The sequence below is a fragment of the Chryseobacterium vietnamense genome (assembly GCF_031454475.1).
Lineage (GTDB): Bacteria > Bacteroidota > Bacteroidia > Flavobacteriales > Weeksellaceae > Chryseobacterium > Chryseobacterium vietnamense.
Genome location: NZ_JAVDQX010000010.1, coordinates 1 through 42,816, shown reverse-complemented (window position 1 = coordinate 42,816; position 42,816 = coordinate 1). Strand labels below are relative to the sequence as shown.

At 36.4% G+C, this 42,816-nt stretch carries 42 protein-coding genes and 3 tRNA genes; 14 read left to right on the top strand and 31 right to left on the bottom strand.

The window, feature by feature from the left end; all coding sequences use genetic code 11:
- Positions 1-102: 102 nt before the first annotated feature.
- The 19 genes from J2786_RS22600 to J2786_RS22510 all read right to left on the bottom strand — a co-directional run bounded on the left by J2786_RS22600 (position 103) and on the right by J2786_RS22510 (position 17,317).
- A tRNA-Asp gene (locus J2786_RS22600) sits at positions 103-176 on the bottom strand.
- A 127-nt stretch (positions 177-303) separates the two neighbouring features.
- On the bottom strand, positions 304-621 hold the full coding sequence (gene trxA / locus J2786_RS22595; protein ID WP_027374941.1) for a thioredoxin: 318 nt from the start codon (positions 619-621) through the stop codon (positions 304-306).
- Positions 622-706: 85 nt separating this feature from the next.
- Positions 707-1,882 (bottom strand): cysteine desulfurase family protein, encoded by a 1,176-nt coding sequence (locus tag J2786_RS22590; protein ID WP_047433043.1) that lies wholly within the window; start codon positions 1,880-1,882, stop codon positions 707-709.
- 2 nt (positions 1,883-1,884) lie between these two features.
- Positions 1,885-2,352 (bottom strand): hypothetical protein, encoded by a 468-nt coding sequence (locus tag J2786_RS22585; protein ID WP_310026865.1) that lies wholly within the window; start codon positions 2,350-2,352, stop codon positions 1,885-1,887.
- A 24-nt stretch (positions 2,353-2,376) separates the two neighbouring features.
- A complete protein-coding gene (locus J2786_RS22580) occupies positions 2,377-2,964 on the bottom strand; it encodes an HAD-IB family hydrolase (RefSeq protein ID WP_047433050.1) in 588 nt (195 codons plus the stop codon).
- A gap of 3 nt (positions 2,965-2,967) precedes the next feature.
- On the bottom strand, positions 2,968-3,693 hold the full coding sequence (locus J2786_RS22575; RefSeq protein WP_047433053.1) for an SDR family NAD(P)-dependent oxidoreductase: 726 nt from the start codon (positions 3,691-3,693) through the stop codon (positions 2,968-2,970).
- A complete protein-coding gene (locus J2786_RS22570; RefSeq protein WP_047433056.1) occupies positions 3,693-5,012 on the bottom strand; it encodes an FAD-binding oxidoreductase in 1,320 nt (439 codons plus the stop codon). Before J2786_RS22570 ends, J2786_RS22575 begins: the two co-directional genes overlap by 1 nt.
- A complete protein-coding gene (locus J2786_RS22565) occupies positions 5,009-5,896 on the bottom strand; it encodes a decaprenyl-phosphate phosphoribosyltransferase (RefSeq protein ID WP_047433059.1) in 888 nt (295 codons plus the stop codon). Before J2786_RS22565 ends, J2786_RS22570 begins: the two co-directional genes overlap by 4 nt.
- A gap of 107 nt (positions 5,897-6,003) precedes the next feature.
- The gene (locus J2786_RS22560; RefSeq protein WP_047433060.1) at positions 6,004-6,693 is read right to left on the bottom strand and encodes a YiaD family glycine zipper/OmpA-like lipoprotein; all 690 of its coding nucleotides are present in this window, start codon (positions 6,691-6,693) and stop codon (positions 6,004-6,006) included.
- A 26-nt stretch (positions 6,694-6,719) separates the two neighbouring features.
- Complete coding sequence (locus J2786_RS22555; RefSeq protein WP_047433063.1) at positions 6,720-7,211, bottom strand: lipocalin family protein; 492 nt, start codon at positions 7,209-7,211, stop codon at positions 6,720-6,722.
- 124 nt (positions 7,212-7,335) lie between these two features.
- Positions 7,336-9,018 (bottom strand): S8 family serine peptidase, encoded by a 1,683-nt coding sequence (locus J2786_RS22550; RefSeq protein ID WP_310026862.1) that lies wholly within the window; start codon positions 9,016-9,018, stop codon positions 7,336-7,338.
- A gap of 79 nt (positions 9,019-9,097) precedes the next feature.
- The gene (locus J2786_RS22545; RefSeq protein ID WP_185097546.1) at positions 9,098-9,721 is read right to left on the bottom strand and encodes a WbqC family protein; all 624 of its coding nucleotides are present in this window, start codon (positions 9,719-9,721) and stop codon (positions 9,098-9,100) included.
- Between the two features lie 59 nt (positions 9,722-9,780).
- Complete coding sequence (gene lepB / locus J2786_RS22540) at positions 9,781-11,427, bottom strand: signal peptidase I (RefSeq protein WP_047433069.1); 1,647 nt, start codon at positions 11,425-11,427, stop codon at positions 9,781-9,783.
- Positions 11,428-11,562: 135 nt separating this feature from the next.
- Positions 11,563-12,264, bottom strand: coding sequence for a 4-hydroxy-tetrahydrodipicolinate reductase (dapB, locus tag J2786_RS22535; protein WP_047433073.1), 702 nt, complete (start codon positions 12,262-12,264; stop codon positions 11,563-11,565).
- Between the two features lie 61 nt (positions 12,265-12,325).
- On the bottom strand, positions 12,326-12,964 hold the full coding sequence (locus J2786_RS22530) for a DUF5683 domain-containing protein (protein ID WP_142013934.1): 639 nt from the start codon (positions 12,962-12,964) through the stop codon (positions 12,326-12,328).
- Positions 12,965-13,855 carry a ParB/RepB/Spo0J family partition protein gene (locus J2786_RS22525; RefSeq protein WP_047433079.1) on the bottom strand — a complete coding sequence of 297 codons (891 nt, stop codon included), beginning with the start codon at positions 13,853-13,855 and terminating at the stop codon, positions 12,965-12,967. It lies immediately after the preceding gene.
- 69 nt (positions 13,856-13,924) lie between these two features.
- Entirely contained in the window at positions 13,925-14,698 is a 774-nt protein-coding gene (locus J2786_RS22520) for a ParA family protein (protein ID WP_002981269.1), read from the bottom strand.
- A gap of 164 nt (positions 14,699-14,862) precedes the next feature.
- A complete protein-coding gene (locus J2786_RS22515; RefSeq protein WP_047433082.1) occupies positions 14,863-15,708 on the bottom strand; it encodes a hypothetical protein in 846 nt (281 codons plus the stop codon).
- A 322-nt stretch (positions 15,709-16,030) separates the two neighbouring features.
- Positions 16,031-17,317, bottom strand: coding sequence for an adenylosuccinate synthase (locus tag J2786_RS22510; RefSeq protein ID WP_047433086.1), 1,287 nt, complete (start codon positions 17,315-17,317; stop codon positions 16,031-16,033).
- Positions 17,318-17,495: 178 nt separating this feature from the next.
- Here J2786_RS22510 and J2786_RS22505 point away from each other — a divergent pair, with 178 nt between their 5' ends.
- Genes J2786_RS22505 through J2786_RS22495 form a run of 3 tightly spaced genes read left to right on the top strand, consistent with a single transcriptional unit; the run spans position 17,496 to position 19,629 of the window.
- The gene (locus J2786_RS22505) at positions 17,496-18,080 is read left to right on the top strand and encodes an HI_0983 family protein (RefSeq protein WP_047433394.1); all 585 of its coding nucleotides are present in this window, start codon (positions 17,496-17,498) and stop codon (positions 18,078-18,080) included.
- A gap of 13 nt (positions 18,081-18,093) precedes the next feature.
- Complete coding sequence (locus tag J2786_RS22500; protein ID WP_047433088.1) at positions 18,094-19,017, top strand: alpha/beta fold hydrolase; 924 nt, start codon at positions 18,094-18,096, stop codon at positions 19,015-19,017.
- 54 nt (positions 19,018-19,071) lie between these two features.
- Entirely contained in the window at positions 19,072-19,629 is a 558-nt protein-coding gene (locus J2786_RS22495) for an AAA family ATPase (protein WP_047433089.1), read from the top strand.
- A gap of 195 nt (positions 19,630-19,824) precedes the next feature.
- Here the strand turns inward: J2786_RS22495 and J2786_RS22490 are convergent, their stop codons facing one another.
- Entirely contained in the window at positions 19,825-21,414 is a 1,590-nt protein-coding gene (locus J2786_RS22490; protein WP_047433092.1) for an ABC-F family ATP-binding cassette domain-containing protein, read from the bottom strand.
- Positions 21,415-21,811: 397 nt separating this feature from the next.
- Between J2786_RS22490 and J2786_RS22485 the strand changes: the two genes are divergently transcribed.
- The 6 genes from J2786_RS22485 to J2786_RS22460 all read left to right on the top strand — a co-directional run bounded on the left by J2786_RS22485 (position 21,812) and on the right by J2786_RS22460 (position 27,120).
- Positions 21,812-22,366: a phosphoribosyltransferase gene (locus J2786_RS22485; protein WP_047433094.1), complete on the top strand. Its 555-nt coding sequence runs from the start codon at positions 21,812-21,814 to the stop codon at positions 22,364-22,366.
- 152 nt (positions 22,367-22,518) lie between these two features.
- Positions 22,519-23,097, top strand: coding sequence for an adenylate kinase (locus J2786_RS22480; protein WP_047374143.1), 579 nt, complete (start codon positions 22,519-22,521; stop codon positions 23,095-23,097).
- Positions 23,098-23,153: 56 nt separating this feature from the next.
- Positions 23,154-24,137 carry a GTPase ObgE gene (obgE, locus tag J2786_RS22475; protein WP_047433097.1) on the top strand — a complete coding sequence of 328 codons (984 nt, stop codon included), beginning with the start codon at positions 23,154-23,156 and terminating at the stop codon, positions 24,135-24,137.
- A 272-nt stretch (positions 24,138-24,409) separates the two neighbouring features.
- Complete coding sequence (locus J2786_RS22470) at positions 24,410-24,901, top strand: DUF6438 domain-containing protein (RefSeq protein WP_047433099.1); 492 nt, start codon at positions 24,410-24,412, stop codon at positions 24,899-24,901.
- A gap of 96 nt (positions 24,902-24,997) precedes the next feature.
- Positions 24,998-25,636 carry a porin family protein gene (locus tag J2786_RS22465; RefSeq protein ID WP_047433102.1) on the top strand — a complete coding sequence of 213 codons (639 nt, stop codon included), beginning with the start codon at positions 24,998-25,000 and terminating at the stop codon, positions 25,634-25,636.
- Positions 25,637-25,815: 179 nt separating this feature from the next.
- Positions 25,816-27,120, top strand: coding sequence for a DEAD/DEAH box helicase (locus tag J2786_RS22460; protein ID WP_047433105.1), 1,305 nt, complete (start codon positions 25,816-25,818; stop codon positions 27,118-27,120).
- A 57-nt stretch (positions 27,121-27,177) separates the two neighbouring features.
- On the opposite strand, the gene J2786_RS22455 is transcribed toward J2786_RS22460, so the two are convergent.
- From J2786_RS22455 to J2786_RS22425, 7 genes are all read right to left on the bottom strand, one after another.
- On the bottom strand, positions 27,178-27,942 hold the full coding sequence (locus J2786_RS22455; protein ID WP_047433109.1) for a TatD family hydrolase: 765 nt from the start codon (positions 27,940-27,942) through the stop codon (positions 27,178-27,180).
- Between the two features lie 5 nt (positions 27,943-27,947).
- Positions 27,948-28,469 carry a DUF4269 domain-containing protein gene (locus J2786_RS22450; RefSeq protein WP_047433112.1) on the bottom strand — a complete coding sequence of 174 codons (522 nt, stop codon included), beginning with the start codon at positions 28,467-28,469 and terminating at the stop codon, positions 27,948-27,950.
- On the bottom strand, positions 28,470-29,420 hold the full coding sequence (locus J2786_RS22445; RefSeq protein WP_047433114.1) for a GSCFA domain-containing protein: 951 nt from the start codon (positions 29,418-29,420) through the stop codon (positions 28,470-28,472).
- A gap of 76 nt (positions 29,421-29,496) precedes the next feature.
- A complete protein-coding gene (locus J2786_RS22440) occupies positions 29,497-30,468 on the bottom strand; it encodes a polyprenyl synthetase family protein (RefSeq protein ID WP_047433116.1) in 972 nt (323 codons plus the stop codon).
- A gap of 101 nt (positions 30,469-30,569) precedes the next feature.
- Positions 30,570-31,712: an inorganic phosphate transporter gene (locus J2786_RS22435; RefSeq protein ID WP_034700227.1), complete on the bottom strand. Its 1,143-nt coding sequence runs from the start codon at positions 31,710-31,712 to the stop codon at positions 30,570-30,572.
- A gap of 13 nt (positions 31,713-31,725) precedes the next feature.
- Positions 31,726-32,364 (bottom strand): DUF47 domain-containing protein, encoded by a 639-nt coding sequence (locus J2786_RS22430; RefSeq protein WP_027374906.1) that lies wholly within the window; start codon positions 32,362-32,364, stop codon positions 31,726-31,728.
- 151 nt (positions 32,365-32,515) lie between these two features.
- Complete coding sequence (locus tag J2786_RS22425; RefSeq protein WP_047433121.1) at positions 32,516-34,213, bottom strand: DEAD/DEAH box helicase; 1,698 nt, start codon at positions 34,211-34,213, stop codon at positions 32,516-32,518.
- A gap of 408 nt (positions 34,214-34,621) precedes the next feature.
- Between J2786_RS22425 and J2786_RS22420 the strand changes: the two genes are divergently transcribed.
- The 3 genes from J2786_RS22420 to J2786_RS22410 all read left to right on the top strand — a co-directional run bounded on the left by J2786_RS22420 (position 34,622) and on the right by J2786_RS22410 (position 37,853).
- Entirely contained in the window at positions 34,622-35,287 is a 666-nt protein-coding gene (locus tag J2786_RS22420) for a DUF2461 domain-containing protein (protein ID WP_047433124.1), read from the top strand.
- A gap of 263 nt (positions 35,288-35,550) precedes the next feature.
- Entirely contained in the window at positions 35,551-36,345 is a 795-nt protein-coding gene (locus J2786_RS22415) for an FkbM family methyltransferase (RefSeq protein WP_047433127.1), read from the top strand.
- An 8-nt stretch (positions 36,346-36,353) separates the two neighbouring features.
- The gene (locus tag J2786_RS22410; protein ID WP_047433130.1) at positions 36,354-37,853 is read left to right on the top strand and encodes a lipopolysaccharide biosynthesis protein; all 1,500 of its coding nucleotides are present in this window, start codon (positions 36,354-36,356) and stop codon (positions 37,851-37,853) included.
- A 39-nt stretch (positions 37,854-37,892) separates the two neighbouring features.
- On the opposite strand, the gene J2786_RS22405 is transcribed toward J2786_RS22410, so the two are convergent.
- The 4 genes from J2786_RS22405 to J2786_RS22390 form a co-directional block, all read right to left on the bottom strand.
- Positions 37,893-38,933 (bottom strand): hypothetical protein, encoded by a 1,041-nt coding sequence (locus J2786_RS22405; protein ID WP_047433132.1) that lies wholly within the window; start codon positions 38,931-38,933, stop codon positions 37,893-37,895.
- Positions 38,934-39,049: 116 nt separating this feature from the next.
- Positions 39,050-39,904 (bottom strand): glycosyltransferase family 2 protein, encoded by an 855-nt coding sequence (locus tag J2786_RS22400; RefSeq protein ID WP_047433134.1) that lies wholly within the window; start codon positions 39,902-39,904, stop codon positions 39,050-39,052.
- Between the two features lie 85 nt (positions 39,905-39,989).
- Positions 39,990-41,390 (bottom strand): aspartate ammonia-lyase, encoded by a 1,401-nt coding sequence (aspA, locus tag J2786_RS22395; protein WP_047433136.1) that lies wholly within the window; start codon positions 41,388-41,390, stop codon positions 39,990-39,992.
- Between the two features lie 72 nt (positions 41,391-41,462).
- Complete coding sequence (locus tag J2786_RS22390; RefSeq protein WP_047433138.1) at positions 41,463-42,488, bottom strand: N-acetylmuramoyl-L-alanine amidase; 1,026 nt, start codon at positions 42,486-42,488, stop codon at positions 41,463-41,465.
- A 136-nt stretch (positions 42,489-42,624) separates the two neighbouring features.
- Between J2786_RS22390 and J2786_RS22385 the strand changes: the two genes are divergently transcribed.
- Together J2786_RS22385 and J2786_RS22380 are read left to right on the top strand one after the other, a co-directional pair.
- Positions 42,625-42,709 (top strand) — tRNA-Ser (locus J2786_RS22385).
- Positions 42,710-42,723: 14 nt separating this feature from the next.
- Positions 42,724-42,798 (top strand) — tRNA-Pro (locus J2786_RS22380).
- Positions 42,799-42,816: the final 18 nt, after the last annotated feature.

The following is a 42,816-nucleotide window of genomic DNA, read 5'->3' as shown; positions in this document are numbered from 1 at the left end:
CGGACGGGACTCGAACCCGCGACCTCCGCCGTGACAGGGCGGCATTCTAACCAGCTGAACTACCGGATCAATTTTTTTAAAGTAAATTGAGAAAAACTTCTGCGATCCGGACGGGACTCGAACCCGCGACCTCCGCCGTGACAGGGCGGCATTCTAACCAGCTGAACTACCGGATCATTATTTTAAAGAACGTCGTTTCTTTTTCGTGGTTGCAAAATTACAACTTTTTTTGTTATCTGCAAATTATTTTAAAAAAAATGCCTTCCAATACTGGAAGGCGTTCATTATCAAACTTATTTTTTTTTATAAGTGAGCGCTTAATTTTTCAGCGATTACCTCTTTTGGAGCTACACCTACTAATTTATCTACTACTTCTCCATTCTTAAAAATAAGAACGGTAGGGATATTTCTGATACCATACTGCATAGAAATCTCCTGGTTGTTGTCTACATCTACTTTTCCAACTACTGCTTTACCTTCAAAATCTGATGCTACTTCCTCGATGATTGGTCCTAAAGTTCTGCAAGGTCCACACCATACTGCCCAGAAGTCTACTAATACCGGTTTGTCTGATTTTAAAACCGTATCCTGAAATGAGCTGTCTGTAATTTCTAAAGCCATTTTTGTTTCTTTTATTTTAATTAATATTATTTTTCTTTTAATCCTTTATTTGGATATTCAAAATTACGCTTTTTAAAGCATAAGACTATCTATGCTCAACATTAGTTTTTTCTATAGTGTAGTCGCTTGAAATTTCCTTTAGTGCATTGACCAGTGTATCGATCTCTGCCTTTGTTGTCATATGGCTGAACGAGATACGTAATGGAGTACAATGATCCATTTCGTCCTCAGAAAGCACCATCATCATAACCATCGAAGGTTTTGATGCTCCGGATGAGCATGCACTTCCCTGAGAAATTGCAATACCTTTCATATCCAGTTGAAGTCCTATCAATGGGTTCTTGTAAGGTAATAATGCACTTAAAACTGTATAAAGGCTGTTTTCCTTTTCAGCACTTCTTCCGTTGAATTTAATTCCTTCAATTTCGGCAGAAAGTCTTTCAATTGCGTAATTTTTAATGTCCTGCATATGGTTGGTATATTCCTCCATATGATTCAGAGAAAGTTCTAATGCTTTACCTAATCCTACGATACCGCAAACATTTTCCGTTCCCGCTCTAAGGCTTCTTTCCTGAGGTCCTCCGGTAATAATTCCTTTTAAGCCTGTTGCTTTTCTGATAAATGCAAATCCAGCTCCTTTTGGTCCATGAAATTTATGGGCACTGCACGATGCAAAATCCACAGGGATATCGGAGAAATCAAGGTTCATATGAGCCATTGTCTGTACGGTATCTGAGTGGAACAGCGCATGATGCTCTTTGCACAGTTGGGCAACCTGTTTAAGGTTAATGATATTTCCTATTTCATTATTGGCGTGCATTAAGCTTACCAATGTTTTTTTATCTGAAGCTTTTAAAAGTTCTTCTAATTTAGCAAGATCAATATCTCCTTTTTCATTGGGGCGGATATAGTTTACTTCCACTCCTTTTCTGCTTTTCATATCCAGAATACTTTCAGAAACGCATTTATGTTCCAGGGGAGAGCTTATGATTCTTTCTACTCCCAGGTGTTCTACCGAGGATTTGATGATCATGTTGTTTGATTCGGTACCACAGGAAGTGAAAATGATTTCAGCAGGAGTTACATGAAGATAGTCTGCAACCTGTCTTCTTACATTTTCAATAAGGATCTTTGCTTCCTGACCAAAACTGTGTGTTGAAGACGGGTTTCCGAAATTCATTTTCATAGTGCCAACCATAGCATCTATAACTTCTTCTGCAAGCGGAGTGGTTGCGGCATTATCTAAATATACTTTATCCATTATTATTTTGAATATTTTAATTCTACAGAGGTAAATTTGTAATCTGTGGGAACAGTAAATATAAACCAAGGACTAGAGATCACCTGAATTTCCATACCACCGGAAGGTTCTCCGGCCGGAACTTCTACATATAAAATCTGATTTTTCACAGATATACTTTTGATCTCTTCAATTTTATGACTCCCTGATCTGAAGCTTCCCAAATTGTATAAAACAACTTTTTTATTTTTCGGAAATTTCGGGTAGCTGATGTAAGATTCCTTCCCCACTTCTGCGATACCAAAACTTCCTCTGATAATGTTGCTAAAATCCTTTTCGTCTTTAATAATCTTAAAGCCGGGACTATCGGTTCCGCCCTGATTTTCAGAAACCAGGAGTTCCGTATTTCCCTGCACAGCAGAAGACTTCTGAGATGAAGTGCCTGCACAGCTCATAAAGATTGCTGCACATGCAATTAACAGGCTTTTCATTTTTTACAATTTTATCTCCCAAAATTAGTGAAAAAATTGGTAATGTCCCTCATTTGCCCATTTCAACATTGGCCGATCTCCTGAAGTGTCACCAAATGCAATAATTTTATCGTACTTAGAATCGTTGATTTCTTCTTTAATTCGCACCAGTTTTTCTTTTCCATTGCAGTTTTTCCCTACAAAATTTCCTGTGAAAACCCCGTTTTTAAACTCTGCCCGCGTAGAAACAAGCTCCATTTTCAGTTCTTCAGCAAAAGGCTTCACCCAGATATCTAATGATGCGGTTACCAATAAACTCTGTGTATTATTCCTATCGATATTTTTTATAAAGTCTAATGCATTTTCCCTCACTATTTTAGGATAATGCTGTTCAAAAAACTGTTTAGACTTCTGTTCAATTTTTTCCTGGGTCTGTCCTCTTAAAATAGAACCTATAAAGCTTTTTTTTACTTTTTCTGTTTCAGCCAGTTTCAGCTTCAGCAGAATAAAAAGAGGTACATGTCTTAAAAATTGTATATGATATTTTGTAGAATCATAGAATTTAAGATACATAAACATGGTATCTTTATACGTGAGGGTTCCGTCAAAATCAAAACAATACAATTTTTTCATTTTTTAAAGCTTTAATTTTTTGAATATAAATTCAGGGATATTCCTGATAATCATCATAATAATACTCCAAACAGGCAAAACATATGCCACATTCCTTTGCTTTTTGAAGGCTTTGTAAATACAGGAAGCGGCCTGTTTCGGAGTGGCTGTCAGTTTTGGATTTAAAGGCAGACCTTCCGTCATCTTGGTTTCCATAAATCCGGGTTTTATGGTAAGAACATGTACTTTTTTATCAAAAAGATAATTTCTCAAACCACTCAGATAAGCCGTAAAAGCTGCTTTTGCACTTCCATAGATAAAATTACTCTGTCTTCCCCGATCTCCAGCCACTGATGAAAGCCCGATTATCGTTCCTGATCTTCTGCTTTCAAATTTTTGAGCAAAATAATTCATCACAGGAACCAGCTTTGAATAATTGATATCAATAATACGCTCGGTATTTCTGTTATCATACAATCCTTCTTCAGTTCCTTCTCCCAAATATCCTACGGCACAAAATAATACATTTGAATTGATATTATCAAATCTGTTGTAATCAATTTCTTTCGTAAGATCAAGTTCTACGACTTCCGCCTGCTGCAGAAACTTAACATCAATATGTCTTGCAAAACGCTCTGTAGTTTCTTTATTTGAGGTAAAAAGATAAATTTTTTCAAACTTTTCTCCTTCCTGAAGTGCTTTTTCCACAAAAGCCTGTGCCACTTCAGATGTACTTCCCAGAACTATCATTATGAATTATTATTTATGATTCTTTTGTGCTGTAAAGACACAAATTTAGGATTTTGAATATTTTTCAGGTAACTGGTAAGTGACGACCTGCTCATGCTGTCTTTGGTAAGATAAATTCTTCCTCCGAACTCCTGAACAATAGCATCCAGCTGATCTACCAGTTTTTTCAGTTTTGAATTAACTTTAAAATCCAAAGCCAGTGTATACCCTTCCACAGGGAATGAATTGTAAGCCTGAGGATTGTTCTTTCCAAAAAGTTTTAAAACCGCTAAGAATGATCCGTTACCACTTTTGGCAATTGTTTCAAGGATTCTTTTCATCCCTTCCTTTCCGGTTTCTTTAGGAATTACCATCTGATACTGTATAAAACCTGACTTTCCATAAATTTTATTCCAATCTGTGATGGCATCCAAAGGATAGAAAAACGTCTCATAATCGATAAAGTTTTTCACTTCCTTTTTAGTTTGCTTTTTATAGTATAACCAGTTGAATATTTTTACAGTAAGAGCATTCAGTACAAATCCTGGAAAATAAAACGGAACGGCAGGAGAAAATTTCTTCTTTAATCTTAAAGGTGTTTTTGAAAAACTCTGGGGAAGTTCATGCTGGAAAGCGTGTTCTCCTCTCATAAGAATACTTCTCCCTATATTTTTTCCTTTCTGAAGACAATCAATCCAGGCAACGGTGTAGGTCCAGTTTTCACTTTCATCGAACAATTTGAATATCTCATCCAGATTTTCAGCTTTTATACTCTCCTGACGGATGTATGCGGATTCTATATTTTTAAGTTTAAATTTCGCTGTAAGGATAATGCCTGTAAGTCCCATTCCACCAATGGTAGCCCAGAACTTTTCTGCATTCTCGTCTCTGGAACAGGTAATAATTTCCCCTTTCTCAGTCATTAGCTTAAACTCGATCACGTATTCTGAAAAACATCCTTCTGCATGATGGTTTTTTCCATGAACATCAGAAGCGATAGCACCTCCTACTGATACAAATTTTGTCCCGGGCGTAACGTATAGAAAATATCCTTGCGGAACTGCAATTTCCAGTACATCTGAAAGCAATACTCCGGATTCACATTCTATTATTCCGTTTAAACGGTCAAAATTGATGAATTTATTTAATTTTTTTGTTGAAAATATAGATTCTCCTAACGAAGCATCTCCATAGCATCTTCCGTTTCCTCTTGCAATAACTTCGTTGTGATTGAGTACAAATTCCTTTATTTTTCTGAAACTGTCCTCAGATCTCATTTCCTTCTCTACTACCGGGAAATTTCCCCAGTTTGTAACTTTCTGTATGAAATTCGGTTTCATTTCTTAAAATAAATTTGGATTAAAAATGTAACTACCCAAAGCAATAAAGTAACCTGTATATAACGGTCTCTGTAAACAATTTTTGTAGGAGATTCCGTTCTGTTATAAACAAGGGTCTGCTGCAGATACCTTAACAACGCGAATACCACGAAAATCACGGTATAAAAAACTCTTTCGTGAAATCTTTCCTGAACTTCAGGGGATAGGGTAAACATCAGGTAGCAGACAATAGCCAGCGTAATAGAAATGGATAAAGCAATATCTGCAAACTGAACGTTATATCCATCCAATGCTTTCCTGGTTTTTCCAGAAACCTGGGCATTGATAAGCTCGCCTCTTCTTTTTCCTATTGCCAGTACCAAAGCCAATACAAATGTCAGCAGAATTGCCCATTGTGAGATACTGATTCCGGTAATATATCCTCCAGCCAGTACGCGTAATACAAATCCTATGGCAATAATAAAGATATCAATGATAGGAACATGCTTCAGCCTGAAAGTATAGGCAAGATTCATAACCACATAAAATCCTATGATAATTGCAAATTTCCAAAGAAATTCATGGAAATAAAGTTGAGTAAAAAATACAAGACCAATATCTGCAATGATAAGACCTATAAGAATTCCTATCGCTTTTGATTTTGAAATAGCTCCACTCGCCAGAGGTCTTCTTCTCTTTTCAGGGTGTTTTCTGTCTGCTTCAATATCATTATAATCATTCAGGATATAGACCACACTTGCTGCAAGTGAAAATATAACAAATGCAAAAATGCTTTTGAGAAGCAGATCTATATTAGTAATATTACCTGAAAAGAATAGAGGGACAAATACAAAAAGGTTTTTCACCCATTGCTCCACACGGAGCAGTTTTAAATATTTCTTCATTTATGTTATTTCAAATACAAAAATAATAAATTCAAAATTTCTAGCATAAAAATACAAAAAAAACCGCCGGGGCGGTCTTTTACGAAAATATTTATATATTAAATTAACTATTGGCCTTGTTTGGCGTCGTTAATCATTTTTTCATTGGCAGTAATTGCAAACTCTACTCTTCTGTTTTTAGCTCTTCCTTCTTCAGTATCATTGCTAGCTACAGGCATTGCTTCTCCTTCACCTTTTGTAAACATTCTGTTTGATGCAATTCCTTTTCCTGATAAATAGGCTTTCACAGCATCAGCTCTTCTCTGAGAAAGTTTAAGATTGTAAGCATCTGCACCTTTGCTGTCTGTGTGACCATAGATATTGATGTTTGTATCCGGGTTATTAGCCAGTACTTCAGCTAATTTATCAAGGTTTGTTTGTGCAACAGAAGTAAGGTTTGAAGAGTCGAAAGCGAAGTTAACGATACTTTCATTCATTGTTACTTTAATACCATCTCCTACTCTTTCTACCTGAGCTCCTGGTAAAGTTTCTTTAATATCTTTCGCCTGCTTATCCATTTTGTTACCGATAACGTTACCAGCAACACCTCCGATAATACCTCCTAATACAGCTCCGATAGCACCGTTTCCTCCTCTACCTACATTATTTCCAAGGATACCTCCAAGTACTGCTCCTGAAGCAGCACCTACTGCTGTACCTCTTTGTTGGTGATTTGAATTTTGAACCGCTTCACAGCTTGTCAATAATAATGCTGATGACAAGAAAAGGGCTCCTACGTATGTTTTTGTAAATTTCATTTTTTTTGATCTTTTATGTTGATAAATTATTTCATTCCTGTTCTCTGGAAGTTGTAAACTACTTTTACATTACCCCCTTCAAACGGAACATCTTGCTCAAGTGAAAACTGATCTGTAGACTGATTGATCATTGTAAGGCTGTAACCTGCTGTATTCTGTTTTGCTTTAGTACCTGAAGCAATTTTTTTAAACATAAAAGTATTACCTCCTTTCACTTCAAATTTAATAGGCTGTGTAATTGCCGGGCAATCTCCACCACCGTTTAAAGTATACGCTCCTGTCCAGTTATTAGGAATCAATCTCCAGTGGCTTCCTACGAAGCACTGTGCGTCTGCACCTTCGTCAAAAGGTTTAATTTTATAACCTTTATCATAATCTATGCTTACAATCTGCCAGTCTCCTTTCATTTTCAGGAAGTCGGCTCTTTGATTTTGAGATGTAGCTGCTTTGTTAACAGAGGAACACGAAACTGCAAAAAGTGATGTTCCCAACATCCCTGCAAGTAGTAACTTTTTCATTTTGTTGTTTATTATTTTGTTACTATAAAGTTACAAAAAACCGTGCCAAAATTTAAAATAAAAAACAAAAAGTCCGAAAAAATTCGGACTCTTTATGGTTTCTCCTTAAATACAGGGAGATAAATTATTTTTTAACAGCCTTTTTTACGGATTTCGAAGGCTTGGCTGTGCCTGAAGGTTTACCTTTATAGAAATTGGTATAGGCGTATTCTGCAGCTTTTTTCAGGTCAATCACTCCACCAGCCTGAGATTGGTCTCCAAATCCATCTGCTGTACTCGGATTACTGCTTTTCACAAGAGCTTCAATGATCTGATAAGGTTTAAGATCCGGCATGTAAGCCAGTAAAACAGCTGCTCCTCCGGCTACCACAGGGGAAGCCATAGAAGTACCCTGAAGATATTTATATTCGTTTTTAGGTACGGTAGAATAGATTTCTTCTCCCGGAGCGAAAACATTGACCATTTTCTTATTGTAATTAGAAAAATCTGCTCTCAGGGCATTGTTTTTATTGGTACTTGCCCCTACTACAAGAACATTGCTTACAAACGGTTTTTCGTCCGTAACGTTCTTAAAGTTGGTAGGATATGCCAGATGTTCTGCTACATCTTCATTTTCATTACCTGCAGCCTTTACTAAAAGAACTCCTTTATCTTCGGCGTATTTGAAAGCATCCCAGACAACATTCTTACCTGGAGAAACAGGTTTTCCAAAGCTCATATTTAATACTTTTGCTCCGTTATCTACGGCATATCTGATGGCATTGGCAACGTCTTTATCTCTTTCATCACCATTCGGAACTGTTCTTACAGACATGATTTTAGCTACTTTGGAAGCTACTCCGTACTGAACTTCTTTTCCTTGCGGAAGTCCGGCAATAATACCAGCCACGTGGGTTCCGTGTTCTGCATCCGGTCCTTCATAGTGATTATTTCCATAAATTTTTTCAGAATAATCATCGTAATTATCCCCTACAATTTCTTTTCTTGGATCATATGAAAGGTCATATTGTTTTGCTGCAGGAGCAAAATGATCGATGGCATCTTTCATTTCTTCCTTCATCTTTTTTTCGAATTCCTCTGCAGATTTTCCTTTGAATTCGGGACTTTGTGAAATCTGACCTAGGAAATCCAGGGCAATGGCGTCTCTCTGATCTGTTGGAGCTTTGATCGCAGCAATAGTTTCAGCAGTGACAGGTTTCCCTCCCAGGAGCTTTACCATATTGGGGATCAGCTCGTTTAGCATAGAATAGGTCTGAAAGTTTTGTTTTGCCTCGATACTTTTTTTATTGAACATATCTTTGGCTTTCATATACATCTCAAACTCTTCCTTCATCTTAGCCTGGTTGGCTTTATTTTTTGCGGAATCATCTCCTTCGAAAACAGGCTTGTATTTGGCAACTACTCTTGTTACTTCCATGTTATCGATATCAATATCACCGTTTTTACCTCCTATAAAGTTCCATCCGTGTACATCATCAATATATCCGTTTCCATCATCATCTTTACCATTTCCGGGAACTTCATTAGGGTTTGACCATAGGTTCTTTACCAATCCGGGGTGATCTACCTGTACTCCACTGTCTAATACTCCCACCACTACGGTTTTAGGCTTCAGTCCTTTAGATTCTAAATATTTATAAGCATTTGCCGTATTTACTCCATATACTTTTGAAGTTGTAAAATCTTTATGATACCATGTCATCAGATCTTTATCTTCGTTGGGATCAATACTTTTAGCTTTAGATTCCTGTGCATAGGAGAAGCTAAAACCTGCAAAAAAAACTGCAGCTAATAATACCTTTTTCATATGTTGATATTTAATTTTAAAGACATATGTCAATCGCCGCATGTTTTAAACTGAAAGTTTCATTAGCAGCGATTGTATGCTAATATGATTGTTTTATATTTTTTATATATACCAACGATTCCGGGCCTTTATTACAAATAAGGTCAAGAACCGAAAGGTCTTCCAAAAATCCTAATTTATCAGAAAATGTCTGATAATATTCTTCCATCTGAAATTCCGAAGGATGTTTTGCTGAAAACTTTTCTCTGAAATTAATACTCTCTGGATTTTTGATATATTCTTCATTCAAAGAGTGTGCCTTTTCTGTTTTCAGTATCTGTTGGATCACTTCTATCCCTTTAAGGTTAAAATCCAGAAGAAACTTTTCTTTAAGGTCAAATATTTTTCTGAACTTATCTTCATAATACTCGAAATAAGGAGAACTCTGGTATGCGGTCTTAATGGATTTCCAATGAAGTGTTCTCCAGTCTTCACGGTAAGAGATTTCAACATCTTTAAATTCTCTTTTTCCGTTATGGTTGATAGGAATTATTAATGATAATTTTCCGTTGGCTCCATAAATATTGGCTCTGTTTCTATAGGTCTGCTTCGGGAAGTTTTCAAACTGTTCAAATACAATTTCATTCTCAGGGTTCAAAAACACTGAGAACCATGAGATTGGGGGCATATAAAATGCCGGCAATAATACATTCGTCATATTCATAATGCAAAAATGAAGTATTTTTTCAAATACTTCATTCTATTTTAAGTTTAATTTTTCTATTAGTCGTCTTCAGTTTTTTTCTTTCCGAATAATTTCATGAAATAATCCCATCCGAAGAATAAAATCAGGATCATCGCTGCAATCCACCAGTAAGAAGTTTTATTAGATTCTCCTGTATTGGTGGCTTTGAACATTCTTTCCCAACGGATTTTTTTAGGGGCCTGATACGTTGAGCTTGCATCTGAGAATACTCCCTGCACACTCATCCATGTAAACATCGGTTTTCCAACAATATTTTCTTCCGGAACGAAACCAAAGAATCTTGCATCCAATGATGCATCTCTGTTGTCCCCTATCATCATATAATAATCCTGCTGAATGGTATACTGGTTCGCTTCTTTACCATTAATAAAGATCTTCCCATCTTTCTTTTCCAGGCTGTTGTGCTCATATTCGGAAATAATCCACTGGAACATTGGCAGTGTTTCCTGATTGATTGCCACCACATCTCCTTTTTTGGGAATTCTGACAGGTCCGTACCAATCCTGGTTCCAAGGTTTGTTGATTGGGAAAATAGATTGTGTAGTATCTATCTTCGTTTTAGCCTCGTCTCTGTAATATACTGCGGCTTCTCCTTTTGGTGAAACCTCTTCCTTCATATCAATAACGTGAGGAAGTTCTTTAATTTCTTTAGCCGTTTTATCCGTTAAGCCCTGGAATCCATAAAGGAAACCTCCATTATTCTGCTGTACTTCCTGAACGGGTAAAAATCCATATGCTTTATATAAAGTTGGGATATCCAATTGAGCATCCGTCGTTACAATATATCTGTGCTGTACTTCCTGATCTCCTAAAACAGTCTCCGGCTTTCCGTTAACGAAAAGTCTTCCGGCTCTCATTTCAAAAGTATCTCCAGCTGTTGCCACGCATCTCTTTACGTAAGGATCTTTTCTGTCGATAGCCGTGTGTACGGAATCCTGAGGATAGTTGAAAACAACTACATCATTTTTCTGTGGTTTGTTGAATTGTAAGATTCTTGTATAAGGAAGTTTTATTCCATCTACATAAGATTTCGGATCATCTTTAGGATTCCCTTTCTGCCCTGTATCCATAATCGTTCCCTGAAGGAAAGGTATTGCTACCGGACGCATGGGAAGTCTGTATCCGTAGCTCCATTTGTTTACAAAAAGGAAATCACCTACCAATAATGTTCTTTCCATAGATCCTGTAGGAATCCCGAAAGGCTGTGTTACAAAAACGTGGATAATGGTAGCGAAAACTACGGCAAAGGTAATGGAACCAATGAATGTATCTTTCTTCTTATCATTTTTTTCTTCATCTGTAAGGAACAGATCGTTTGCATTTTCATCTTCTAACTCTACATCTTTAGAATAGTTGATTACCGCCATATAAATAAACGGCAGAATTACGGTAAGAATCTGATCTTTAAAAAGTGTTTTCCCAAACTTCTTCACTAAGTAAAGGTGGAAAACAGACATCATGATTGGCCCTACTATCGGAAGATAAGACAGGATTGCCCACCATTTCGGATGTTTTGTTTCTTTCAGGATAATAAAATAGTTGTAGAAAGGGATAAAAGCAAATAAAGGGCTATAGCCCATTTTTTTGAACAGTTTCCAAGATGAAATCCCCATTAATATGGATAGTATGAGGACATATACTGTATAAGTTAAAAAATAATTCATAAATTTTTGTGCCTATTCTTATAATATAAATAATAAAAATGATGAGTAATAAATGATAAAAGCAGGCCGCTGTTTACAATTCACTAGTCATCATTTTCTGCTTATTGGTCTGCAATTTACAGAATTTGTTACAAATTAAAGCCCCAAAACGTCTTTCATTGCGAAGTTTCCTTTTTTATCTTTAATCCACTCAGCAGCTACTACAGCTCCCAGTGCAAAACCATTTCTGTTGAAAGCGGTATGCTTGATATCGATTTCGTCTACCTCACTTCTGTAATACACGCTGTGTGTTCCGGGAACTTCATCTTCACGTATTGCGAAAATTCCAAGCTGCTTACCTTCTGTTTCTTCCAGTTTCCAGGCATCAAATTTTGGATTGTTTTGAATGATTCCTTCTGCGATGGAAATAGCGGTTCCACTTGGAGCATCTTTCTTATGAATATGGTGAATCTCTTCAAGCTGACAAGAGTATTCATCTACATTTTTCATCAGAGCTGCCAATTTTTCATTTAAAGCAAAGAATAAATTCACGCCTAAACTAAAGTTGGAACCATATAGGAAAGCTGTTTCGTTATCTACAGCCAGTTTTTCAATTTCAGCTTTTTGATCAAGCCATCCTGTTGTTCCGCAGATCACCGGAATTTTATTTTCAAGACAAGCTTTGATATTTTCAAAAGCTACTTCCGGCAGTGAAAATTCAATCACAACATCCGGATTATTAAGATTCTCAGCAGTTGGGGTTTCCTTCAGACGGGCAACTACTTCATGACCTCTCTTCTGTGCGATCTCATCAATGATCTTACCCATTTTACCGTAACCAACTAATGCTATTTTCATATAATCTTTTTATTTTTTATTCTGCATTCAGTCCTCAGAATTTCTGCAGGTCTATTGTCTTTTAAAATCTGTAACTTAAACTGAATCCTGTTTTCGGTGCACTGTACCCATACTGATCCTGAATAACCGATGGTTTAAAAACCAAATCCGGATCATGGCGGCTTTCGTAAAGGTGGGCATCTACTACAGCGTCTACAATATTCAAAATATAGATCAGACCTGTAATAGCAATAGCATAATCCCTTTGCCTTTTGGCTCTGTCCTGTGCATTACCCAATGCTCTTTTGTCCAGCCAGGGGTGGCTATCTACAAATTCATTAGGAGTACCATTCAGTTTCGCTACGTAATACTCGCGGTATTTTTTGTACTGGTTATCATTCCATACGGCAATACCAACTCCTGCACCTACCGCTCCCCAAACGATAGGAATTTTCCAGTATTTTTTGTTATAAAACTGTCCTAATCCAGGTAAAACTGCAGAATATAATCCCGCTCTGGTCGGATTCAGCTTTATGGTTTTTACTGTGGGACCATTGGCTTTTTCAAGATCTTCAATAATCTTTGCTTCTGTTTTGCTTGGTTTTACCACACGAGGTTCTTCTTTCGGAAGAGTCTGCATCCGAACGGTATCGATAGGATTTACTTGTGAGTAAGCCAGTACAGCGATACACAAGAAAAATGTGAAAAATATTTTCTTCATTTATTTAATATGGGATAAAATATATTCCAGCTCTTCTTCGTTTTTGAAGTCCAGAACAATCTTACCTTTTTTACCATTTCCAGAAGCTTTGATCTCTACTTTTACGTCTAAGATATCAGCAATGGTCTTCTGGACTTTTTTATAGTTATTGGAAAGCTCCACTTTTGCTTTTTTAGCAGCGGGAGACTTTGGGTTCTTCAGTGCAGCAGCAGCCTGCTCAGCCTGGCGAACGTTTAATTTTTCTTTGATAATAAGATCAAACAAAACCTGTTGATCTTCTTCGCTTTCAAGACTGATAATAGCTCTTCCGTGCCCTGCGGAAATTTCCCCGCTTCTGATGGCATTCTGAATATCCGGATTTAATCTTAAAAGTCTGATAGAATTGGTAATGGTACTTCTGTCTTTTCCTATTCTCTGGCTCAGGTTTTCCTGAGTAAGACCGATTTCCTCCAAAAGCCTGTGATAAGTTAATGCTATTTCTATAGCATCAAGATCTTCTCTCTGGATATTTTCAACAAGAGCCATCTCAAGTAGCTCCTGGTCATTGACTAAACGGATATAGGCAGGAATAGTGGTTAAACCCGCAATTTTAGTTGCCCTGTAACGTCTTTCCCCGGAAATGATCTCAAACTTTTCACCGTCTTTTCTCAGGGTAATCGGCTGGATAACCCCTAAGTTTTTGATTGACTGTGCGAGTTCGTTTAATGCTTTTTCATCAAAATAAGTTCTCGGCTGCGTTGGGTTCGGATAGATATCTTCAAGCGCAACTTCTACAATATTTCCCACGAACTTATCTGCTCCTTCATCAGTAGCGGAATTGATAGTTGCTTTGGATTCTGCACTTAAAATGGCGCCCAAGCCGCGTCCCATAGCTCTTTTTTTGTCCTTCATAGATATAATTGATAAATGATGTTTGAGAAGTGATGCCTGGCATTCACTTGTTGGCCATTTATTATTAATTTAATTCTTTATTAAGTTTTCATTCTTCAAAAGAACTTCTTCAGCTAACTGAATATACTGAACTGCTCCTTTACTTTCTGCATCATAGTTCAGGATACTTTCTCCAAAACTTGGCGCTTCACTCAATCTTACGTTTCTGCTGATAATAGTTTCAAATACCATTTCAGGGAAGTGCAGATTTACTTCTTCAACAACCTGATTGGATAATCTCAATCGGCTGTCATACATGGTTAAAAGAAGACCTTCTATTCCAAGATCTTTATTGTGGATCTTCTGAACATTTTTAACGGTATTCAACAATTTCCCAAGTCCTTCTAATGCAAAATACTCACACTGGATCGGAATGATTACAGAATCTGCTGCAGTAAGAGCATTGACGGTAATAAGACCTAAACTCGGTGCACAGTCGATGATAATATAATCATAATCATCTCTTACACTTGCCAATGCTTTTTTCAACATATATTCACGGTCTTCCTTGTCTACCAATTCAATTTCCGCTGCTACCAGATCGATATGTGACGGAATAATATCCAGGTTCGGAGTCGCAGTCCTTTTGATACAAACTCTTGTATCCGCACTGTGCTCCAGTAGATTATATGTAGAATACTGAACATCTTCAACACCCAGGCCGGATGTTGCATTCGCCTGAGGGTCAGCATCAATGATTAATATTCTTTTTTCCAATACTCCTAATGCTGCTGCCAAATTTACAGCGGTGGTAGTTTTACCAACACCTCCTTTTTGATTAGCAATACCTATGATTTTTGCCATTATTAGAACTTTAAGTTTCAAAAATACACTTTTTTCTTTGCTCTCGGTGAGTGGGGAAAATCAAAATTGAGTTAAAATATTGTTAATAAGCAATTTAAGGATAAAAAAAATTATCCACAAAAAAAATTCTTTGTGGATAACTATTTGAAATTTACTTTTTCGTATTAATTCTCAAATCTCATGGAGATTGGAAATTTGAAATAACTTCTAACGAATTCTCCTTTTTTGTTTTTGGCGGGAATCCATTTTCCTTTATTGGAAATCATTTTAATTGTTCTCATTGCCTCATTATTAAAATCGGCGTTGGTTCCGTTAGCTTTTACCCCTGAGATGGTTCCGTCCATTTCTACAATAAAGGTAACTGTCGTTTTTACAACATCTTCTGATTCAAATCCTGAACCGTCGAAGCTGTTCATTACTTTATTTCTGAAGGAGTCTATTCCTCCCGCAAAACTGGCTTCTACCCCAAGTTCTCCGGACTCGGCAATTTTATTTTTATCCACCGGATCAGAAATCACTGGTGGCTGTGTATTGATTACAGGCCCTGTTCCTACCGATACTGTCGGAACATTGGGTGTATTAGGTGTTACCGGCTCTCCTTTAAAATTGTCTTTAAAACCGGCTACAGCATCGTCAGGAATGGGATCTTTTTTCACATTATCCTGAGCTGTACTTGATGGCGTAGGCACTATACTGTTAAATGTCTTTGTATTGGGTGCTGCTTCAGGCTTTACTGGAGTAATTTTAACCGGAGGTGCAACATGATCATCGGGAATGATTACTGGTGGTGGGAGTTCCCATATTTTATCTGTTGTTTCTGCTGTCTTAAATGCTGAAATCACAAATGGTGTAATGGATACTGCTGCCATTAAACTTGCTCCGATAAAAAGCGCTTTGGTTAATATTCTATCTGATTCGTTTCTTAATACATAGGCACCATATTCTTTATTGCGGTGCTCAAACAGAACTTCGTTAAAACGAAATTCCTGGTTTTGGTTATGTTGTTTCATCACTACTACTATTTAAACTGTTAAAAATTGTGATTATTAGTTTTGTTAGCTCTTATCGATAAGCAATGTTGTAATATCAAAACATCTGCCAAAATTTTACCAAAACAACATAATATTAGAAAATTTTATGACAATGTTTAAATTTTAACATTTACAGATAGAAAGTTTAAAGAAGAAAGAGGAGTTATTTCTTTTCAAGTAAATGAGGAATAAACTTAATGATCTCTTACCATTATCAAGGTTTTAGACCTTGACAATGGTCATAAAAACAAAAAAAGAGACCATCAATGATGATCTCTTTTTATTGTATGTTCTAAGAATATTAGAATAATTCTTTTCTGATGATGTTCTGACTTCTTTCAGGACCTACAGAAACCAGGTATACGTTAATTCCTAAGTATTTTTCAATAAACTCGATGTATTTCTGAGCAGTGTCAGGAAGTTCATCATAGCTTCTTGCTTTAGTAATGTCTTCGCTCCAACCTGGTAAATCCTGATAGATTGGCTCGTAGTTGTACAGTTTTTCTGTTGAAGAAGTGAAATAATCGATGATTTTTCCGTCTTCAGTTTTGTAATGCGTCACCACTTTCAGGTTCTCAATTCCTGTAAGAACGTCAAGTTTAGTGATCACAAGGTTGTTGATACCGTTGATCATACAAGCGTGCTTTAAAGAAACAAGGTCTAACCAACCTGTTCTTCTTGGTCTTCCTGTAGTCGCTCCGAATTCACCACCGATCTGTCTGATTTTTTCACCCAGTTCGTTATCCAGTTCAGAAGGGAAAGGTCCGTTTCCAACTCTTGTACAGTAAGCTTTTGCTACACCAATTAAGTTCTGAAGTGAAGTTGGTGGTACACCAGCTCCTGAACAAACTCCTCCTGTAGATGGAGAAGATGAAGTTACGTATGGATAAGTACCGAAGTCGATATCAAGCATTAATGCCTGTGCTCCTTCGAATAAAACGTTTTTACCGTCTCTGATCGCTTCGTTCAGCTCTAATTCAGTATCAACGATTCTGTCCTGAAGCTGTTTTCCGATTGCTAAATATTCGTTGTAGATTTCTTCAACGTCTAACGTTGGTTTTCCGTAATATTTTTCAAAAAGAGAATTTTTAACTTTTAAGTTTTTCTCAATTTTATCTCTTAAAATTTCTGGATTTAAAAGGTCTACCATTCTTATCCCGACTCTTGCAATTTTATCTTCATAACAAGGTCCGATTCCTTTTTTGGTAGTTCCGATCTGAGTTCCTCCGTGTTCCTCTTCACGGTAAGTATCCAAAAGGATGTGGTAAGGCATGATGACATGCGCTCTTCTGCTGATAAAGATGTGATCTGTTCTCAAGCCTTTGCTCTCGATCTGACCAACTTCTTTAATGAAAGACTTAGGGTTTACCACTACTCCGTTCGCAATGATACATTTCCCTTTGCATTGAAGAACTCCTGAAGGAAGAAGGTGCAAAACGAATTTTTCTTCACCCACATAAACCGTGTGACCAGCGTTGTCTCCACCCTGGAAACGTACGACATAGTCCGATTTTGCTGATAAAACATCCGTGATTTTTCCTTTGCCTTCATCTCCGTACTGAAGACCTACAACTACATAAGTTGACATATTTTACTTTTGTTTTTAGATTCGTGCAAAATTACTTTTAAAAAAAATGACGACCAAATTCTAGAGGATATTTATTTTGGGTTGGGGTGAAAATCATGAGGTTGAATATCACTTCATTTCTATCTTTTTACTTTCATACCTATATAAAATGGATTATATTTACTATAAATTTATACAAATGAAAATTAAAATTCTGATTCTACTTTTAATAATTCCTCTTCTTTACGTGAACGCTCAAAATAAAGTAAATGATTATCTAAATATACCTGGTTCCATTAAGCTGAATCAAAAGGAATATAATCTCGTATGGAGTTCACATCCTAATGAAAACTATTTTAAACAGGAATATATAAGCTCCCATGAAAACATCAATAAATACAACAGTATGGTATTGGTCGATTTTGTAAAAGGTGATTTTAATATCAAGGATGTTGTTGATCAAAAAGTAGCAGAACTGCAGGAAATGAAAAAGGCCAACCCAGTCATCAATTACCAGATTTTTGAAAATAAGGAAGAATATATTTTAGATTTTCTTATCAGTGAAAATTCAAAGGACGGCAAGGAAATACTCATTGCAGAAAGAAATATTTATCGCTACAAAATCATTAGTAATGCAAAGAATAAGGGCGTTCTTCTTTTTGCACTGAGTGAAAGAGGGTATCCGGAAAATATGGATTCTTTTTTTAATAATTTAAAAACCAATTCTTCAAAATTAATTGAAACGGTTGGAAATTATAAACTTCCAGATATTGAAATAAAATAATATTCCCATTACTATGAAGCTATCACAAAAATCTGCGTATTTACCATCAAAAATAAACAGCAACTCCCAGCTTTTTCATACTCTCTTTTCCCCGGAGACAGCAAAAGCCACCCTTCTCATTGTTCACGGTATGCAGGAACACAGTGGAAGATATGCAGAGATTGCAGAATATTTTGTGGCTCATGGGATTGCTGTATTGACTTATGATCATCTGGGACATGGAAAATCTGTAAAAGAGAAAAAAGACATTGGTTTCTTTCAGCTTGAAAAACCGGATGAAAGGCTTGTTGCCGATGCCAAAATGATGGCTGATTATCTTGCAGAACAATATCCGGATGCTCCCCATTTTATTCTGGGACATTCTATGGGATCTTTCATTACCCGCTGTCTTCTTCAAAAGGCAAGCAGTAAGTTTGCAGGAGCTATCATTACAGGAACCGGCGGACCGTTGCCGGGAATCGATATATTGAGAGGGTATTTGTCATTAGCTAATGCTATTGCTCCTCGTCACCGTACTTTTTTGAATTCTGTTTTCACAAGCGTTAATAACAAACATTTTAAAAAAGATAAAGATTTCAGTGATACCAGCTGGCTGAGTGTAAATTCTAAAAACCGAAAAGCTTTTGAGCAGGATGAACTTTGTGGAATTCCGTTTACTCATAATGCTTTTTATACTTTATTTACCATTTATAAAAAAGCGACAGCGAGAAACTGGGCTGCCACTATCTCTAAGTCATTTCCTTTCCTTTTTGTAAGCGGGCAGAATGACCCGATTGGGGATTTCGGAAAAGGGGTTATGCATACTGTTGACCATTTAAAAGCGGACGGTTTCCAGCATGTGGATGTAAAGATCTATCCGGAAATGCGTCATGAGATTTTAAATGAGGAAATACGGGAAAAAGTGTTGAAGGAAATTGATGAATGGATTTCAAAATAAAAAGAATCTCCCGCAAATTTTGCAGAGTTCGCTGATGTAATACACTTAAAAATCATGAGAATACATATTTTGGGAGCTTCCGGTTCCGGAGTGACCACTTTAGGAAAAGCTTTATCTGAAAAACTCAATATTGAATACTTCGATAGTGATGATTTTTTCTGGCTTCCAACACCAATTCCTTTTACAGAAAGACAAAACCCTGAAACGAGAAATTCAATTATTTCAAACAAACTTCATACTGCCAGAAACTGGATTTTTGGCGGTTCAATCATTCATTGGGGTGAAAATATATTTCCTGCATTTGACCTGATTATTTTCCTCTATCTTCCTCCAGATGTACGGCTGGCAAGGCTTCGAAAAAGAGAGCATGAAAGATATGGCGAAGAAATCATCACCCATCCTGAAAGAGCCAAAAAGTTTATGGAGTTTATGGATTGGGCTAAAGATTATGACCATCATACCGGTATTGCCAACAGAACTTTAAAAGCCCATCTTGAATGGCTGTCTGAGATGAACACTCCTCTGATTGAAATTTCAGGCAATTATGAGCTGCCTCAAAAGATGGAAACTATTCTGAATACAATAAAACAGGGAAATGTGCAGGTGAAATAGAGATTGCTTCGCTTTGCTCGCAATGACTGAAGTGCGATTTATCTGGATGCGATTAAATTATAAAAAATTAAAAACCTGGAAATTAATTTTTCCAGGTTTTCTTATGATAAGTTTTGGCTAAAGCCGATGGAATTGTTTTGATGTTGAAGGCGGGCTAAAGCCCACCCCTATTGAATACCAACTACATTATAGTTCTTAATCCAACAAAACCTCACTATTCACACCAATCTCCTCCAGAAAAACTTCATCATGGGAGATAACCAATAATGTTCCCTGATAATCTTTTATAGAATTGGTGAGAATTTCCACATTCTGGAGATCTAAGTTATTGGTAGGTTCATCAAGGATGATCATATCGGGTGCTTTATTACTGATGGAAAGACCGCAAAGAAGCAACCGTAAGCGCTCTCCGCCACTTAGCATTCCACATTTTTTGTCCCAGGTATCTTTCCAAAATAAAAATCTGGACAATAATGTTTTCACTTCCGATTCCTGCATGGCACTGTCATTGAAAGTCTGTACAAAATCATAAAGCGTTGAATCATGATCAATCAGGGAATATTCCTGGTCAATATAGATACTGTTGAATTCTGTTTTGTTTATTTTTCCTTCCGAAGGTTTAATATTTCCCAGCAGAAGCTTTATCAGCGTAGTTTTTCCGGAACCGTTTGAGCCTTTCACTGATATTCGGTCTCCGCTTCGCACTTCAAGACTGATATTTTTTTTCCAGAGTTTTTCCTTTCCGTAAATGAAATTAACTTCTTCAGCAGCAACAAGGATCTTTCCCGAATGCAGATTGGAATCATTAAAATTAACTTTCATCTGATCAGAATTCTTTAAAGAGGAACGAAGATCTCTCAAATCACCGGAAATCCCACTGATTTTCTCAGCATGTACACCTTTAAGTTTTGAACTGTTTTTTTCAGCATTATTCCGAAGTGTATTCATCATAATTCTGGCGACTCCGGATTTCTCCTGCTTTCCTTTACCTCTTGCATCCAGCTTTTGCTTTCGCTCTAATGTTTCCCGTTCTTTTTCTTTTGCTTTTTTCAAAGCACGTTCTTTGGAATGGATATCATTATGTAACGCTTCTTCCTCCACTTCTTTTTGCTCTGCATAGAAGTCATAATTTCCACCATAAGCAGCAATTCCCTGATTACTTAATTCGAATATAGTGTCCACAAGATTCAGCAAAGTACGGTCGTGGCTTACTATAACCACTGTTGCATGTGTTTTGTCAATAAGGTCATACAGAAGCTTTCTTCCTTCACTATCCAGATGATTGGTCGGTTCATCCAAAATAATAATATCAGGATGATTGATCTGAATTCCGGCAAGAAAAACTTTTGTCTTCTGTCCGCCACTCAGGCCTTCCAGTTTTTGATGTAACTCAAAATTATGGAGTCCCCAATGTTCCAGGGCATGTTGGCATCGTTCTTCAATGTCCCAGTCGTCATTAAGTGTTTCAAAATAAATTTCGTCTACCTCTCCGTTGGTAATTTTTTGGAGAGCCTGCAGTTTCTTATCTATTTTCAGGCATTCTGCAATGGTAAGATGATTATAATTCCCGAACATCTGCGGTACATAAAAGATATTACCCTGGATATTGATATTGCCGTTGAGAGGCTGTATTTCCCCCGCGATAATTTTCAGCAGGGTTGATTTCCCCATACCATTACTTCCTACCAAAGCAGATTTGGCAGAAGACTGTATTGTTAAATTGATATGATTGAATAGAAGATTTCCTCCCGGAAACCCAAAGGATATATTTTGCAGTAAAATCATGATTTCTTTCTTAAATAATGGTTGAATACCAGTAACATTTCCGTTACCGTTTTTATTGAATCTGAAAGAAATTGTATCCTACATGTCTGTATTTTTGGGTTTTGAAAGAACAAAGATAGTCATTTTCCGGAATATTCATTTCTTCATCAATCAACAGGACATTTATCATCTTTTTGTTCTTGATTTCAAACACCTGTCTTTTTTAATTACTTTCTGGATCCTTTATTTAAGGCTATATCATTCTATCTCATTAAAAATCTTATCATTATTACTATTTAAACACCCTTCGTTATAATATTCAGTTTTGCTCTTGCAACATCCTTTAACTTTCAAACTGATAAAAACAGGAAAGTATTTTAATCAAAAATCCGTAACTTTGCCAACTACTAAAAATTTTATGGAAAGCATTAAAGTTCACGACAAAACTTTCGTTCCTTATTTAAAGGATGCCGAAATTCAGGAAATTGTAAAAGAGACAGCGTTAAGAATTTATGAAGATTACAAGGATGAAGTTCCAGTTTTCATTGGGGTTTTAAATGGGGTGGTAATGTTCTTCTCAGATCTTTTAAAATATTACCCGGGGGAATGCGAAATTGCCTTCATTCAAATGAGTTCTTATGTAGGAACTGAATCTACAGGGATTGTTTATCAGAAAATGGAGCTGACTAAAGACGTAAGAGACCGTCATATTATTATTGTTGAGGATATCGTAGATACAGGAAATACGGTTGAAAGTCTTTTCAAATATTTCAAAGAAACACAACGTCCTAAATCTGTAAAACTGGCTAGTTTCTTATTGAAACCAGAAATTTACAAGAAAGATTTCAAACTGGATTATATCGGAAAGGAAATTCCAAACAAATTTGTACTTGGATACGGACTGGATTATGATGAATTGGGAAGAAACCTTCCAAATTTATATCAGCTGGAAGACGGACAAATCAACCATTAAACGCTGTTGGCTATTAGCTGATAGCTTTTAGCTTAAAATTATATAAAGAAATAAATTTAATAATAACTTAAAAAAGCTGAAAGCAAAAAAGCAAACCGCCAAAAGCCACGAGCCAGAAGCAAAATGCCCATTGCTGGAAGCGTATCAACATTATGATAAACATTGTTCTGTTCGGCCCTCCAGGAAGTGGAAAAGGAACACAAGCTCAGAATCTAATCGAGAAATTCAATTTAAAACAGGTTTCAACAGGTGATCTTTTCAGATACAATATGAAAAATGACACTGAACTTGGAAAACTGGCTAAGTCATACATCGATAAGGGAGAATTGGTTCCGGATCAGGTAACAACAGATATGCTGATCGACGAGATCAAAAAACCTACTGATACCAACGGTTTTATTTTTGACGGGTACCCAAGAACAACTGCTCAGACAGAAGCTTTGGAAACGATCGTTAAAGAAGTACTGAATGATGATATAGATATCTGTCTTTCATTGGTGGTAGAGGACAAAATTTTGGTTGAAAGACTTCTGAAAAGAGGAGAAACCAGCGGAAGATCAGACGACAGCAATGTAGAGATCATCGAAAACAGAATTAAAGAATATTATACCAAAACAGCAGAAGTTGCCGAGCTTTATAAGCAGCAGGGTAAATATGTAGAGGTAAACGGTGTTGGAGAAATTGATGAAATTTCCCAAAAACTTTTCGCTGAGGTAGAGAAAATTAAATAATCGGGATATAGCAAGGGATAAGATGTTTCATCCCTGCAACCCGCAATACAAACTATATGTCTAACTTTGTAGATTACGTAAAGATCCATTGTAAAAGCGGACACGGAGGTGCTGGTTCTGCCCACCTTCGCCGTGAAAAGTATATTCCTAAAGGTGGTCCTGACGGTGGCGACGGAGGTCGTGGCGGACACGTCATCATGAGAGGAAATGCTAATGAATGGACTTTGCTTCCACTCCGATATACCCGTCACATAAAAGCAGAACGAGGTGAAAACGGAGCGAAAAACCAGCTGACAGGAGCTGACGGTTCTGATATTTATATCGATGTGCCTATTGGGACTATCGCTAAAAATGAAGAAGGTGAAATTATCGGAGAAATTCTTGATGACAAGCAGGAAATCATTTTGATGCAAGGAGGGAAAGGTGGAAAAGGAAACGAACATTTCAAATCCTCTACCAATCAGACCCCAAGATATGCTCAACCGGGAATGGATGGTGAAGAAGGCTATGTGGTCTTCGAACTTAAAATTTTGGCCGATGTAGGACTTGTTGGATTTCCAAACGCTGGAAAATCTACACTTTTAGCATCTGTTTCTGCGGCAAAACCAAAAATTGCCAATTATGCTTTTACTACCTTAACTCCTAACCTTGGGATTGTAGATTACAGAAATTACAAATCATTTGTAATGGCTGATATTCCAGGGATTATTGAAGGAGCAGCAGAAGGGAAAGGCTTAGGACACAGATTCCTGAGACATATTGAAAGAAATTCTATCCTTCTTTTCTTAATTCCGGCCGATTCTGAAAATCATTTCCAGGAGTTTAAAATTCTTGAAAATGAGCTGAAGGAGTACAATCCTGAACTTCTGGATAAAGATTTCATTGTTTCCGTTTCAAAGTCTGATCTTCTGGACGATGAACTGAAAAAAGAAATTGCAGCAGAGTTCCCGGAAAACAAACAGCCTCTGTTCTTCTCAGGTGTTACCGGAGAAGGCCTTATGGAGTTGAAAGATGCGATCTGGAAACAATTGCACGGATAGAAATACATTGATTTATCAGTTATATTTTTCATTAAATAGAACTGCAGCATAAAAACAGCCTTAGGAGAACCTGAGGCTGTTTTTTCATAGAGCTACCTCTATTTTTCTCTCTCTCAATATTTTAAACCATTAAGTAGCGCTTAAGCAATAAAGTATCGTTAAGATGAATCATTGGTTATAAGCATAAAGCTTTTTTATATTTAACATAAAAATAAAAAAAGGCTTTATCGTTTGGAACAATTATTGGGAGATTCATTCAAATTGAAAAAACTATGAAATATTTGCTAGCTATTTGTGCATTTGTGTTGTTGACATCCTGTACAACTTCCCAAAAAGTAAATTCAAAATATACTAAAATTGAATATGAAGCAACTCCCTGCTTTGGATTCTGCCCTGTTTTTAAAATGACAATCAATCCGGACAGAACTGCGGTTTTTGAAGCGGAACATTTTAATTTTAATGATAAGCCTTCAAAAGATGAGTTTTCAAAGCCGCGTGAAGGAACTTTTAAAGGAACCATCAAAGAAGAGGATTATAATAAATTAATCAGTTTACTTGATGCTTTAAATGTAAAAGGTTTAAATGACAAATACGGTGAACACAATATTACCGATCTTCCGACTTCCTACTTAAGAGTGCAATTCACTGACGGAACTTCAAAAAATGTAGAAGATTATGGAAAACGTGGAAGTGAAAAGCTTTCGGAAGTGTATCAGTTTTTTGAAAACTTAAGAAAGAATCAACAATGGGATAAAGTGAAATAGCTTCACTAAAAATATTTAAATTATCTTTGTAACAGTAATTCCTTCCTTTGGAGGAATTATTTTTTTGTAAAAACTTTTAATCATTTAAAAATAAATATGAAGAAGAACATTTTTTTCATTGCAGTATTTGCTTTCACGGCAATATTTAATGCACAGGAAACCACAAAAGATCCGGCATCTATGAGCTTTGGGGTAAAAGGAGGATATTCCCTATCCAACATGAAGTTTTTTGGAACCGCTCTGGACTCGAAATCCTATTTTTATGCAGGTATCGTAGCAGAGCAGCCTTTATCTGCTAAGTTCGGCTTACAGGCTGAATTACTGTATACTCAATTGGGTGGTAAAGACGCTTATCCCTGGTATGAGTTGGTAGGCAATGAAGTGGTAAACGTGGGTGACATGCACTTTGATTACAAATTCAATCAGATACAGGTTCCCATCTCAGTAAAATATTATATTGTTCCAGAACTTTCTGCTTCTGTAGGGATGAACTTAGGATTTAATATATCATCCAAAGTAAAAATGAATACTGTTTTTAATGAGGCTGAAACACACAATTACGAATCTTTAAAAACCTTGAATTTATTCCCTTTTCTAGGGGCGGAATATAAGATTAATCAAAAGTTTTTTGTTGACGCCAGATACAATTTCAATTTTATAGAAATGAATAAAAGCAATGCAGTTCCTACAAAAATTGGATTTCTTCAGGCTGGTGTAGGATATAGATTTAAATAAACTGCAGATATGTAACAGAAAAAAATGGCGGCTCACATTCGGGTTGCCATTTCTGTTTTTCAATGGGCAATAAGTCTAAAAAAAGTGGAATAAGATACTTAAAAATATTTAGACTACCTTTGCAGAATGTAATTCTTTCAGACTGAAGGAATTTTTATTTAAATTTTAAAATAATTCATTTGAATTTTACAGACTTAAACTTAATAGAACCTATTGCAAAAGCAATTCAGGAACAGGGATACACGACTCCTACTCCTATCCAGGAAAGATCTATTCCTGATATCCTGGAAGGCAGAGACTTTTTAGGTTGTGCACAGACAGGAACAGGAAAGACGGCAGCTTTTTCCATCCCTATTCTACAGAATTTATCCAAAAATAAAATTCCCAATAAACATATAAAAGCATTAATCCTTACTCCAACCAGAGAACTGGCGATTCAGATTGAGGAAAACATTAATGCTTATGGTAAATATCTTCCCTTAAAGCAACTTGTTATTTTCGGTGGGGTAAAACAAGGAAATCAGGAGGCAGCTTTGAGAAAAGGTGTTGATATTCTGGTGGCAACACCAGGACGACTTCTGGACTTTATTGCACAAGGAATCATCAGCCTGAAAAATCTTGAGATTTTTGTTCTTGATGAGGCAGACAGAATGCTGGATATGGGTTTTGTACATGATGTAAAAAGAATCATTAAACTTTTACCTCAGAGAAGACAAACTTTATTCTTTTCAGCAACAATGCCGGCTGAAATTCAGAAACTGGCTAATTCTATCCTGAATAATCCGGTAAAGGTAGAGGTAACTCCGGTTTCTTCTACTGCAGACACCATCAAACAATCTGTATATTTTGTAGAAAAAGACAACAAACTGAATTTGCTTTCTCATATTCTTCAAAATGATATTTCAGACTCTGTATTGGTTTTTGCCAGAACGAAACACGGTGCAGATAAGATTTCCAGAAAGCTGCAGAAAGACAATATCTCCGCAGAAGCAATTCATGGTAATAAATCTCAGAATGCGAGACAAAATGCGCTGAATAATTTCAAATCCGGAAAAACAAGAGTTCTTGTAGCGACGGATATTGCTGCCAGAGGGATTGATATTGACGAATTGAAGTTCGTGATCAATTTTGAGCTTTCTGATGTTTCTGAAACCTATGTACACAGAATCGGAAGAACAGGAAGAGCCGGAGCCGAAGGTAATTCTATATCTTTTGTGGATGGACTTGACCTTTTGAATTTAAAAAATACAGAAAAGCTAATTGGAAAGAAAATTCCTGTCATCAAGGATCACCCGTTCCATACTGATGACCTGGTTGCACAGAAAAGGGATTCGAATAACAAACCTGTTCATGCTGGTGGTGAGAAACCTAAAACAGGAAACAGTAATAATTCAAGGTCAAATAATAACCGTAAAAAGCCTGCAGCGGGAGCTTCAGTAGGGTTTAAAAAACCTAAGAATAAGAATTTCACCAGAAAGAAATAAAAAACGAAACCCTTTTCAAAACGAAAAGGGTTTTTATTTATCTTAAAGTTCAGAACTTTATACCTTAAAAATATTCTTTGCATTTTCTGTCGTAATGCGGTCTATCTCAGAAAAATCTTTCCCATAAATATTCACCAGTTTTCCGGCAACCAGATCAAGGTAAGAGCTTTCATTTCTTTTTCCTCTGTGCGGAACCGGCGCAAGGTAAGGAGAATCTGTCTCCAGAACGATTTTATCCAGTGGAACTTCATTCAGAAACTGGTCTATTTTTCCATTTTTAAAAGTCACTACTCCACCGATCCCTAAAATAAAATTAAGATCAATGGCATGTTGTGCCTGTTCAAGATTCCCTGAAAAACAATGAAAGATTCCTCTTAATTTCGTATGTCTTTTTCTTTCCAGTACCTCAAATGTTTCATCAAAACTTTCTCTTGTATGAATCACAATCGGAAGGTCTTTTTCTATCGCCCAGTCAATCTGCTGTTCGAAAGCTTTCACCTGGATACCAAGGGTTGTTTTATCCCAGTACAGATCTATTCCGATCTCTCCTATTGCAGGAAAATGTCTCTGATCAAGATAATTTTTTACGATTTCAAGTTCTTTTTCCCATGATTCAGGTTTTACATAGCAAGGATGTAATCCCATCATTGAAAAAATATGTCCCGGATATTCTGTTTCCAGCTGCAGCATTTTTTCGTGCGATTCAGAATCGATTGCCGGAAGATAAAATTCTGTAATTCCTTTATCTAAAGCTCTCTGAATAGCTTCTTTTCTGTCTTCATCAAATTCTTCTGCGTATAGATGTGTATGTGTATCAATCATTTTATTTAAAATTTCAATAGATCTTCGTAAGGATTTTCAAGTCCCAGCAATATTCCGAAGGCGGGTTCTGTCTTTATTCCTTGCTTTTTAAGTTCTATTATTTTTTGTTTAAATTTCTCTCCTTTTTCCTGTAATATTTTGTATTCGGCAACCATATGAAGATAGGCATTCTGCTCTGTAGTAGGCTTATTCTGTCCAAAAATTTCAATGGGAAACCCTTCCAGCATAAAATTTAAAGTAATGCATTCTTCACCGTTTACAATGGGGTGCTCCACTTCAACGTCTTGAGGAATCAACTGACAAAATAGTAAATCATCCAGAAAGTCTTGTTCAAATTTTAAATCCACTTCAAAAATAAGATCCAAATCGCTTCCTTTGATATCAATTTCTATAGGAACAGTTCCTGCCAAAATCGGGGAATAATCTTCCAGCTTCTCGAAGACACGATATTTTGTAAGGATTTCATAAGCCCTTTTCTGTCTTTCATTTCCATCTCTCAGATAGTCAATTCTGGTAAAATCAGGCATTTAAAATATTTTATGTTTTACCTTTTTGCGCTGCACTTCAATTCTCTGATCCAGTTTTTCTCTGAATTCGATAAACTTTGGATCTTTCTTATCACTGGTCTTGTGTTCAAGAGCTTTGATAATCTTAAAATTTTCTTTGATAAAGTCCTGAGTTTCTTCGGAAAAATAAGATTTTCCGAATTTCTCAAATATATAATTAACCGCCTGGGTGCTGGGATGGATCATATCTTCTTTGTAAAAACGGTAATCCCGGAGATCATCCATCAAAATCTCATAGACAGGCAGATAATGACAGTCTTCAAAGAGGGAAATAGACTCGTGGATAGCAGTGATTAATTTGGATTTACTTAACTGATTTTCTACCATTCCATCCCTGGTATGCCTTACAGGTGAAACGGTAAACAGGATTTGTACTCCTTCTTTACAAATATCTTTAAGATCCAGAATGCTCTGGTAAATTGAACTGGTAAGTTCCTGATGAGATAGCAGTCTTTTCTCAAAAAACTTTTGCGGAATTTTGTGACAGTTGGCCACCAGCTTTTTCTTGGGAAGGAATTCATAGATAAATGAAGATCCGTAGGTGATAATAATCCAGTCAGCTTCCTGAAGAAAGGCATTTCCCGCTTCAATAGCTCCGTTAATCTTATCTAAGGTCTGATGAATATAGCGGGTATCAAAACTGGTATGATGATCCAGTGAGATATATTCTTCATTGTAAGTGATCAGTTCCTCTTCTTCGTAAAATGCAGAATCATGTAATCTGTTGATGGCATGATTGATGGAATAAGGATTAAAAATTGTCCCAAAAGGGTTGTTGAGGGTCTGAAGTTGTCCGTCTTGCAGTAAATCCGTCATTTCAGAGGCAAAACATGAACCTATTGAAAATATTTTATCTTCAATTTCAATCTTATTTTCTGATGCGGGAATATCAACTTCTGTTCTGAATTTCATTGTATAAGGGTTAGGTGGCAGGAAATAAGCAGCGGGTAAATTGCTGTTACCTGCTACCTACCATCTGCTACCTATATTAACTTTCTCTTCTCAACAAATAATTTGCCAGTTCGATAAAAGGTTTTTTCTTTTCTTCCGGCACATCAATTTTCTGAAGATAACTTTGTCCAATTTCATTATGTTTTTCAATCAAGCGTAATGCTTTTTCATCTACTTTCGTTCTTCTGAAAATCTTTTCTACTCCGTAAACCTTGTCCACATTTTCAGTCTTCTTAGAATACCAGTAATCCAGTTCTTTTCTTTCTTCATCGGTAGCATGTTCTCTTGCTAACAGATACAGAACAGTTTTCTTGTTTTCATAAATATCTCCTGCATGTTTTTTCCCAAACTGCGCCTGATCTCCGAATACATCAAGATAATCATCCATAATCTGGAATGCAATCCCGATATGTTTTCCGAAATTGAAAATAGCTTTTGCATCTTTAAAATCTGCTTTTGCAATCAAAGCTCCGATTTCAAATGAAGAAGCACTCAATACCCCGGTTTTATAAGTAATCATTCTGATATAGTCATCAAAAGTAACATCTTCCTGAGTTTCAAAATTAATATCATACTGCTGTCCTTCGCATAACAGAAGTCCTGTGTGGGTAAATATTCTGATACATGCCTTGAAGATTTCAGGTTCCAGATCCTCAAAGAACTTATAGGCTTTCAGCATCAGTCCGTCTCCGGAAAGAATTCCTACATTAAGACCGTGTAAAGTATGAATAGTAGGCTTGTTTCTTCTTAGAGGAGCTTCATCCATAATATCATCATGGATCAGGGTGAAGTTATGGAAAAACTCGATAGCCAAGGCTGGCTTGATTGCCTGCTTAAGATCACCACCGAACATCTCACATGCCATAAGTACCATGATAGGACGAAGACGTTTTCCACCATGGGAAATAATATAGTTCATCGGGTCATAGAGCTCCGAAGGTTTATCTTTAAAAGTATATTTAGTGATGGCATCTGCAACAATCTGCTGGTATCTGTCTAAAAATTCCATAAAATCTTATAATTTGAACAAAAATACAATTTTTCAAGGCTTTATAAAACAAAAAACTTTGCCCAAATGGACAAAGTTTATATAATTATATGATTTGTTTTTTAGAAAAGGAAGGTTACTGCAAGATAAGTAATTGCCGCTACTATTGCAGAGATTGGAATGGTTAAAACCCAAGCCCAAAGTAAGCTTACGGTGATTCCCCATCTTACTGCTGAAATTCTTTTCGTTAATCCTACCCCGATGATAGAACCTGTAATCGTGTGTGTAGTAGATACAGGAATACCGAAGTGGTCTGTGATGAATAAGGTAATAGCACCTGCAGTTTCTGCACTTACTCCTTCTAATGAAGTTACTTTCGTAATCTTTGTTCCCATTGTTTTGATGATCTTCCAACCACCACTCATGGTACCTAAACCAATGGCAAGGAAAGAAACCAAAGGAACCCAGATATAATGCTGCGCAAAATAATCAAAACGTTCTGCAGAAGGAATATTCAGATACTGTGCATCCTGAAGCATATTAACGTGATAATAGATTACTGCGGCACCAATGATCCCCATTACTTTCTGTGCGTCATTCAAACCGTGTCCCAAGCTGAATAAGGCTGATGAAGCCAGCTGTAATCTTTTGAAAGACTGGTCTGCTTTGTGTGGGTTTGATCTTTTGTAAAGGTGTACGATAATCAAGGTAATAATGATCGAGATAATCATCCCTATGATCGGTGCCATGAAAATAAACAGGAAGATAGGAATTACTTTATCAAACTTTACTACACCCTGCTGCGTTACCTGGCTGAAAGCTTCTTTAATAGTATCCCACATCCCAAGCCCGGGCTGTGCTGCAGCTACATCATGATAATCCATCATGAAAGCGTGCATAAGAGCTGCTCCTAAGAAACCTCCGATCAACGTATGTGAAGATGATGAAGGGATCCCGAACCACCATGTCAAAAGGTTCCAGGCAATTGCGGCAATAAGGCCGGAAAATATAACCTCAAGAGTGATAAAATTTTCATTAACTGTTTTGGCAATTGTATTACCAATTTTGAATTCTCCAATAATGTAAGCAGCAATAAAGAAAGCTGCAAAGTTCCAAAGCGCCGCCCAAAGTACAGCCTGGAATGGAGTTAAAACTTTTGTAGAAACTATAGTTGCAATTGAGTTGGCAGCATCATGGAAACCATTGATATAATCGAAGATCAGGGCCAGCGCAATAATAACTACAAGTAAAATCGGAAATTCCATTTTTTGCTATGTATTAGGCGTATTTAATCATGATGTTCTCAATCGTATTGGCAACGTCTTCTGCTTTGTCCGTTACAATTTCAAGGTAGTTCAATACAGATGAAACTTTAATAATGTTGATCGCATCATTGGTTTCAAATAATTCTACCATTGAATTGGAAAGCAAATCGTCAGCAATATTCTCAATAGAGTTCACCTTAATACAAGCTTCTTTCACCTGTTCCATATTTTTGAACCCTTTAAGGTTTTTCATGGCGTTCTGGATTTCAAGACATGCTTTGTGGATCAGTAAAGAGAAGTCTGAATACGCCTTCATCTCAGGTGATTTGTAAAGGAAAATATATTTTGTGGATGCGTAGATATAATCAGCGATATCATCAAGCCCTGTTGCCAGTGTGTGAATGTCTTCACGGTCAAAAGGTGTAATGAAGTTCTTCCCTAATTCTACGAAAATTTCGTGAGTAAGTTCATCATTCTTGTGTTCGAAGTCGCTCATTTTCTTCAACATTGAATCGTCATTAAGATCGAAATCCTTGATTCCAGTGTTGAATTCTTCTGACATTGCAACTAGATTTTCAGTTACTTTTTCGAAAAGTACAAAGAAGATTTTATCTTTTGGTTGAAAAGCGTGGAAAATATTACCAATTCCCATTTTTTAGTATTTATAATTCGTGTGCAAATTTCTTAAAAAAGGATTGCACGTGAAACTATATAACATTAAGTTTTGTTAACATTCGCTTAACTGCTGATTATCAAATAAAAAAACCGGCATTACTGCCGGTTTTGTATGGTATAAGAAGAGATTAGTTTGCTACTTCAGCTCTCATATCTTTTCCTTTGAACTTCATCGATTGAATATTGCTCAACACATTATCTTTGAACGATTTTTCAACTTCGAAGAAAGAGAATTTCTCTAAGATTTCGATATCACCGATTTCCGCTCTTTTCTTGGTTTTTCCGCCAGCAGTAGCTTTGTTGATAATATCTAAAACATCAAGTTTCTTTAAATGGTCTTTTTTACCAAGGTTGAAGAAGAATCTTACCATGTTTTCATCTCTTCTTCTTGGCTTTCCACCACGATCTCTGTCTCTTTCACGTCCACGATCTCTGTCGCGACCTCTATCTCTGTCTCTTTCACGCCCACGATCTCTTCTAGAATAGTCATCGTCTCTGCTGCTTAATTTCTGCTCAACAAGGTCATGCTTGTCTTTGTAGTATAAAGCAAGATCTTTCAACTGGAACTGTAGAAGCTGGTGTACCAATTCTTCTTTTGTAAAGTTGCTCAGATCCGGGATTAAGCTATCATCAAATTCAAAAAGATCTTCGTGCTCCGTTAATAATTTCTCGAATACACCACCTACCTGAGCTTTGATAATATCTTCACCTGTAGGGATGAATTTCTCGTTAATTTCAATTTTCGTTGCAGATTTGATCTGTTTCAGTTTTCTGCTTTCTTCAGGCTTTATTAAAGCCATAGAAATACCGTCTTTTCCAGCTCTACCTGTTCTACCACTTCTGTGAACAAATACTTCAGGATCATCTGGTAAAGAGAAGTGAATAACGTGAGTTAAAGAGTTTACATCCAACCCTCTTGCTGCAACGTCTGTTGCCACAAGAATATCGATGTTTTTCAATCTGAATTTCTTCATTACCGTATCTCTCTGTGCCTGAGAAAGATCACCATGAAGAGCATCAGCTGCATATCCGTTCTGCATTAAGAAATCGGCTACCTCCTGAGTTTCCATTCTCGTTCTGCAGAAGATAATGGAATACTGGTTAGGGTTTGCATCGATAAGTCTCTTTAATGCTTCTTTTTTCTGACGGTATCCTACAACATAGTATTCGTGAGTAATGTTCTTTTTCACTTCGTTGATAGAACCTACTGAAATACGATGAGGTTTTGTAAGATAATTTTTGGAAATTCTTTCCACTTCTTTATTCATCGTTGCAGAGAATAAGAAAGTTTGTTTCGTTTCCGGAGTTTCGCTTAGAATGGTTTCCAATTCGTCCTTGAATCCCATAGAAAGCATTTCATCAGCTTCGTCTAATACTAACCAATGAATCGCAGAGAAGTCCAGTGCTTTTCTGTTGATAAGATCAATTACTCTTCCCGGAGTTCCCACAATAATCTGTGGTTTGTCCTTTAAAGATCTCATCTGCTCTACAATACTACTTCCACCATAAACCGCAGTTGTCTTGATGTCTTTCATATACTTAGAGTAATTCTTTATGTCCTTCGAAATCTGAAGACATAATTCCCGTGTCGGACAAAGCACCAATAATTGGATTTTGCGACTCGTATCGTCAATCATATCCAAAATCGGAAGCGAAAACGCTGCTGTTTTGCCTGTCCCTGTCTGCGCAAGTGCGATCAAGTCGCGAATATCTGAAAGAATAAAAGGGATAGTCTGTTTTTGGATTTCTGTTGGGCTTTCGTAACCCAGTTCGCCAATTGCCTTAAGGATATCAGGACTTAAATTGGTTTCCGTAAATAAATTCATTAACTATTTTAAAATTTTTGCAAAGATACAATAAATATTTGATTTGTTTTTGAATAAATTTTTAAATATGCAAACTTAAATTCACAATCCTTTAATATATCTTTGAATTTTGGAAAATTAAACCTAAAAAAAGAAGCCTTAGTTTAAAAAGTTGTTAAACATTATTTTTTTTTATTAAATTGGATTAATTTTTTCCATGTTATTTATAAATTTTTAAAAATAATGCCATTAAAAGGAAATTTTTCTATTTGATATTCCTATTAAGCGCCATTGAAATATTGTCCGTTAAGTAATAGTTTTTGTACATTTGAGTTGTGAGATTCGGGTTACAAGGTTCGGAATAAAGGTTCTAGCTCAGAAACTGTCCTGAATATCACTTAACAACAATAAAAAAACACCTTTCACAATATGTCTGCAACTATATCTTCCAAAACATTTGATTTTTTAAACAAATTAAATAAAAACAATAACCGCGAGTGGTTTAATGAAAATAAAACCCTGTACACTGCATCTCAGCAAAATGTAGTTTCGTTCTTAGACGAACTCATCAAAGAGATGTCCGGTTTTGATGAAGAACTTGCTAAAATAGACAGTAAAAAAGCTTTGTTCAGAATTTACAGAGACACGCGCTTTTCGAAGGATAAATCTCCATACAAAACCAATTTTGGAGCTTCTCTGGGAATGGGAAAAGGAAATCAGAAAGGAGGTTACTATCTTCACATGGAACCTGGAAAATCCTTTTTAGCAGGAGGAATCTACATGCCGGAATCTTCGGTACTGAAAGAAGTCCGTAAGGAGATTTCTTTATATGGAGACGACTTTCTGAAGATTCTCAATCATAAAGATTTCAAAAAGCATTTCCCAGAGCTTGATCAGGACGATAAACTGAAGAAAATCCCTCAGGGTTTTGAAAAGGAAGATCCAATGGGAGAATACCTGAAACTTAAAAACTTTATTGTGGTATATTCTCTGAAAGACGAAGAAGTTCTGGACAAAAATGCAGTGAAAAACATGACCAAAGTTTTCAAACTGATGAAACCTTTCAATGATTTTCTGAATACACCTTTTCGGTAGACAGCTCTATTTTTAACCACAGGACACTCATTTTACAGAATATTGGGTGCTTTATTACTGAAATTATAGTCTTTAGAATCTTATAAAAGAGATACCCAAGGGATACAGGTGTCTCTGTAACAAATCAAAAATACAGTAAAATTCAACAGGTTATAAAAGCAATTTTTAAAAATCCGCACTGAAAACCAAGCGATTATAATTAACATTTTTTAAGAAAAGTTTTACATTTTTACGTATCTTTGCTGTTCGCCAAAAAGCCAAAGATGTCTTTATACCAAAAAATTGCAGAGAAACTACAATACATAAGCCCGAATTTCTACAAAAAAAGATATTTTAAAGCTTTAAATAATCTTAATAAAAATAACTTTTCGGAACGTAATGTAGAACCGGAATTGGTATGGATCAAAGAATACCTTTCTAAAAATGCTGTAATATTGGATATTGGTGCCAATGTGGGAACTTTCCTTTATCAGCTGGAAAACACATTGAAACATGAGCATATTTATGGTTTTGAACCTAATAAAAAGCTTTATAGAAGACTGAAAAGGCTGTTTTCGGACATGCACATTTTCCCTCTGGCACTTTCTGATGAAAACAGAACTGCAGAGTTCAAAGTACCGATTATTAATGGAAAAACCATTGCTTCCCGAGGCACTTTAAACACTTCTTACAAAGAAAAAGGAGAAGAGAAAAGCTATACGGAACAAGTAAAAGTTATTAAGCTTGACGATTGGGCCGCACTGGAACATTTCAACAGACTGGATTTTATCAAAATAGATGTTGAAGGAAACGAAATAAAAACATTATCCGGGGCGAGAGAAACCATCAGACAATTCAAGCCGACTTTAATGGTCGAAATGGAACAAAGACATCACCAAACTCCTATATGGAATGAAATATCCGAAGTGATGAGCTGGGGATACAACGCAAAATATCTGAACAGAAACAGCTTTACGCTGGAAGATCTTACAGAAGATATCATAACACAAAATACAAACGACGAAAAAAATAAGACTCAGTACATCAACAATATTATTTTTATACCTAAAAACATTTAAAACGACTTATGAGTGTAGTAGCGAGACAAGGCTTCAAATATTCCATTATCGGTTATATTGGTTTTTTGCTGGGCACCGTTTCCGCAATATTTATATTTCCGAATGATTTTGAATTTTACGGAAAGCTGCGCTACATTCTTCCAACGGCTGAGATGCTGGTTCCTTTTGTTGTTTTAGGTATTTCTTATTCGAATGTAAAATTTTTCCACAAAGTAGAAAAAGATGGCAAGAAACAGAATATGCTGTCGCTGTCACTACTGACCGTTTTTATCAACTTTCTGATTTTTACGATTGTATTTTTTATTCTCCCCTATTTTTACCCAAAATTCAGGCATTCGGAGGCATGGAAGATCAAAGAGATGATTCTACCGTTGATTTTAATCCTTTCATTCTGTGCTATTTTCAATAAATATACGTCCAATTATAAAAGAATTGTAGTTTCCAATATCTTCGACAATCTGTTTCCTAAAATAGCCAATCTGGGCGCATTCTGTCTGTTTTTCTTTGCTTTATCACAGAATATTACGGCTGCTACATCACAGACCATTGCATATGCTTTCTTTTTTGGCATCTTCTTTTTAATGCTTTTGGGGTATATTTATTACACAAACAAACTGGAAAAAATTCACCTGGATTTTAAGACGGATTATTTTAAAAAGAATGATTTCTGGAAGGAGTTTTTCAATTATAGTTTCTTCGGTTTTCTTGGAACTTTTGGTAATTATCTTGCGATCAACAGTTTTATGATCGGAGAATTTATGGGAATGGAAGAGGTAGGAATTTACTCTGTTCTGTATGCTCTGATCTCATTGATTTCTATTCCACAGCTTGGATTATTCAATATTTCCGCACCTATCATTAATAAAACTCTGGCAGATGGAGATATGGTGGAACTGGACAGATTCCATAAAAAGACATCTTTAACACTGTACTTCCTGGGAGCTGTTTTATTCTCATGTATTATGGTGGGATTCCCTTATCTGACGCAATTTATGCCAAAGAACGGGACAATGCTCCGAGAATATGAGCCTGTAGTCTGGATCTGGGGTTCTGCGGTATTGATCGATCTTGCCACCGGATTCAACGGAAATATTATTTCACTCTCAAAATATTACAGATTCAATATTCTGGTGATGCTTTTGCTGGCCGGACTGACTATCGGACTGAATTATTATTTCATTAAAAACACGGATCTGAAGCTGATCGGAATTGCTTTATCTACGGCTATTTCACTTACCATTTACAATGTTGTGAAAATTGTTTTCAATTATATTGTATTTAAGGTTTCGCCGTTGAGTATTGAAATGATTTTCGTCTCTATTATCTGTACTTTAGCCATTACCGTAGCAATTGTTCTTCCGAATTTCAACAGCAATCTGCTTAATCTTGTTTACAAACCTGCAGTTGTTTTGATATTGATCTATATTGGAAATTACTTCACCAAAATTTTCCCGGTTGAAGATTATCTGAATATGAGATTTATTAAGAGTGTATTTAAGATCAAATAGGTACATTTAAGAAAAAAAAATGGAATAACCTGAAGTTTCTTAGATCAGACTTGTTAGAAATTGCTCCAGTTTTTTCTGAACTCCCTTCCTGTTGTACGTTGTATAAAAATCAAATGGATTTTCAGAAGCGATCTTTAACTGCTCGAGAATATTTTCTTTTTCAGGAATAATAAAGTTTAGTTTTGAAGGATAATTTCCTGGAAAAACAGCCAGTTTTCCATACGCTATGGCATCCCCAAGGTTTCCTGTCATTTTAGTCAGTCCATACGTTTCTTTCATACTGAAAAACTCTGTATCCTGCTGAATCGGACACCATAAAACGTCTGCTTTCTGCATCCATTTTTCAAAATCTTCAGAAGAAACTCTTTTTGAAAAATAAGTGATTTCAATGTTTTCAGGTAATTTTTCAGACAGATTCTCAAGTTGTTTAAACTCATGCCCGCTTGCTTTCCCCAGGAAAATAAATTGGCAGAGCCTGTCCGTATTGAGTTCCTGAATGGTTTTAAAAATATAGGCGTAATCTCTTCTTTTTTGCGAAACTCCACCAGGAATCACCACCACAAGGTTTTCATTTTCCACTTTGTCAAAATCTCTTGTATAAAACAGCGGCAAATGCTGATATCTCCCAGAAACCAATGCTTCATCCAATACGAAAAGTGTTCTCGAACTCTTATAAACTTTGGTTTTATAAAATAATCCTTCTTTCAGCCACAGTTTTAATCTGAAAATAATATCCCCTTTGAAAACGCTTTTCATCAGATCCAGTTTTGTGGCTTTTATAAAATTAAGATTGTGGGTAATAACTGCGGTATTGTACTTTTTTGTTATTGCCAAAAATGTATTAAAATAACGATGAACAGTTCCTATTATCACCAGGTCATATCCTTTCCCTTTTAACTGATCCAGAATCATAGAGCTGTCCGATAAGAAAACAGCTTCATTGCGATGACTTACCTGATCTTTGATCCTTTTTGAAAAATAATAGTCTACCGCAAAATCCTTAGAACCCTCCATAATATCCATGAAAGCCTGAGCAATTTCTGCGTGAGTGTCTATTTCTATGTAAGCTATTTTTTTCACAGGTTAATGGGAGTTATATCTTAAGTTTTGGCTAAAGCCAGTGGATTTTTATTTTTATTAAACGGGTTAAAACCCGTTTCTATTGATGAATATTCACAATGTATAAAAATCACTTTCTACATCTTCAGCCACTTTTTTTTCAGCATTTTCCAACGCTGATCATTAACGACTTTTCGTTCTTCTTTGGTAATTTTCAGTTCTGATTTTTTCGATCTGCAGTTTTCGTAAGATGTAATAATATCAAAGAAAAATGAGACAGATTTGCTTTTCATTGCTTCTTTTGAAGAGGCAATATAAGCCAGAAACCTGTTCAATCCTAAGAAATAAAAATATCTTCCGTAGTAATCTGCAGGACGTATTGTATAATCGGCTCCTTTTACTTTAATCAGCTTTACATGGAGCTCCGGAAGAACAATTTCTTTCCAGCCCAGATGATCCAGTAATATAGAATCAATATTATCCCAACCCAAAGTTTCCCTTAAACCACCGATCTGAATGAAGCATTCTTTACGGTAAGCCTTCATAGGACCTCTTACGTGATGTTTATTAGAGTTTCCTTCATACACCCAGTTTCCGTCTTTTTCAATATACAGAAGCCCTCCTACCAGTCCAAATTTTGGATTATTGGCGAAAGCTGTTTCCACTGCTGCCAGATAGTTTTCCGGAAGGATAATATCGGCATCAAATTTACAGATAATATCAAATTCATTCATAACCTGGGTCTGAAGTCCGTTTTTAAAAGCATGAACCACTTTAGAACCCGGCTGATGTTCAGATTTCTGCAGGTTGATGGTTTCAAACCGGGAATCAGTTTCTGTATATTTCCTGATGACATCAGAAGTTCTGTCTGTAGAGCCGTCATTCACTACCACTACTTTAAAATCTTTGCTGCTTTGCTGCTGTAAAGAATCAAGAGTAAATGGGAGGTTATCTTCTTCGTTATGAGCGGGAATTATGATTAAAAACCTCACGAATTATAAGTGATTAATGATGAGTAATCAATGATAAAAAACTGTTAAAACATTAATTATCATTGATCATTCATCGTTTATAGAATTATTTGTTATGCGGCTTCAGCATGTTTTTCGGATCAAGGATTTCATCCAGTTTTTCCTGAGAAAGAATTCCTTTCTCCAGAACGAGGTTGTAAACACTTTTCCCGGTTTCCAATGCTTCTTTTGCAATCTGAGTAGACTGTTTGTACCCGATATAAGGGTTCAATGCTGTTACAATCCCGATGCTGTGCTTCACCATATTCAGGCAGATTTCTTTATTGGCAGTAATTCCTACCACACACTTATCACGAAGTGTATCCAAAGCATTGCAAAGGAAGTTGATATTTTCCATGATGGCATGAGAAAGTACCGGTTCCATTACATTCAGCTGCAATTGTCCTGCTTCTGCTGCAAAAGTTACGGTAAGATCGTTTCCGAATACTTTGAAACAAACCTGGTTGACCACTTCCGGAATTACAGGATTTACTTTCCCTGGCATAATAGAAGATCCCGGCTGCATAGGAGGAAGGTTAATTTCAAAAAGTCCGGCTCTTGGACCTGATGAAAGCAATCTTAAATCATTACAGATTTTAGACAGCTTTACTGCAAGACGTTTTGTTGCTGAAGAGTAGATCACATAAGATCCTGTATCAGGAGTAGCTTCTACTAAATCCGGCGCAGAAACAATCGGGAATCCTGTAATCTGAGCTAAGTTTTTAGCGCAAAGAGTAGCGTATCCTACCGGAGCGTTTAATCCTGTTCCGATAGCGGTTGCTCCCATATTGACTTCTACAAAAAGGCTTGCATTGTTATTCAGTTTGGAGATATCCTCTTCCAAAGTGGCTGCATAGGCTTCAAACTCTTGCCCCAAAGTCATTGGAACAGCATCCTGAAGTTGCGTACGTCCCATTTTAATAACATCCTGGAATTCCTGTCCTTTTGCACGGAAAGCAGTGATAATTCTCTCCAGTTTTTCTACCAGTCCGATATTCATCTGAAGCAATCCCATTTTGATTGCCGTAGGATAAGCATCATTAGTAGACTGAGAAAGATTGATATGGTCATTAGGTGAACAGAATTCGTATTCTCCTTTATTTTTTCCCATTTTTTCCAATACGATATTGGCGATCACTTCATTCGCATTCATGTTGATGGAAGTTCCTGCTCCTCCCTGAATCATATCTACCGGAAACTGCTCATGATATTTCCCTTCTACAATTTCATCACATGCTTCTGCTATTTTAAAATACAGATTTTCGTCTAAAAGTCCTAATTCATAATTGGTTTTAGCTGCTGCTTTTTTTACAAATGCCAAACCTTTTATGAAATCCGGATACGAAGACAAAAGTTGTCCTGAAATTTTAAAATTGTCGATAGCTCTTTGTGTCTGAACCCCATAATAAGCATCTATAGGCACATTCAGTTCGCCTAATAGATCACTTTCTTTTCTGAAATTTTCCATTACAGATATTTTACTGTTTTTGATCGTTTAAAGATAGCAAAAACGCATCTAACCGATGCGTTTTAATTTGAATTATTTTGCTGGATATTTTTGATTTAAAGCCTGGAGTATTGCCCATGTTTCAGCATCCATAATTCCGTCATAATTTTGTGGACGGAAGTGATACTGGAAAGCTTCAATTGTTTTTTTGGTGGCATCATCCCATTTTCCGCTAAGATCAAGCGCATATCCGAATTTCTGCAATGAAGTCTGAATAAGAAAAATAAAGCTGGAATCATTATATCTTGCTGCCAGGTCTGCCTGTGCCGGTTCAAGATAAGTCTGTTTAGCTGCTTCATCATACCACATTCCCACCTGGTATTCATCATAAAGCTTCTTCCATGGGAACATAGGCCCCGGATCCTGCTTTCTTGTAGGTGCGATATCCGCATGCGCCAATACATTCGTAGGCTGAATCTGATATCTTGTTACAATGTCTTTAACCAAGGCAGCTACTTTTCTTACCTGTTCATCACTAAAAGGAGCAAAAGTTCTTTTACCTGTACTATCTGTAGTATATCCTGTATTAACAATTTCAATACCGATAGAATTATCGTTAAGATTTTTATCATTTCTCCACGCACTTACGCCTGCATGATATGCCCGCTTGTTTTCATCTACCAATTGATAGATCTCGTTATCTCCGGTATTATTTACGAGATAATGGGCGCTTACAGCCTGCTGGGTAAGAACAGTAATGGACTTATCATCCGCAAGAGCGGTATAATGCAATATCAGATAACGTTGTCTGAAATTTTGAGCAACTGCAGGAAAATAAGTTTTCACCACCTTATATCCGGCTGGTTTTGCAGATACAATAGAACCATAACTTGCCGTATTATCATTTTTTGTTGGATCTGCTATATTGGTAGTAAAAAAATCTACGCCATGATCAGATACAACTTTTGGTTTTGGAGCAACCGGAGGTGTTGTCTTAACAGTCGGTTTCGCCTGTGTTATTGGGGTTTTCGGTTGGTAAGTATTTTTTTTCACATTTTGTTGGGAGGTACATGAAAAAACAAAAGTGCTTAATCCGATGATATATAATGTTTTACGCATCAGTTTGGTTTTTGAATGATTTATTAGTTCAAAAATACACAAAATTTTCTTGAATTTTATTTGGTAAATAAAGAAATCTGTTCTATATTTGCACTCGCAATAACGGAACAACGATCATTAAAAAATAAACAAAAAAGGAGGGTTGCCGGAGTGGTTAACGGAGCAGTTTGCTAAACTGTCGACGCGAAAGTGTCGCAAGGGTTCGAATCCCTTACCCTCCGCTCTTCTATATATTCGGGGCGTAGCGTAGTCCGGTCATCGCGCCTGGTTTGGGACCAGGAGGTCGCAGGTTCGAATCCTGCCGCCCCGACTGTTTTAGTAGTTTTCT

Coding starts and splice junctions, on each gene's coding strand:
- trxA (WP_027374941.1), bottom strand. CDS start 621: ATGGCTTTAGAAATTACAGACAGCTCATTTCAGGATACGGTTTTAAAA.
- J2786_RS22570 (WP_047433056.1), bottom strand. CDS start 5,012: ATGAAACCGAATTTCATACAGAAAGTTACAAACTGGGGAAATTTCCCG.
- J2786_RS22510 (WP_047433086.1), bottom strand. CDS start 17,317: ATGTCAACTTATGTAGTTGTAGGTCTTCAGTACGGAGATGAAGGCAAA.
- J2786_RS22465 (WP_047433102.1), top strand. CDS start 24,998: ATGAAGAAGAACATTTTTTTCATTGCAGTATTTGCTTTCACGGCAATA.
- J2786_RS22590 (WP_047433043.1), bottom strand. CDS start 1,882: ATGGATAAAGTATATTTAGATAATGCCGCAACCACTCCGCTTGCAGAA.
- J2786_RS22415 (WP_047433127.1), top strand. CDS start 35,551: ATGTCTTTATACCAAAAAATTGCAGAGAAACTACAATACATAAGCCCG.
- J2786_RS22495 (WP_047433089.1), top strand. CDS start 19,072: ATGAGAATACATATTTTGGGAGCTTCCGGTTCCGGAGTGACCACTTTA.
- J2786_RS22550 (WP_310026862.1), bottom strand. CDS start 9,018: ATGAAAAAGGTATTATTAGCTGCAGTTTTTTTTGCAGGTTTTAGCTTC.
- J2786_RS22390 (WP_047433138.1), bottom strand. CDS start 42,488: ATGCGTAAAACATTATATATCATCGGATTAAGCACTTTTGTTTTTTCA.
- J2786_RS22525 (WP_047433079.1), bottom strand. CDS start 13,855: ATGAAGGACAAAAAAAGAGCTATGGGACGCGGCTTGGGCGCCATTTTA.
- J2786_RS22420 (WP_047433124.1), top strand. CDS start 34,622: ATGTCTGCAACTATATCTTCCAAAACATTTGATTTTTTAAACAAATTA.
- J2786_RS22470 (WP_047433099.1), top strand. CDS start 24,410: ATGAAATATTTGCTAGCTATTTGTGCATTTGTGTTGTTGACATCCTGT.
- J2786_RS22515 (WP_047433082.1), bottom strand. CDS start 15,708: ATGAAACAACATAACCAAAACCAGGAATTTCGTTTTAACGAAGTTCTG.
- J2786_RS22430 (WP_027374906.1), bottom strand. CDS start 32,364: ATGGGAATTGGTAATATTTTCCACGCTTTTCAACCAAAAGATAAAATC.
- J2786_RS22565 (WP_047433059.1), bottom strand. CDS start 5,896: ATGAAGAAATATTTAAAACTGCTCCGTGTGGAGCAATGGGTGAAAAAC.
- J2786_RS22585 (WP_310026865.1), bottom strand. CDS start 2,352: ATGAAAAGCCTGTTAATTGCATGTGCAGCAATCTTTATGAGCTGTGCA.
- aspA (WP_047433136.1), bottom strand. CDS start 41,390: ATGGAAAATTTCAGAAAAGAAAGTGATCTATTAGGCGAACTGAATGTG.
- J2786_RS22520 (WP_002981269.1), bottom strand. CDS start 14,698: ATGGCAAAAATCATAGGTATTGCTAATCAAAAAGGAGGTGTTGGTAAA.
- dapB (WP_047433073.1), bottom strand. CDS start 12,264: ATGAAAATAGCATTAGTTGGTTACGGTAAAATGGGTAAGATCATTGAT.
- lepB (WP_047433069.1), bottom strand. CDS start 11,427: ATGAATTATTTTTTAACTTATACAGTATATGTCCTCATACTATCCATA.
- J2786_RS22530 (WP_142013934.1), bottom strand. CDS start 12,964: ATGAAGAAAATATTTTTCACATTTTTCTTGTGTATCGCTGTACTGGCT.
- J2786_RS22580 (WP_047433050.1), bottom strand. CDS start 2,964: ATGAAAAAATTGTATTGTTTTGATTTTGACGGAACCCTCACGTATAAA.
- J2786_RS22450 (WP_047433112.1), bottom strand. CDS start 28,469: ATGCCTGATTTTACCAGAATTGACTATCTGAGAGATGGAAATGAAAGA.
- J2786_RS22410 (WP_047433130.1), top strand. CDS start 36,354: ATGAGTGTAGTAGCGAGACAAGGCTTCAAATATTCCATTATCGGTTAT.
- J2786_RS22480 (WP_047374143.1), top strand. CDS start 22,519: ATGATAAACATTGTTCTGTTCGGCCCTCCAGGAAGTGGAAAAGGAACA.
- J2786_RS22435 (WP_034700227.1), bottom strand. CDS start 31,712: ATGGAATTTCCGATTTTACTTGTAGTTATTATTGCGCTGGCCCTGATC.
- J2786_RS22575 (WP_047433053.1), bottom strand. CDS start 3,693: ATGATAGTTCTGGGAAGTACATCTGAAGTGGCACAGGCTTTTGTGGAA.
- obgE (WP_047433097.1), top strand. CDS start 23,154: ATGTCTAACTTTGTAGATTACGTAAAGATCCATTGTAAAAGCGGACAC.
- J2786_RS22485 (WP_047433094.1), top strand. CDS start 21,812: ATGGAAAGCATTAAAGTTCACGACAAAACTTTCGTTCCTTATTTAAAG.
- J2786_RS22505 (WP_047433394.1), top strand. CDS start 17,496: ATGAAAATTAAAATTCTGATTCTACTTTTAATAATTCCTCTTCTTTAC.
- J2786_RS22545 (WP_185097546.1), bottom strand. CDS start 9,721: ATGAATATGACGAATGTATTATTGCCGGCATTTTATATGCCCCCAATC.
- J2786_RS22445 (WP_047433114.1), bottom strand. CDS start 29,420: ATGAAATTCAGAACAGAAGTTGATATTCCCGCATCAGAAAATAAGATT.
- J2786_RS22440 (WP_047433116.1), bottom strand. CDS start 30,468: ATGGAATTTTTAGACAGATACCAGCAGATTGTTGCAGATGCCATCACT.
- J2786_RS22490 (WP_047433092.1), bottom strand. CDS start 21,414: ATGATTTTACTGCAAAATATATCCTTTGGGTTTCCGGGAGGAAATCTT.
- J2786_RS22425 (WP_047433121.1), bottom strand. CDS start 34,213: ATGAATTTATTTACGGAAACCAATTTAAGTCCTGATATCCTTAAGGCA.
- J2786_RS22455 (WP_047433109.1), bottom strand. CDS start 27,942: ATGATTGATACACATACACATCTATACGCAGAAGAATTTGATGAAGAC.
- J2786_RS22500 (WP_047433088.1), top strand. CDS start 18,094: ATGAAGCTATCACAAAAATCTGCGTATTTACCATCAAAAATAAACAGC.
- J2786_RS22555 (WP_047433063.1), bottom strand. CDS start 7,211: ATGAAAAAGTTACTACTTGCAGGGATGTTGGGAACATCACTTTTTGCA.
- J2786_RS22560 (WP_047433060.1), bottom strand. CDS start 6,693: ATGAAATTTACAAAAACATACGTAGGAGCCCTTTTCTTGTCATCAGCA.